This is a genomic window from Mesorhizobium sp. P2_E7 (assembly GCF_056403855.1).
In genome coordinates this window covers 56,392-113,432 of the sequence record NZ_JBFUER010000008.1, presented here as the reverse complement: position 1 = coordinate 113,432, position 57,041 = coordinate 56,392, and the positions used below count along the sequence as shown (strand labels likewise).

Genomic DNA, 57,041 nt, shown 5'->3' with positions numbered 1-57,041 from the left:
TCAGCATATCGCCGCGATTGTGCCAGCCATGCAGACCGACAAAGCTGCCGCTCGCGACGTCGCCATAGGGAGAGCCGAACAGATAGGGATGGAACAGGATGGTCGAAGGGTTTTTCAGCGCCGCGTCGATCTCGCCTGCCAGCAATTCGTGGATGGAGCCTCCATCCGTCCTGTCCTGCTCCGCGCGGCAGAACGTGTCGAGAAACCAGTCATAGTTGGCGGTCGAGGCCGGCGAGATCGCCATGTTGTTCCAGCGGCCGACGTCCAAGGCGTTGCGGCAGAACCAGCGCCGGTCGACGCGCGGCTCTGACGAAACGACTTCGTTGATGGAATAGGTGCCGGCGACGATGGCGAGCGTGCCCTCCTCATGGCCGCCCATGCCAAGTGCGGAGGCGGTCACGTCGTGCAGGCCGCAAGCGACGGGTGTGCCCTTGGGCAGGCCAGTCATGTCGGCGGCCTCGGCGGTAACCTGTCCGACGATGTCGGCCGAATGCGCCACTGGTGGCAGCGCCTCGAACAGGTCGTCCAGGCCGAAGATGCGCATCGCTTCCGGCGCAAACGCTTGCGTGCGGAAATCCGTGAAAGAGGTGCTGGCCTCGGTCCGGTCGGTGCCGATCGTGCCGGTCAGGCAAAAGCGCAGCCAGTCCTTGCAGGCCAGCACATGGCCGATGCGCCCATAGCGGTCCGGATCGTTCTGCCTGATCCATGCCAGCAGCGCCGAGGGCGCTGAGACATGCGGCGCCTGGCCGGTCAGCGCCAGCGCTTCGTCGAAAACCGAACCTTGAGACCATTTTTCGACGATCTCGCCCGCACGACTGTCGAGCGACAGGATGCCGGGGCCTAGCGGCCGGCGGTCCTTGTCGAGCAGATAGACCCCGTCACCATGCGCGGTCGCCGCCACCGCCCTGATGTCGCTGGCCGGGCGGCCGCACAGTGCGATCGCCTCGCTGATGGCCTCGGCAGTGGCTTGCCAGAGGCCGGCCATGTCGCGCTCCACCCAGCGCGCATGCGGCATCGATTGCGGCACCCGCCGCCGCGCCACCGACAGCTGCGTGCCGTCGGCATCGAAGATCACTGCCTTGGTGACGGTGAGGCCGTTGTCGATTCCGAGCAGGCAGGGCATGCTTACCGCCTCATTCAGCAACTGGCGATGCGCACTGCAGGCGATCCCTGTAGGCTGAGGCGAGGGCGACAGGCATAGCGACAATCAATGGAGCAAAGCGACATTAAAGCGGCAGGTACCTTGCGGGTCAAAATGAACCATATTCCGTTGTTAATTTAACGTCAATAAGTGAGATCGGTGTACACAGGTCCATAAATTTTGGCGACCCCAAGAGGTAAAATATCGTAAAACGGCTCATTTTTTGCCTTTTTTTGACAATAAAATATACCACTGTGCTCGTTCCATTTTTCAGAAAACGCGCGCTTGGCAGGCTGATTGGCCATCGCGGTCGATCTGTCGTCATCACTTCCAGTTCGCATCGCACCGACCAACCGCTATTCGGCTCGCAAAGCGGCGAGCGCTGATTTCACTGGTTTTTCGTGGGCCAAATCAAGAAGTTTCCCGTATCGTTCCGCGTCCCAGTGGATGGGCTGCCAAGTAGACGACCGAGTGTGGTGGGCGAGCTTTCGGATTGCTAGTCTAGAACCGCAAAAGGCACAAACACTGGCCCAGCAAACCGATCGTGGTTCCGCCAGAGTTGCCGGCGTCCAACGCTTGGAGCGCGTTACAAAACGGCCGCAGAACCCTCGGGGCGGGTGGCTCGCGATCAATCTCGCCAAATGCACTCCGAACCGCTACGACGAGCCCGAATGGTTTGCATGCGAAAGGACTGCCAAAATCGAGGAGCCGCGCCTGATCGAAATCAGGCGGAACATTCACGCCCATCCGGAGACCTCATTCGAAGAAATCCGCACGAGTGCGACGGTGGCGCGCGAGCTCGCCCGTCTCGGTATCGAGCACCGGACCGGCATCGGCCGTACCGGCGTTGTCGGCACGATTGAAGGCGCGCGCCCCGGACCTACCCTGCTGATTCGGGCGGACATGGATGCCTTGCCGATCCAGGAGCAAACAGGCTTGCCGTATGCCAGGCAATCGAAGACTTCAGTTGATGATGTGGAGCCGATTTTGAATGAGATGAACCGCAACTCGTTGCTTTTTCTGCGAAAAACCACGTCGGAGCACTCCAGACTACGCCAACCCTACTCCCACTCGATTGTTTGAACAGCATATAACCAGTTGAAATCACTGTCATATATTTTTCGTAACCTTGAAGAGACCGACACTGGAGCCGTCAAAAAACTACACTGTTGATTTTAAAGGAAAAATTGCCACAAAAAAGATTCTGAGGTTTCGCCAACTATCGGGACCAATCGGACGAATTTTGCACTTTTGAGTCTCGACCAGGCGTCGTCTGCCGTCTCGAAAAGTACCGTCAACCACAGCAATTAGGGCATTATTTCATTGCAAAATCAATGATCATGGTGAGCCCGGAGAGCGTGTTAAGGTCGTTGATTTCATTGGCTTTTCGTGGAATCTTCCCGTATGGTTCCGCGAGCCAACGGCCGCGCGTCTTCGCAAAACTCGAGGGCTTGGACTATGCCAGACTTGTGATCGCCATTCAAAGCGGACGTTGGTATGCTCCGTGGTGATAGATCAGTGCCGGACCGGGCTCTCCACTCACCACATGCCGGACGCTGCCGAGGATCAGCGCGTGGCTGTGGCGAATGATGGTGTCCTCGACCGTGCAGTCGACCGCGGCAAGCGCACCTTCGAGTGCCAGCGCGCCGGTTGCATGGCTGGACCAGTGCGCTCCTTCGTAACGCGCCGAACCCTTGAGGCCGCCGCGGCCAGCAAAACGGTCGGCGATCGCGATCTGGTCGGCGCGCAGCACATTAACGCAGAAATGCCGATGCCGGCTGATGGCTGTCCATGTCGACGAGCTCAGATTGATGCTGACGACCATCACCTCGGGTTCGACCGACAAGGAGTGGGCCGTGGTAATCGTTGCGCCCGTCCGTTCGTCGCCAATACCTGCAGTCACCACGGAGACGGCTCCGGCCAGATGTCGCATCGCGAATTTCAGCGGGATCCGGGTTTCATCCAGGAGAATGCGTTCGGTCAGTGTCATCTGGATAGCCTCATCGTGTTTGCAGTGTCACGACGCCTTGCGACGCAACACCGTCTGGTCTCCCAACCATTGGTGAATTTCGGCAGCGATGCCCTCGGCATGCGCGGTGACCTCGGGAATTCCCATCATCTCGCCGACGCTGCCGCGCGCCAGTGGCCCGCTGATGAAAATATTGTCGGCCGCGTGACCTGACGCGCCGACCGCGCGGCCCTGTCTGTCGGTCTCCAGACCGAGGCCGGTTGGGTCAAGACGAACCAGGCCCAGATCTCCAAGGGTGGCAATCGCCGTGTTGGTGCGAAGAATATCGGCATGCGCCGGCCCGGTCGTCACGATCACGCTGTCGAACGCTTCGACGATGAGCTTGTGTTGGCGCCTTGGCCGCTGCGTGACGCGGATGCGCCCGTCGGCCTCCTCGGCCTCGACAATCGATGCGGCGCGATAAGCGAGCGTGCCCTCGGCAAGGCGGCGACCCAGCACGGCTGCGACCTGTGGCGCGATGCGGAAGCGATGCACGTCCCAGAGCGCGCGAAGATGGCGCACCACGCGGCGTTGCTCGGCAAGCGGCAGGGCCTGCCAGATCAACTGCCCCTGACGCCGGACAGCGTCGAGGACCGGATACCAGTCTTCGCCTTGTCGCGTCGCAGTCGCGATCGTTGCCCGTATGCGCCGGAGCAGCTCCGTCGCGCTGTGTGAAGGCGGGCTTGTGAAGTCGCCAATCGGGTCGCCCTGCATCGCAGCTTGCACATGCGAGCGATAGCCATGGCGCGACAGCGCCGTGACGCGGCCGCGATGACCTCCGCGATCGAGCGTGGCGATGACGTCGGCCGAGGTCAGACCGGTGCCGACGATGAGAACATGGTCGTCACGGCCGATCGCCTGCAGCCGTTCGAGATCATAGGGATTGCCCACCAATCCGGCGGCGGCGGCCACGCTGCGCAGCGGCGCCGGCAGCGCCGGCAATGGATGCGTCGCCGCGATCACCACGGCATCGGCGGCAAGCGTTGCGCCATCGGACAGGACGAGCCGGTAGCCCTCGCCACTGCGCTCGACCGAAGCAACCTCGGCCCTGACATGGCGGATCGCCTTGCTCTGCAGGAAGGGCTGCAGGTGGGATTCGACATAGCGGCCGAAGACCCGACGCTGCGGGTAGATCGCACCGCTGGCGGCGATGGCCGCCGCGTCATCAACAATGGCGCCGGTCTGCTCCAGCCAGTCGGAAAAATGGCCTGTCACAGCGGAGATCAGCGTCATCCTGGACGCCCGCACGTTGATGCGGTGCGAAGGATCGGCCGTGGAATAGGCCAGACCATAGCCGAGCCCCTCGCGCGGTTCGACGACCACGATATCGACTGCGCCTGCCGGCAACAGCCGCGCCAAATGAAAGGCGGTTGCAGCGCCGGAAAAACCGCCGCCGATGATGGCGACCGCCGGTTTCCTGGCGGTGTGGGAAGCGCTCAAGATTGGCTCGCGCGCAGCGCCGACGGGCGATGATCGCCGGCCACGGTCTCGCCGAACGGTCCCATGTTCACGGTCGTCGGCCGCGTCGAGATTTCGTGATCGAGCGGCAGCAGCGGCAGCACCAATTCGCCGAAGCGATAGGCTTCTTCCAGATGCGGATAGCCGGACAGGATGAAGGTATCGATGCCGATGCGCCGGTATTCGTCGATCCGCTCCGCCACCGTCGCCGCATCGCCGACCAAAGCGGTGCCGGCACCGCCGCGCACCAGGCCGACGCCGGCCCACAGGTTCGGGCTAATTTCGAGCTTGTCGCGGCGGCCGCCATGCAACTTACTCATGCGTGACTGGCCGACCGAATCCATGCGCGCGAAAACTTTCTGCGCCTCGGCGATCGTCTTGTCGTCGAGGCGGCTGATCAGGCGGTCGGCATCTGCCCAGGCCTCGTCATTGGTCTCGCGGACGATGACATGCAATCGGATGCCGAAGCTCACTTCGCGGCCGGCCTTCTCGGCAAGGCCGCGCACATGCTCGACCTTGGCCGCGACGTCCGCCGGCGGCTCGCCCCAGGTCAGGTATTTGTCGATCTGCTCGGCGGCGACCGCATTGGCCGCTTCCGATGAGCCGCCAAAATAGAGCGGCGGGTGCGGCGTCTGCACCGGTGGGAACAGCAGCCTTCCATCCTCGATGCGGAAATGCTTGCCCTCGAAGGCGACGGTTTCGCCGCGCAGCACCGCCTTGTAGATGTCGAGGAATTCCCGCGTCACCTCATAACGCTCGTCATGGCTGAGGAAGATGCCATCGCCCTTGTTCTCGACCGGATCGCCGCCGGTGACGACATTGATGAGCAGCCGTCCGCCCGAAATGCGGTCGAGCGTCGAGGTCATGCGCGCGGCAAGCGTCGGCGACTGTAGTCCGGGACGGACGGCAACGAGGAAGCGCAGCCGCTGCGTCAGCGGCGCCAGCGCCGACGCCACCACCCAGCTGTCCTCGCAACTGCGCCCTGTCGGCAGCAGCGCGCCATAGTAGCCGATGGCGTCGGCCGCCTTGGCCACCTGCGTGAGATAGGGCAGGTCGACCGCCCTGCCGCCCTCGGAGGTGCCGAGATAGCGGCTGTCGCCATGTGTCGGGAGAAACCACAGGACCTTGATCCTGTCGGGGGTGGCAGTGCTCATGAACAGTCCTTTGTGACTTTACGGCGTTCCCGCTCAGCTCCAGGCGTGGAGCGGCGGGTTAACGTCGTTCAGGTAATAGTTGCCCAAGATCGCGTATTTCCAGCGCACCGGATCGTGCAGCGTGTGGGTGCGGGCATTGCGCCAGTGGCGGTCGAGATTGTGCTCGGCCAGTGTGGATCGCGTGCCGGCGAGTTCGAACAGCTTGTTGGTGGCGTTGATGGCGATCTCGGTGGTGAGGATCTTGGATTCGGCAACCGCGATCTGGGCTTCGGCGACCGTCTTCTCGTTGGGGTCGGCCACCGCACGATCGACCGCAAGGCCGGCCTTTTCCAGAACCGCCGCGGCTGCATTGGCGCGCAGGCGAAGGTCGCCGATCGCCTGGATCGTATAGGGATCCTGCCAGGCATGATCGACGCCGCTGTCGATCCACGCGCGCGACTTGGTACGCACGAAGCTGACCGTTTCGTCGATCGCTGCCTTGGCGATGCCGAGGTCGACCGCGGCCTGGATGATCTGGAAGATGGGGCCGTCGGCTGTCGGCTTGTCGTAGCCCTTGTAGCCGGGGACGAGATGCGTCTTCGGTACCTTCACATTGTCGAGCAGAACCGTGCCGGAGAGCGTGGTCTTCTGGCCGAAGCTCGACCAGTCGTCGATGACGGTCAGTCCGGGCGCGCCGCGATCGGCGATGGCATACCAGGCGCGCCCCTCGTCATCGAGCGCCACGATCGGCACCAGATGGGCGAGCAGCGCGCCGCTCGAATAGAATTTCTGGCCGTTGACGACGACATGGTCACCGGCATCGACGAACTTCGTCTCAAAGTCGGCGGCACGCTTGGAGCCGAACTCGGAAAACGCGTTGCCGAAGCGTGTGCCGGAGAGCGCCTCGGCAAAGAGCAGCTTTTTCTGCGCCTCGTCGGAGACGGTGCGGATGGCGGCGACGACGCCGAGATGGTTCTGCGGAATCTGGCCGAGCGACGGATCGGCCGCCGAGATGATAGTGATCACCTTCGACAGCGTCACATAGGAGACCTCCGGCCCGCCATAGGCCTTCGGCACATTGATCGACCACAGGCCGCTCTGCGAAAACGCATCGAGCTCTTCCTTCGGCCAGATGCGTTCGCGGTCCCGCTTCGAGGCTTCCCTGGCGAATTCAACGGCTAGTTTTTCTGCGATGGCGATCGCCTCGGCATCGGTCTTGATGACATGCGCCTTGGCCGACGGCCGCTCGACCGGAGGCACGGCGACGCGCGCGTCGGACGGCTGCTTGGATTGGATGGTCATGCTGCTGTCTCCTGGGGAAAGTGTTGCAATGGAAGCGGCGCGCCGCCGAGATAGTAGGTCTTGATGTCGTCGCGCTGGCGCAGGTCTGCCGCCGACCCTTCCAGCACGCTTTTTCCGTTTTCGAGCACGGTGGCGCGGTCGGCATATTTCAGCGCCACCGCCGAATTCTGCTCGGCGACAAGGATCGAAAGACCTTCGTCCCGATTGAGCCGCTTCAAAGCGCTGAAGATTTCGTCGACGATCAGCGGCGCCAGGCCCATCGAAGGTTCGTCGAGAACGAAGAGTTTCGGCCGCGACATCAGCCCGCGGCCGATCGCCGTCATCTGCTGCTCGCCGCCGGAAGTGAGGCCGGATCGCGTGCGCCGTTTCTCGAGAAGCCTCGGAAACAGCGCGTAGACACGCTCAAGGTCGGCCTTGACGCCAACGCGCGAGGACGAGCGCCCCAGCGCCCCGGTCAGAAGGTTCTCCTCGACCGTCAGCGAGCGGAAACAGTGCCGGCCCTCGAGAACCTGCACCAGGCCCTTCCGAACGAGGTGCGAGGGGCTTGCCCTGGAGACATCCTCGCCATCGAAAATGATCCGGCCTGCGGTGACTGAGCCGCGCTCGGCCGGCAGAAGATTGGATGCGGCGCGCAAAAGCGTCGTCTTGCCGGCGCCGTTGGAGCCGAGCAGCGCGACGATCTCGCCTTTGCCGACCGTCAGGTCGACGCCGTGCAAAGCGGCGATGGCGCCGTTGTAGACGGCCTCGACGCGGCTGACCGACAGGATCGGATTTTCCGGGCTGGACATCGATAACTCCGCTGGGAAGATGGATGGCACGGCCGGCCCGCAGGCCGGCCGTGAGTTCGTCAAACTCAGTTGCTGACCACCGCATCGGCGTCTTCTGCCGTGCGGATCTTGAGGCCTTTTTCCTTGGCGTAGGCCTCGGACGACTTCTCGATGATCGGGCGCAGCAGCTTCCAGTCCGGCGCGATCCAGTCGGACACGACGTTCCACTTCTTGCCGTCCCACTGCTGGAAGGTCACGTAGCCGTCACCCTCGTGATTGTCCCAGGAGACGTTGATCGAGTGGAACAGGTCCTTGGCGCCGAGCGCCTCGACGCGCGCCGGATCGAGCTTGAGGTGTTCGAAGCCCCAGCGGACCTCATCGCCGGTCAGCGTGCGATTGCCGAACTTGGCCTGCGCGATGCGGATGGCTTCGACATTGAGGATGCCGTTGACGATGCCGAGATTGTGGTAGACCGAGCCGATGCGGCTCTTGTCCTCGAGATTGCCCTTGCCGGCGCCATAGACGGTTTTGACGATTTCCTGGACCACCGGATACTGCTCGCCCGAGGCCTGGGTGGTGATGGCGGTATAGCCCTTGGCGGCATCGCCGGCGGGGATGACGTCTTCTTCCGAATTCGACCAGACATTGCCGATGATGTGATCGACGGGGAAGCCGGTCTTCTGCGCGGTCTTCAGCGCAACCGGGTTCATCACGCCCCAGCCGCGCAGCACGACATAGTCGGGACGCTCGCGACGGATCGTCAGCCACTGCGCCTGCTGTTCGTTGCCGGGGTGCGGAACCTCGATCTGCGACAGCTCGAAGCCGTATTTCTGCGACAGCAGCTCATAGATCGGGATCGTCTCCTTGCCGTAGGGCGAGCCGTGATAAAGCACCACGATCTTCTTGCCCTTGAGCTTGTCGAGACCGCCTTCCTTGGAGGCGATGTAGTTCACGATGCCCGACGTTTCGCTGTAGGGATTGAGCAGCAGCGGGAAGACGTAGGGGAACACGCGCCCGTCGGTCGTGTCGGTGCGGCCGTGGTTGATGGTGATCAGCGGCACCTTGTCGTCGGTGATGCGGTCGATCATGGCATAGGCGATGCCGACCGAGAGCGGGTTCCAGGCCGCGATGCCGGGATTGCTCTTCAGGCGCTCATAGACCTCGACGCCCTTCTCGACTTCGTACTGGGTTTCGCCCTCGCTCCAGGTCAGCTTGACGCCATTGACGCCGCCGTCGCGGATGTTGATCAGGTTGAGATAATCGATGAAGCCGCCGAAGAAGCCGGTGCCGCCGGCGGCATAGGGGCCGACGCGGTAGCTCTGCAGCGGGAAATACTGTTCGTCGGCGTGCACGGCTGTCGCGCCGAGCACGAAAGCGGTGGCGATCGCCGCTTTCTTGAGGTGACTGAAGAAGGTCATGAATTGCGTCTCCTGAGGTTTTGGGTCCGTGAGAGAATGTCGAGCGGCGCTCAGCTGGACCTTGAGCCGATCCGTCGTTTCAGGCGGTCGAAGAGGGCCGACAGCCCGTTCGGTTCCGCGATGAGGAAAATGATGATGAGCGCGCCAAGCACGATGCGCTGGCTCATGTCGAGCACACCTGAATCGAACAGGCCGCCGAACACGAAGGCGCCGAACCGGGACAGAAAGAGCGGGAAGACGACGATGAACGCCGCCCCCAGAAACGCGCCGCGTATCGATGCCAGCCCACCGATGATGATAATGAACAGGATCTGGAACGAGCGGTCGAGATTGAAGCCGGCCGGCTCGACGGTGCGCAGATAGGTGAAGGCCCACAGCACGCCGGCAACGCCGATGATGAAGGACGAAATGGCGAACGCCAGCAGCTTTGTCCGCAGCACCGGCACGCCGATGACGCGCGCAGCGGTTTCGTTGTCGCGCACGGCGATGAAGTTGCGGCCAGTCGCGCTGTTGACCAGCCTCCAGACCAGCGCCGTCAGCACGATGACGGTGGTGACGGAAAGCAAATAGCGGCCTGTGGCGCCGTCGAGCGAGATGCCTGCAACGGCAAGGTGCGGCGCGGAAATCACCCCTGACGGATTGTCGTTGGAGAACCAGCCGAACTTGGTCAGCGCCCACTGCACGAAAAACTGGGCGGCGAGCGTCGAGACGGCGAGATAAAAGCCGCGCAGGCGCAGGCTCGGCAATCCGAAGATGACGCCGATGCCAGCGGCCGAAATCCCGGCCAGGATCATGGTTGCCGCCAGCGGCAGGCCTTCGACCCGCAGATTGAAATTGTAGGCGGCGAAGGCACCCACCGCCATGAATGCCGAGGAGCCCAGCGAAAGCTGGCCGCAATAGCCGGTCAAGAGGTTGAGGCCGACCGCCGCCAGGCTGAGCGCCAGGAACGGCAGCAGGATCGCCTCGACCAGATAGCTCGAGGCATAGGCCGGGATCAGGCCGTAGGCGACAACGATCAGCACGGCCGGCAAAGCGAATTTCCGTGCGAATTTCAGCCAGTCGATAGGAGCCCTTGCGGCATCGAGCGCTTGCACGGCCATCGGTCAGACCCTTTCAACGGTTTTCTGGCCAAACAGGCCGGAGGGACGCACCAGCAGCACGACCAGCGCCAACGCATAGGCAAACCAGCCTTCAATGCCGCCGCCGACGAAGGGTCCGAGATAGACCTCGGCGAGCTTTTCGCTGGCGCCGATGATCAGGCCGCCGACGATGGCGCCAAGGATGGAATCGAAGCCGCCAAGCACCAGCACCGGCAGCGCCTTCAACACGATCAGTGACAGCGAGAACTGGACGCCGAGGCGCGCACCCCACAGCAGTCCGGCGACCAGCGCCACGAAGCCTGCGGCCGTCCACACCGTTCCCCAGATCCGCGGCAGTCGAAGCCCGACGGCAAGGGCGGCGAACTGGTCGTCGGCGACGGCGCGAAACGCCAGCCCGATCCGGGTCCAGTAGAAGAAGGCGCTCAAGCCAGCCACCATCGCCGCGGCAATGCCAGCTGCCAGAAGATCGAACGACGAGATCAGGATGCCGCCGACCTCGAAGGGCGTGTCGTCGATGCCGAGATCGAGCCCGTGCACCTGCGTGCCCCAGATCAGTTGGGCAGCACCCTCGATGATGTAGGACAGGCCAAGCGTGGCCATGAACAGCGTCATCGGCGAGCGGTTGACCAGCGGCCTGAGCACGGTCCGCTCGATGGTGAAGCCGAGCGCGACCATGACCGCGAAGGTGATGAGCAGCGCGAATGCAAACGGGATGCCGCGTTCGACCAGGCTGACGAAGGTGAGTGCCGCGAACAGCACCATCGATCCTTGCGCGAAGTTCAGCACGCCCGACGTCTTGTAGATCAGCACGAAGCCGATAGCGACGAGCGAGTACATGACGCCTGACAGCAAGCCGCCGACCAGCACCTCGATGACGAAGAGAAAATCATAGTAGCTCATCAGATGCCCTCGCCGTCCTCGCCCTCGGCGGTGCCGAGATAGGCGCGGATCACCTCCGGATCGGCCCGCACCTCGGCCGGCGTGCCGTCGGCGATCTTGCGGCCGTAGTCGAGCACGGCGACGCGGTCGGATAGCCCCATGACGACGCCGATGTCGTGCTCGATCAGGATGATGGTGACGCCGTGCCGGTCGCGCGCGGCGCGCACGAACCCGGCCATCTCGGCTTTCTCGGTCGCCGTCATTCCGGCCATCGGCTCGTCGAGCAGCAGGATCTTCGGCTCGGCGACCAGCGCGCGCGCCAATTCGACGCGCTTCTGCAAGCCGTAGGGCAGCGTCGCGACCAGACGATCGGCGACGGCCTCCAGATGCAGGAAGGCGATTGTCTGGTCGACCTTTTCGGCGATTCCCACGTCTTCGCGCCGGGCGCGTGGCAGGCCCGCAATATGTTCGACGAAACTGGCGCGCCTGGTGTGGACGCGGCCGGACGCGATGTTGTCGCGCACCGAAAGACCGGGAAACAGCGCCAGGTTCTGGAAGGTGCGCGCGACGCCCAGACGTGCCAGACGGCTCGCCGGCACACGGGAGAATGACTGGCCGGCGATCGCGATCTTGCCGTGGTCGGCGTGATAGAGACCGCTGATGATGTTGATCAACGAGGATTTGCCGGCGCCGTTGGGGCCGATCACAGCACGGATCTCGCCGCTTTCGACCTCAAGGTCGACATCGCTCAGCGCCGTGACGCCGCCAAAGGAAATGCCGACCCCGCCCAGGGACAGGATCGCATCGACCTTTGCCGACAGGCGCGCCGGGCGCGCCTCGACGGAAGCGGCGCCAGCAAGAATGCCGGAGATTTCGGGCGCGCGCTCGTATGCGGCGGCTCCCAGCGAAGCACCAATCATGACACGTTCCTGATTTTTGAAGGAGTGCGCGGCCCGCAGGCCGCGCCCTGGCCTATTCGGCGGCGACAAGCTCCCTGTCACGCGCTGCTTCCAGTTCGCGCACCAGCGGGATGATGCGCTTGCCGAAGAACTCGACCTCTTCCTGGAAATGCAGGAAGCCGAGCAGGATCAGATCGGCGCCGGCATCCTTGAGCTTGAGGATGCGTTCGGCGATCTGTTCCGGCGTGCCGATGAGATTGCTGCGGAAGCCGTCATTGTACTGAACGAGATCCTCGAGGGACGACTTCGCCCAGTTGCCCTCGCCTTCCGGGGAGGCCTTGCCGGCGTTCTTGACCTGGTCGGCAAAGCCCTGCACCGCTTCGGGATTGGCCTTGGCGACGATCTCGTCCAGCACCGCGCGCGCTTCCGCCTCGGTCTCGCGAGCAATGGCGAAGGCATTGACGCCGATCTTCACCTTGTGGCCATTGGCCTTCGCCTTGGCCTTGATGTCGTCTACCTGCTTCCTGATCTCTTCGGGCGTGTTGCCGTTGGTGAAATACCAGTCGGACACCCGCGAGGCCATGTCGCGCGCGGCGCGCGACGAGCCGCCCTGGAAAATCTCGGGCTGCGGATCGATCGGCTTCGGCTTCATCGAATAGTTGGTGAAGCGGTAGAAGTCGCCCTTCAGCGTGAAATTGTCCTCGGTCCAGATGCCGCGCAACGCGCGGATGAATTCCTCAGAGCGGCGATAACGCTCGTCATGGTCGAGCCAAAGCTCGCCGATGGCGGCGAACTCGCCGCGGAACCAGCCGCTGACGACATTGACGGCGACGCGGCCATTGGTCAGGTGATTGATGGTGGCGATCTGCTTGGCGGCCAGCGCCGGATTCCACGGACCGGGAAGGATCGCCGCGATGACTTTCAGCGTCGTGGTCGCGGCCAGCAGCGCGTGGCTGAACGACACGGATTCGTGCTGGTTGTCAGCGCCGTAGCCGGCGGTGAAACGGATCTGGCTCAGCGCATAGTCGAAGCCGTTGGCCTCGGCGATCTGGGCGAGCTTGCGGTTGTAGTCGATGTCCCAGCCGGTCCGCTGCTCGATGTTGGAGATGACCAGTCCGCCGGAGACGTTCGGAACCCAGTAGGCGAATTTGAGGTCGTCGGAATGAGACGTCATGTCGTTGTTCCCTTTTTCGTTGGCTCAGCCGACGCGCGCGGCGACGGCAGCATTTGCTTGGTTGGAATTGAGCAGTGAAACCGCTTCGGAGGCGGCGCGCGAAATGCGTTCGCTGATCGCCGCACCGACGATTTCGGCGCCGACGAAATCGTCGGGCGCGCCATAGACACCTGTCGGTACAGTGACGGCGCCAAAGAAACTGAACAGCGGCCTGAGCTGATGCTCGAGGACGAGACCATGGTAGGGGCTGCCGCCGGTCGCGGCGAGAAGCACGGTCTTGCCGGCCAGCGCGCGATGATCGACGAGATCGAACAGATGCTTGAGGGCGCCGGTATAGGAAGCCCTGTAGACGGGCGTCCCGACCACGAGCAGGTCGGCCTTCTCGACGCGCTGGACGATGGCTTCGCCAGACGGACCGAGCGTACCTCGGGAAAGCCCGGCGAAAAGCGATGGCGCTGCCTCGGTGATTTCGATCAGGCCGGTATCCGACGGGAGGCGCTGCGCGATCGCCTTGACCAGCGCGTTCACCACCGCCGTGGTCCGCGACGGCGTGCTGACGCCACCCGATATTCCTAGAACTGATAGCCGTGCCAACTCGTCAATCTCCCAGGCCTTACTTCCGCATTGGGCCACTTTCAAACCGGGGCAGACGATATTCGACAAAATCTATAGAGATAGGAATTCTCTTCCGATTTTTCCACAATGCTGAGAAAATCGGCGTCCTGCGGGCTGCTCGACGGCAACTTTAGTCGGTCCTGATGATAGGCCTCAACCCAGGGTCTGATCTGACTTCGACGGAGCTCGCCTGGCCAAAGCCTGCTCCGCGTAGAGAGTCTTCTTCTCTCGATTCCTTAGGCGCAGCGGCGACCAAACGACAGCAATGGTGTTCGCCGACAGCAGCCATTGGCAGACTAATATTGCTTCACAACGCACGCGCTCCGGAATCCTGGCCTTCGGCAAATCGCGCCGGCAACGGTAGCCTGTTGGAGACCCAAGATAGGTTCGAACTGGAGAATCCGTTGACCACTGCAAATCTAGACAGGGCCGCCCTGTTCCTGCTCACCCCGGATTTCGAAGACGCCAAATTTCCGGGCCAGCAGTTCTTCTGCCGCCATTCAGCGCTGGTGGAAGGGGTGCTGGCCTCCTTTCCAACACTTGTAGGAACGATCGACGTTCACCGGATCGCTTTTCCCCGGCCACGCGCCGCGGTGGTGGCGCTTGTCGGTGAAGCCAATCAGGCGCTGCCGGTGCTGGTGCTGCCGGCAGGCGAGACCTCCCCTCACGCATCCGGTGAAGCCAATGGCCGCCAGTTCGTTTCCGGGGCCGAGCGGATCATCGATGCCCTGGTCGGACGCGACCTCATCCCGCCGCCGCACCCGTGAGCCGCAGCCATGATGCGAAACCCGCTCACCGGTCGCATATTCCAAAGCCGGCGCGCTGAAGGAAAGGGTTTTTCCCGCAACGGCTGAAACTCGGCATATAGTCTATAAAATCTATAGACTATATGTATTACGATCTACATCCAGGAAGTTCATGGCCCATGCGGGCCGCCGAAGGTGGAGATCCCATGGCCTATGCGCTCAGCCTCCTCGACAAGAGCCCGCTCGCCAAGGGAGAAAGCGCGACAGATGCGCTGAAACGAACCGTAGCGCTGGCACAACTTGCCGAGCGGCTCGGCTACCGCAGGTTCTGGGTGGCCGAGCACCACAATGTGCCGGACCTCGCGAGTTCCTCGCCAGAGGTGCTGATCGCCTACCTGCTCGCCCATACCAGCCGGATCCGCATCGGCTCCGGCGGTGTCATGCTGCAACACTACAGCCCCTACAAGGTCGCCGAGAATTTTCATCTGCTGGGGGCGCTGGCGCCCGGGCGCGTCGATCTCGGCATCGGCAAGGCGCCCGGCGGCCTGCCATTGTCGACGCGGGCCCTGCAAGGCAGAAGTGACCCCTCGCACAGCCGAGATTTCGGCGAGCAGATCGCCGAACTTGGCGCCTATCTCGACGGCTCCGGCCCGGTCGAGGGGCTGAGCGCCACACCGCGTCCGCCGGTCGCGCCGCAGCGTTTCCTGCTCGGCGCCAGCGTCGAAAGCGCGCTGCTCGCCGCGGCGCATCGATGGGAGTTCGTCTTCGCCCGCCACCTCAATGGCGACGACGCCCTGCTCGATGACACCGTCGCGGCTTATCGGGCGCAGACCGGCCGCGCGCCGATCGTCGCTGTCTCGGTCATCGTCTCCGAATATGCCGGCGAGGCCGAGGCGCAGGCCGACAAGATCAAGCTGTTCAAGGTGCATGTCCCCGGCGCCCAGAGCGTCACCGTCGGCAGCGAGGAACAGGCAAAGGACTATGCGCGCCAGTTGGGTTCAGCCGAGTACTGCATCGAGCCCAAGCAGCCGAGTGTGATTGCGGGAACACCGGACCAGGTCCGCTCCGAGCTCGACCGCCTGCACGCGCGCTCCGGCACCAGCGAATTCATCGTCGAGCCGGCCGTCGGTGGCCTGTGGCGCCTTGCCACCGCCGAGATGCTGGCGCGCGAGCGGCCGGCGGCCGCGGCCTGAGAAACAAATCCAAGGAGCTTGCCGTCATGAGCAATCAACGAATTCCCTTCGGCATCATGCTGCAAGGCCCGGGCGGCCACATGAATGCCTGGAAGCATCCGAGCGTGCCCGCCGACGCCAGCACCAATTTCGATTATTACGTGCGTATCGCGCGCCAGGCCGAGGAAGCGGGCATTGCCTTCGCCTTCGTCGCCGACGGACTCTACATCAACGAGCAGTCGATCCCGCATTTCCTCAACCGCTTCGAGCCGATCGTGCTTTTGTCGGCGCTGGCGGTGGCGACGAAGAGCATCGGCCTCGTCGGCACGCTGTCCACCTCCTACAGCGATCCGTTCACCGTCGCCCGGCAGTTCGGCTCAATCGACACCGTCAGCGGCGGCCGCGCCGGCTGGAACGCGGTGACCTCGCCGCTCGAAGGTTCGGCCAAAAATTACGGCCGCGACAAGCATCCCGAACACGCGCTGCGCTACGAGATCGCCGCCGAGCATATCGAGATCGTCAAGGGCCTGTGGGATTCCTGGGACGACGATGCCTTCGTGCGCGACCGCCAGGCCGGCCGTTATGCCGACTTCTCCAGGATGCACCGGCTGAACTTCAAAGGCAGGTTCCATTCAGCCGAAGGGCCGCTCAATCTCGGCCGCTCACCGCAGGGACAGCCCGTGCTTTTCCAGGCTGGCGGCTCGGATGACGGCATCTCGCTTGGCGGCCAGCATGCCGATGCCGTCTTCGCCAACGCCGCCGCCTTCGAGGAAAATCGCGAGCTGTCGCGCCGGCTCAAGGAAAGCGCCGTCGCGCATGGCCGCTCGGCCGACCACATAAAAATCTTCCCCGGCATCGCCCCGATCGTCGGTTCGACGGAAGAGGAGGCCGAGCGCAAATATCGCGAGATACGCGACCTCGTCAGCGTTCACGAGGCGCTGCTCTATCTCGGCCGTTTCTTCGACCATCATGATTTCACTGCCTACCCGGTCGACGATCCATTCCCGGAGCTGGGCGACATCGGCAAGAACAATTTTCGCTCCACCACCGATCGCATCAAGCGTGTCGCCAGGGAGAAGAAACTCACGCTGCGCGAAGTCGCACTGGACGCGGCGACGTCGCGAAACGAATTCATCGGCACGCCCGAAAAGATCGCCGACCGGCTGGTCCGCTGGGTCGATGGCGGAGCGGCCGACGGCTTCGTGCTCGGTTTCCAGGTCATCCCGTCCGGGCTCGACGACTTCGAAGCGCATGTCCTGCCCATTCTGGAAAAGCGTGGCCGTCACGCCCGCAGCCAGATCGGCACGACGCTGCGCGATCATCTCGGGCTGCCTTTCAAAGAAAGCCGCTATGCGCAGGCTGCCTCTCCCACGGCCACCGAGGAAGCCGCCTGATGAGCTTTCAGGCTCCTCCGCAGTCGATCACGACCGAAGCGGCGATCCTCGACCACGTGGACGAATTCGTCGCCCTGCGCCGCAAGCTGCACAGCGAGCCGGAGCTGGCTTACAAGGAGAGGAAGACCAGCGCGCTGGTTGCCGAACGTCTGCGATCCTGGGGCTACGACGTCGCTGAAAATATCGGCGGCACCGGCGTGGTCGGCACGCTGCGCAATGGGCTCGGCGAGAAAAGCATCGGCATCCGCGCCGACATGGACGCCTTGCCGATCGTCGAGGCGACCGGCCTGCCCTATGCCAGCACCAATCCATGCGTCATGCATGCCTGCGGGCATGATGGGCACACCGCGATCCTGCTGGCTGCCGCCCGCCATCTTGCCGAGACGCGGAAGTTTTCGGGCACGCTGCGCCTGATCTTCCAGCCCGCCGAGGAAGGCGGCGCCGGCGCCAGGGCGATGATCGCCGACGGGCTGTTCGAACGCTTCCCGGTCGACGCTGTCTTCGGCCTGCACAACTGGCCGGGCGTGCCGGCGGGGCAGTTCGCCTTCCTCAGCGGTCCGGCCATGGCTTCCGTCGACCTCGCCATCATCCGCATCGTCGGCAAGGGCGGCCATGGCGCGCGGCCCAACCATGCAGTTGACCCCATAGTCGCCGCCGCCTCGCTGGTGATGGCGCTGCAAACGATCGTGTCGCGCAATGTCGACCCGCTGGAGACGGCGGTGGTCACCGTCGGCACCATCAATGGCGGCATCGCCGCCAACGTCATACCCGACAGCGTCGAGCTCAAAGTCACAATCCGCACCTTCAGCAAGACAGTACGCGAGCAGATCCGCACACGCATCATCGCACTCGCCCAGGCACAGGCGCAAAGCTATGGCGCCACCGCCGAGGTCAACTATCCGCGCGGCTATCCCACCCTCGTCAATCACCTGGAAGAGACCGAATTCGCCCGCCAGGTGGCGCTCCGGCATTTCGGCACCGAGCGGATCGAGACCAATTTCCCGCTGATCACCGCCAGCGAGGATTTCGCCTTCATGCTCGAGGCGCGACCGGGCAGCTATCTCTTCATCGGCAATGGCGACAGCGCCGACCTGCACAGCCCCAACTACGACTTCAACGACGACATCCTCCCCGACGCCGCACGCTACTGGGTGGCGCTGGTCCAGGACTATCTCGCCGCGAACGAGGCTCCGCGGACAAGCGAGCCGGCAACAGGGCCCACGCCATGACAGACAGCTTTCTCTACACGACCCCGATCGATCCGCGCGCAGCACCCCTCATCGAAGCGCTGACCTGGGAATATACGACCCGCTACGGCGACCACTTTGGCGAACCCGGCGAGGAGATGCGTCGCTACCCCGCCGAACTCTTCGCGCCGCCCCATGGCAACTTCGTGCTGCTGACGCGCGACGGCGTGGCAATCGCCGGCGGCGCCTTCAAGCGCTATGACGAACGCACCGCCGAATTGAAGCGCGTCTGGACGCATATCGATCTGCGCCGTCAGGGACTGGCACGCAAGGTGCTGGCCGAACTCGAACTGCAGGCCGCGCGCCAGGGCTACACCAGGCTCTATCTGACCACGGGTTTCCGGCAGCCGGAGGCGGCCGGGCTTTATCTCAGCGACGGCTACACCGCGCTTTTCGACACCGCCGTCGACCCGGAAATCCACGGCACGCTGCCATTCGAAAAGGACATCAGCGGCTTGACTCTGGAATTCGGGCCGAACGCGCTGGAACGCAAGGCAAGCTGATTCAGCGATCAAGCGCGGCAACGTACCCACGAAACCTGAATAAGATAGATGATTAAACTCCCGAACTCTAAAAATATAAAAACAAAAGTCGTGTAATATATCTTGTGATCGCTAGGGTCATCCAGGTTTACTTATACAGATAAATTACTCTCTCGAAATACTACTCCATTGGAGCGACGGCGACCCATGACAGTGACGGCCGACATAGGCGAGGCAGTTTCTCCCAGGACCATACCGCTCCCCGCGGACCGTCATGGCTACAGGGTGGTGCCGGCCAGGCATCCCTGGCGCGTCGTTGGCACTGTCGTTGCCGTTGTGCTCATCTTCTTCACGTTGCAATCGATTCTGACCAATCCGAGATGGGGTTGGGATGTCTTTGCCCGGTTCTTCCTCTCCGAACCCGTGCTAGTCGGCCTTGGCCGAACGCTGCTGTTGACCGTGCTCGCCTCCGCACTCGGTTTTTTCCTGGGGACGTTGCTCGCATTCGCCCGCGTCTCCGCCTCGCCGCTACTGTCGGGCGTCTCGTGGGCCTATATCTGGCTGCTGCGCTCCATCCCGCTGATCGTGCTGCTGCTCGTCCTCAACAATCTCGGCTATCTCTATCCGACCATCGATGTCGGCGTGCCGTTCACTGGCCTTTTGTTTGCGCAGTACAACACCGTCGAGATGTTCACCCCGTTCTGGGTGGCGGTGGTCGGCTTGAGCCTCAACCAGGCCGCCTTCTCGGCCGAGATCATCCGTGGCGGCATTCTCTCCGTCGACCAGGGCCAGCATGAGGCCGCAGCCGCACTCGGCCTGTCGCGGCGCCGGCAGGCGCTGAGCATCGTGCTGCCGCAAGCCATGCGCGCCATCTTGCCCAGCGGCTTCAACGAGATGATCGGTTTGGCCAAGTCGACCTCGATGGTCTACGTGCTCGCTTTGCCCGAGCTCTTCTACACCGTCCAGGTCATCTACAAGCGCAATCTGGAAGTGATCCCGCTCCTGATGGTGGCGACCATCTGGTACCTGATCATCATGAGCGTGCTGTCGATCATCCAGCTCGGCATCGAGCGACGCTTTTCGCGCGGCGCCGTGCGCACGCCGTCCGGCCCACTGCTGCCCGGCGTGCTTGCCTTCCTGACCGGCCGTCGCACAGCACCAGTGGCCACGCCCGCGCCCCTCTTCACGGCGCCAGCTGTGTCGGTTCGCAAGCCACTGGTCACCGCCGGCGAAAAACTGGCGCTGCGCGGTGTCGGGCGCATCGAAATCCGTGACGTCTCCAAGCGCTTCGGCGCACTCACAGTGCTCGATGGCGTCGACCTCGATCTGGCACCGGGCTCGGTGACGGCGATCATTGGGCCGTCCGGTGCCGGCAAGTCGACGCTGCTGCGCACCATCAACCATCTCGAGCGCACCGACACCGGGTTCGTGACCATCGACGATGAGTTGGTCGGCTACCATCGTGACGGCCATACGCTCTACGAGCTCAAGGAAGCGGCCATTCGCCGCCGCCGCGCCGCCATCGGCATGGTGTTCCAGAACTTCAACCTCTTCCCGCATCTGACGGTGATCGAAAACATCATCGAGGCGCCCGTCTCGGTGCAGGGTGTTTCGCGCGACGAGGCGATTGAGCTGGCGCGGGACCTGCTCGCCCGCATCGGCCTGCCGGAGAAGGCCGACGCCTATCCGCGGCATCTGTCCGGCGGCCAGCAGCAGCGCGTCGCGATCGCCAGGGCGCTGGCGCTGAAGCCGAAGGTGCTGCTCTTCGACGAACCGACCTCGGCGCTCGATCCCGAACTCGTCGGCGAGGTGCTCGATGTCATCAAGGAGCTGGCGACCTCCGGCACGACGATGGTGATCGTTACTCATGAGATTGGCTTCGCTCGCGAAGTCGCCGACACCATCGTCTTCATGGAAGGTGGCAAGATCCTCGAAGTCGGGACGCCGGCCAGGGTCTTCACAACGCCCGCCCACCAACGCACGCGCGAGTTCCTCGCCAAGGTTCTCTAGCGCCCGGACTTTCAGCAAAACGTGCCGGCGCCATGTGCGAACCGCCGGCTTTGCAGGCTCCCCATCGGGAGCGTCAACCCCGCACGTCCGTCATGCAAGGAGAGACCCATGACATTGTACAGGAAGCCTATATCCCTCGCGTTCGGCGCGGTCCTATCGGCGATCGCTTTCACCTCCGTCGCCCAGGCGGCGGAATTCGATCTCACCCCGGAGCAGCCAGGCCGGATCCACGCCGAAAAGAGCGACAAGGCAGCGGCGGCGATCTCGCCCAATTTCAAGTTCGCCAAGGAGGGATATCTAACCATCGCCACCCATCCGTGGGATCCGCCCGTCGGCACCTATGCTACCGATGCCAAGACGGTAGTCGGTACCGATCCTGATATCACCGTGCTGATCGCCGAAACGCTGGGGCTGAAGCTCGACCTCGTTCCAGTCGCCTGGGCCGATTGGCCGCTTGGCCTTGCCTCTGGGAAATATGATGCCGTGATCAGCAATGTGACGGTTACGGAAGAGCGCAAGGAGAAGTTCGACTTCTCGACCTATCGGCAAGATGTGCTCGGCTTCTATGTGAAGGCCGACAGCAAGATCACCTCGATCAAGGAGCCGAAGGATGTCGCTGGCCTGAGGGTGATCACCGGCGCCGGCACCAACCAGGAAAAGGTGCTGCTGGAGTGGGACCGCGAGAATGTCGCGGCCGGGCTGAAGCCTGTCGAGGTGCAGTACTATGACGATTCTGCCGCCAGCCAGCTCGCCATCCAGTCGGGCCGCGCCGATGCCGAGTTCAACCCCAATGCGACACTCGCCTACGCCGCCGCCGTCAGCGGCAAGACCAAGCTGGTCGGCATCGTCAGCGGCGGCTGGCCGCTGACCGCCGAGATCGCGGTGGCGACGCGCAAGGGCAGCGGCCTGGCCGACGCCATCACGCTCGCCATCAACGAGCTGATCGCCAGCGGCAAATATGGCGAAGTGCTGAAGAAGTGGAGCCTGACCGCCGAGGCCATCGACCAGTCGCACACCAACCCGCCCGGCCTGCCGAAGCCCAACAGCTGAGCCGAAACACGTTGGAGGCGGACGCCATCGGCGTCCGCCTCTTCAGCCATGCAGGCGCGCCGACGAAATACCCAGACAACACCGCAAACAATTGGAAATCCTATGCTCTTGAGAACCAAAGCCATCCAGGCCGTCATCGGCATTTCGGCGTTTCTGGCGGCCTCCCTCGTGTCGCTTGCGTCGGAGCCTTTCGACCTCAGCCCCGAACAGTCCGCCCGCCCGCGCGCCGAGAAGGACCCGGCCCTGATCGCGTCGATCCCGCAGCGTTTCAAATTCGTCGAGGACGGCGTCTTGACGGTTGGCATCGCTCCCGGCGGGACGCCGCCAGTTGCCACCTACGCCACCGATGCGGCAACCGTCATCGGCGCCGATCCCGATATCGCCCAGCTGATTGCCGACAAGCTCGGCCGAAAACTCAATCTCGTCGCCGTGGCCTGGGAAGATTGGCCGCTCGGGCTGGCGTCCGGGAAATACGACGCCGTCATCAGCAATGTCGGCGTCACCGAAGAGCGCAAGCTGAAGTACGATTTTTCGAGCTACCGGCAGGGCCTGCACGGCTTCTATGTGAGGAACGACAGCCCGATCACCGCGATCAAGGAACCTAAGGACATTGCCGGGCTGCGCGTCATCACCGATGCCGGCACGATCCAGGAAAAGATCATTCTTGAATGGAGCAGGCTTGATGTCGAAGCCGGGTTGAAGCCTGTCGAGATCATCTATCTCGAGGATACCGCTGCCTCCAGCCTGGCAATCCGCTCCGGCCGCGCCGACACGATCTTCTCGATGAATTCGGCTCAGGCCTATCAGGCAGCGCTTACCGGTGAAACTCGGTCGGTCGGAACCGTCAACGCCGGCTGGCCGCTGACAACCGATGTCGGCGTCACCACCAAGAAGGATAGCGGCATCGCCGAAATCATCACCGCTGCGCTCAACGAAACCATCAAGGACGGGACCTATGCCAAGGCGCTCGCGCGATGGAGCCTGACCGACGAGCAGATCGCGCAGTCGCGGACCAATCCGCCTGGGCTGAAGAAGTACTAGGCGCAGGCATGGAAGGGAGGCAGCGGCCTTGACGTCAATCTCGCGCAGCATCCGCAGGCTCGCCTTTCTCACACCCGGCAACTACCCTGACAGCGATCCGCATTCGGGGCTCGAGAAAACGCTGCAGCTGTTCGAGCTCGGCGAGCGGCTCGGCTATGACGGCGCCTGGGTGCGGCAGCGCCATCTCGAGCCGGGCATCTCGTCTGCCGCCGCGTTCCTGGCCGCCGCCACGCAGCGCACAAGCCGCATCGAACTCGGCACGGCGGTGATCCCGATCGGCTATGAAAGCCCCTACCGCCTGGCCGAGGACCTGTCGACCGTCGACGTGCTGTCGCGCGGCCGGTTGAATGTCGGCCTGAGTGCCGGCTTCCCGCCGCATGCCGATGTTCTCGGGCCGCTTGTCTTCGATGGCGACTGGCGGAGTTTCGATTTCTCGCATGAGCGCGTCTTGCGCTTCGTCAACAATCTGCGCGGCGATCCGATCGGCGAGCCCGGCGCGATCATCGAATTTCCCGGCGGCCGCGTGCGCCCTCGCCTGCAGCCGCACGCGCCGGGGCTGCTCGACAGAATCTGGTATGGCGGCGGCTCGCTGCGATCGGTTGAATGGACGGGGCGCAACGGTCTCAACCTGCTGATCGGCAACGTCACCTCCGGCGAGGGAACCGGCAATTTCTTCGAAGCGCAGTTACACCAGCTGGAGACCTATTTTGCCCAGCAAAGTAACAGGCAAGGGCGCGTAGCGCTGGGACGGGTGATCGTGCCGTTCGACAGCGCTGATGCGCGGACACGGAAACGCTATGCCGACTATGCGGCCGGACGCCACGAACGCACCTTGAAGGCACATGGCGAACGCCGCACGCTGTTTGCCCGCGACATCGTCGGCACGTCCGAACAGATACTCGAGCAACTGGCCAGCGACCCGGTGCTGGCCAAGGTGGACGAATTGCGGCTCGAACTTCCCTATGAATTTGAGCAGCATGAATATGAGCAGATCATCCGCGACGTCATCGCGAATGTCGCGCCGGTACTCGGCTGGCGGCCGCGTTCCGACTTGACCGCTTCGGCAGCGGAGTAAGAGGCGGTCGCTCCCTCGACGAACCGACCCGTAGCGCGTCCCATGATGCGCTTCAGTAAATGGGCTGCCAAGTAGACCGCAAAAGGCACAAACACTGGCCGTCCGCGGTTCGCGGGCGTCACGAAACTGCTGCAGATCCGTCCGGGCGCGGAGCGCTCAATCCCACTCGATTGTTTCCAACCCAGCTAGGTCATTGATCTAGCTGGGTTTTTCTTGCTTGCAGCACCGAAAGCCTACGCTTGGCCCGTCAAAAAGTTACGCTTTTGATTTTAAAGGGAAAATCGCCGCAAAAAATACTTTGAGGTTTCACCAACTATCGGCACCAATCGGGCGATTTCTGCACTTTCGGCTTTCGACGAGGTGTGTTCGTCGCCTCGAAAAGTACCGTCATCCCGATTGCCCTGTAGTGGCTGGTGCGGCCACTTCCCGCCGTTGACATGGCGCTGCCCGGGAACGGTCGCTGTAACGTCGCAAGAACTCGCGCCCAAAGGTGCTTCAGCGATTGAGCACAATGTAGATAGGTATATAATTAATCTGTTTCATTGCCGAGGTTCTATGAGCGAGCAAAATCGCTATTCCTGGCGAGAGCGCATGACGATCCTCGGCGATGTCGAGGCGGCATCCTTCCTTCCGTGGATCGAGCGTCACGCCGCCAAGCTCGGGCTCGCGCAGGCAATATGCGTTGCCGGTCCCGACCGCATCGAACTCGACATTGCCGGTCCGGCCGAGCTCATCGACATGATGGAGATGGGGTGCTCTCTTGGACCAATCGATGTCTGGGTCGAAGCCATCCGCCGGGCGCCGATCGAGAGCGAATCGGCCTAGTTTCCGGCCTGCGGCCTCTGCCCGCCAAAGGCACCATGCACCTTTTTTGGGCATTGTTGCCAGTGAGGAAATGTTGTGCAAACGTAACCCGGTCTATTAGCATATCCTTGACCGCGAAGCTGCGCGCGGGAAGATACTGGTGTTGTTTGAAAGTTGATGTATGCCGCCTTATCCGACCGGCTCATGGATGCCTATTGCCCTCTCTGCGGACTTGCCGGCGGGAACCGTAATGCCGGCGCAATCGCCAGCCGGACCGGTTGCCCTTTGGCGAAGCCGCTCCGGCCGTGCGGCGGCCTTTGCCGACAGATGCCCCCATCGCGGAATGCGCCTTTCCCACGGCTTCGTGCGCGGTGAGACCCTGTCCTGCATTTATCACGGCTGGAGCTATGCCCGGGAGGGAAACTGCCTGCGCATCCCGGCCCATCCGGGACTGACGCCGCCGGACACGATTCGTGTCGCGATGCAGCCCGTTGAGGACGGCGACGGTATCATATGGATTTCCGCTGGCGAACCCGCCGCCGGGCCGCCGCGGTTCGACGGCCTTGCCCCCCTGCGCTCGATGATGGCGGAAACGGACATCGCGGCGCTGGAGGCGGCCGCGGGCACGAAGTCCGCCGCAGGCCTGCTCGACTACACGCACAATGCCCAGACCGTCCAGCTGCTGCTTGCCCCCGAAGGGCAAGCGCGGACGCTGATGCATGTTCTGGTGGACGAAGACAGCAATCCGACCCAGCGTATCGCCGCGTCGAGGGCCGCCGAGGCGCTGCGACGGGCGGCCGAGCATATTTCGCGCAGCGGGATCGCCCAATGACCCGTAACGCGATGATCGACGAATGGTATCCGGTCGGCCTCGCCAGCCAGCTTGATGTGCATGGACGCAAGACGGCCCTGATGGGCGAGCCGATCGTGGTGAGGCGCGGCGAAGACGGAAACGCGAAGGTCACGGGCCGCAACGAACGCGCGCTGCCGGCCTGCATCCGCTATGGTCATGTCTGGTCATCGCTCGGTGATCCGCAAAAGCCGCTGTTTGCGATCCCCGAGGCCGATCAGCCCGGCCGCCGGCTCGTCGATGTCGGGGTGGTTCGCGTGCGCTGCTCGCCATTGCGCGCCGTGGAGAACTTCCTGGACATTGCTCATTTTCCGTTCGTCCATACCGATATATTGGGCTCCGAACCGCACACAGAGGTCCAGAACTACAAGGTCGAGATCCGGGAGGACGAAGACGAGGTTTGGGCGACCCAGGTGAAGTTCTACCAGCCGCAGGCCGCCAAATCGGCGGAAGGCGGCATAACGACGGAATATATGTATCGCGTGCCCGCGCCGACCTGCTCAATCCTCTACAAGACCTGCCCGCCGCGCCCGGGCGAATGGGACGTCATTACGCTTTTCGTGCAGCCGCTTGCCGAAGACCTGTGTAACGTGTGGCCATGGATGGCGCTGTTCGACGACGAGACGCCGATGACGGACCTGATCCATTTCCAGCAGACGATCTTTGTCCAGGACCGGTCGATCCTCGAAAACCAGATACCAGGGCTGCTGCCGCTCGACCCCGGCATGGAGATACCCACGCGAGCCGACCTGACTTCGGTTGCCTACCGGCGCTGGCTGAAGCGCCATGGCTACACCTACGGCGCGCAACTGGTGGCGCAATGAAGCTCTACGATTACGTGCTGTCGCCAAGCTGCTACAAGGTGCGCCTGATGGCCGCGCTGGTAGGAGTGAAGCTCAGCATCCGGCCCGTCGATTTTCATCCCGGCGCCGAGCATCGCGGTCCGGAACTCATGACACTAAATCCGGCGGGTTCGATCCCGATCCTCGAGGACGGCGACCTCGTCCTGACCGAATCTTCGGCCATGCTTGTCTACCTTGCCGCGACGGCGGCACCGCAATGGTTGGGCAACGATACTGCCATACATGCGGCGCGCGTCCAGCAGTGGATTTCTTTCTCGCATCGGCTGACCGCAAGCCTGGGGGCGGCGCGCCTGCACGAGATGCTGCTGCGCCCGGGCAACATCGATGCCCTTCAGGGACAGGGAACGGCGGCCCTGCGCGAATTGGAAGCTGGTCTCGTAGAACAGAGTATCCGCGGCCAGCGCTTCCTCGCATTGGACCGGCCGACGGTCGCGGACATCGCCTGTTTTCCCTATGTGGCGCTGGCGCCCGACGGGGGCGTTTCGCTCGATCCCTATCCCGCGATCCGGCTCTGGTCGCGGGCGATCCGCGCCATCGAGGGTTTCATCGAGATGCCCGGCATCCATCGGCTGCACGAGCTCAAGCCCGAGCCCGTCCCTGAAGTAGGCGAGGCCTGACGTGGCGGGCTATTTGTTGAAGAACTGCGCCGCGGTGATCGTGGACGATGGCAACGGTCCGGGCATCCGCCGCAACGTCGACGTGTTGACCGACGGCGCGGCTGTACGGGCCATCGGCGAGGGCCTGGACAAAGGGGAACTGCCTGTCGGGACCGTCGCCCACGACGCCACCGGTTGGTTCGTCTATCCTGGCCTCGTCAACACCCATCACCACTTCTTCCAGTGTTTCGTGCGCAACCGCGCTGACCTGGACTGGACGAAGCTGTCGGTCATCGAATGGCTCGACCGCATCTATCCCATCTTTTCTCGGCTGAACGAGGAGTGCTTCTACCACGCATCGGTCACGGCCATGGCGGAGTTGATAAAGCACGGCTGCACCACGGCCTTCGACCATCAGTACTGCTTTCCGCGGCATGCCGGCAAAAGGCTCATCGACCGGCAGTTCGAGGCGGCCGAACTGCTTGGCATGCGCTTCCATGCCGGACGTGGCGGCAACACGCTGCCGAAGTCGGAAGGCTCGACCATTCCCGACGCCATGCTGGAAACGACGGACGAGTTCATCGCCGACTGCGCCCGGCTGATCGATACCTATCACGATGACGGTAGGTTCAGCATGCGCCAGGTCGTCGTCGCGCCGTGCCAGCCGGTCAACTGCTATCGCGAGACATTCGTGGAATCGGTGACCCTGGCGCGCGACCGCAAGGTGCGCATGCACACCCATGTCGGCGAAGGCGAAAGCCCGGTGATGCAAGCCCGCCACGGCCTGCGCACGGTGGACTATTGCGCGGAGATAGGTTTCTGCGGGTCGGATGCCTTCTATGCCCATTGCTGGGAGCTGACCCATGACGAACTGCGCAAGTTGGCTGCCACTGGCACCGGCGTCGCGCACTGCCCGGAGCCGGTCTATCTCGTCGGCGCCGAAATCACCGACATACCGGCGATGTCGGCTCTCGGGCTCAGAGTGGGGCTGGGTTGCGACGGTGCAGCCTCGAATGACAATTCCAACCTGATGCACTGCATCCATTCCGCCTACATGCTGCAATGCCTGTCGGCGTCGACACGTGACCACCCGGTTCCGCCGCCTGGCGATTTTCTCGGCTATGCAACGACCGGGGGCGCGGCGCTGCTCGGGCGCAGCGACATCGGCAGGCTGTCGCTTGGCATGGCCGCCGACCTGTTCGCCATCGACACGCGGCGCATGGACTATGTCGGCACGCGGCACGATCCGCTGAGCCTGCTGGCCAAGGTAGGCATCGGCGCGCCGACCGACATGACGATGATCAACGGCCGCATCGTCTGGGCACGGGGAGAGTTCCCGGGGCTCGACGAGGCAAGGCTGTTCGCGCAAGCCGAGGCGGCGCTCGCCACCGTGGAATTCTAGCAACCAAAACCAAAAGCAAGGGGAACCGACATGCTGACAAATCTTACCCGCAGAACATTGATGAAGGGCGCTGCAGCTACCGGGCTTGTCGCCGCGGTGGGCAGCCGCGTGCTCGCCGCCGACGGACCACTGGGCATCGTGCTGGTGGTCCCCTCGCCGGTTGGCGACGTTGGCTGGGGCCGTGCGCTGGCCGACGGGCTCGATCCGGTCAAGGCGGCCTACGGCGACAAGGTGAAGGTCACCATCCTCGAAAACATTCAGGAAGGTCCCGACGCCGACCGCATCATGAACAAGGCGGTCGCGGACGGTAACAAGGTCCTCATCGCCGGCTCCTTCGGCTATCAGAACGGCGCCCTGCAGATCGCGCGCCGCAATCCCGACGTCACCGTGTTGCATGCTTCCGGTTTCGAGGTGGCGCCGAACTTCTCGCCCTTCGCGGCACAATACTCCCAGGGCACCTATCTGATGGGGATGGCGGCAGCCGCGCTTTCGAAGACCGGCAAGCTCGGCTCCGTTTCCGCCTTCGCCATTCCCGAACTGATCACATCAATCAACGCGTTCACATTGGGTGCGCAAGCCGTGAAGCCCGATGTCGAGGTTTCGATCGTATGGGTGAACTCCTGGTTCGACCCGGCCAAGGAGCAGGAAGCCGCCAAGGCGCTGCTGGCGCAGAAATGCGACGTCATCTTCTCCAACGCGCAGGACACGCCTTCGGTCGTTGCGGCTTGCGAGGAGGCGGGCATCCCCGCCTTCAACCTCAACTCGTCAATGAAGAAATACGCGCCCAAGACCTATCTCGGCTGCGTGGCGACCGATTGGTCGCCCTTCTTCAAAGCCTCGGTCGACGCCCACCTTGCCGGTACCTTCAAGGGCGCCAGCGCCTTCTTGGGTGTCGGCGACAAGGTCGTCGAAGTCGTCGACTGGAACCCGGGCATCCCGGCAGACATCATGACCAAGATCAAGGAAGTCGAAGCCAAGATCGCCGACGGCAGTTTCTCGCCCTTTGCCGGTCCGATCGCCAAGGCCGACGGCAGCGAAGGCGTGCCCGCCGGTAAGACGATGACCGTGGCCGAGATCGTCGCCATGGACTGGCATGTCAAGGGTGTCACCACGCCGCTGCCGAAGTGACAATGACCGTCCCGCTGCTGTCGCTGCGCGGCATCTCCAAGAGCTACGGCCAGATCCATGCAAATCGAGGCATCGATCTGGATGTGGCTCCGCGCTCGATCCATGCGATCCTCGGGGAAAACGGAGCGGGCAAGTCGACGCTGATGAAGCTGATCTACGGCGTCGAGCAGCCGGACGCGGGAACAGCGATCTGGAAAGGAGAGTCCCTTGCGCTCGCGTCCCCGGCGGATGCGAGGCGCAAGGGGATCGGCATGGTCTTCCAGCATTTCTCGTTGTTCGAGACGCTGACGGTTGTGGAGAACGTCCGGCTGGTCGTGCCCGGGAGGAAATCGGACCTTGCGCAAGGCATCCGCAAGCTCGGTCGCGACTTCGGCCTTGAGGTCGATCCGCTCGCTCATGTGCACGCGCTCTCGGTTGGAGAGCGGCAGCGGGTGGAAATCATCCGCTGCCTGATGACCGAACCGCAGCTCCTGATCCTCGACGAACCGACCTCCGTCCTGCCACCGCAATCGGTGGAGAAGCTTTTCGAGACATTGCGGCGGCTGCGCGACGGCGGCGTGTCCATTCTTTTCATCTCGCACAAGCTGGAGGAAATCCGCGCGGTATGCGACCGCGCGACCATCCTGCGCGGCGGTCGCATCACAGGAAATGTGGATCCCCGCGGCCACGACGCACACGACCTCGCCCGCATGATGATCGGCCGCGACATGCCGAAGCCCATGCCGGCTATTGCACATTCCGACGGGGAAAAGCGCCTTGAAATCGTCCGCCTCGACCATCGGCCCGACGATCCCTTCGCCGCCGAGCTTTCCGACGTCAGCCTGACGGTCCGGGCGGGCGAGATTCTCGGAATCGCTGGCATCTCGGGCAACGGGCAGAGCGAGCTCGCCGCGCTAATCTCAGGCGAGACGATGCTGCCGCGCGAGAAGTCCGATCGCATCTACATGATGGGAAAGGATGTTGGCGCGCTCAATGCGGCGGCCCGCCGCCGGCTGGGCTTCGCTTTCGTTCCGGAGGAAAGGCTCGGCCGCGGCGCGGTGCCGGAGATGTCTCTCGTCCTCAACAGCCTCCTGACCGCCCATCCGTTCGGCTTGTTGAAACGCGGCCTTGTCGACACTGCCCGTGCCAAAGCCTTCACCGAGGACTGCATCCGGCAAAACGACGTGCGCACGCCCGGTTGCGAAGCGGAGGCCGGCGCGCTTTCGGGAGGCAATCTGCAGAAGTTCATCGTGGGACGCGAGATCATGCTGTCCCCTAAATTGCTGTTTGTCGCACAGCCCACCTGGGGCGTGGACGTCGGCGCCGCATCCGCCGTCCGCCAGCGCCTTGTCGCCCTGCGCAACGAAGGCATGGGCATCCTGGTCATCTCGGAGGAACTGGAGGAACTGTTCGAGCTTTGCGATGCGATCCAGGTGATCCATCAGGGCCGGCTGAGCCAGCCGCTGGTGACCCGCGACACCAGACCCGAGGAGATCGGCCGATACATGATCGGCGCCCATTCAACCGCCGAAAAGGTTCCTGCATGAGCGCCCTGTCCCGGCCGTTCCTTCCCGTTCTGGTGCGCCGGGAACACGCCTCGCTTGCAATCAAGCTGGTCGCCCCGCCAGCCGCGCTCGGCGTGGCGACGCTACTCAATCTCGGGCTCTACCTCCTGATGGGCCGCGATCCGGTCGCCGTTTTCCAAGCGATGCTTCTGGAGCCCTTCCTGTCTTGGGCCTCGTTCTCGGAAGTCCTGCTCAAGATGGGGCCGCTGCTGCTGATTGCGCAGGGGCTTGCCATCGGCTTTCGCGCAAAGATCTTCAACATCGGCGCCGAGGGCCAGTTCATTCTCGGCGCAATCTTCGCGTCGGCCATTCCCATTTGGCTCCCGCAGGCAACCGGCCAGTGGATTTGGCCTGCGATGCTCGTCCTCGGCGCACTGGGCGGCGCGCTTTGGGCCTCGCTCACGGCGTTCTGGCGCGTGCGGCTCAACGCAAACGAGATTCTCGTATCCCTCATGCTGGCGCTCGTTGCCGCGCAACTTCTCAACTATCTGCTTCTAGGTCCCTGGAAGGATCCGGCCGGCTTCAACTTCCCACAGTCGGTGATGTTCCAGTACGACGCGACGGTGCCGATCCTGATCCCCGGCACCCGCGTCAACGTCTCGCTGCTTATCGCCTTCGCGTTCTCCCTCGCGGCCTGGGTCTTCATGCAGAGGAGTTTCGCTGGCTACAAGCTGCAGGTCGGCGGCCTTGCTCCGCGCGCGGCCGCATACGCCGGCTTCAACGAAGGACGCGCGATCTGGCTTTCCCTCCTCATCGGTGGCTTCGCGGCGGGCCTCGCCGGGGCGGCGGAGGTGGCCGGGCCACTCGGCCAATTGCAGCGCTCCATCTCGACCGGTTACGGCTATGCCGCCATCATCGTTGCGTATCTCGGCGGCCTTCACCCGATAGGCATCATTTTTTCCGCGCTGCTCATGGCGGCCCTCTATATTGGCGGCGACAACGCCATGGTCTCGGCAAATCTGCCGGTGGCCGCGGTCCGGGTCTTTCAGGGCAGCCTGTTGCTCGCCTATCTCGTCGCGATTGCCTTCGTCCGATACCGGCTCGAATGGCGCCATGCTGCTCACGGAAGCACTCCATGAATGCCCTCGAGTTCATCGTCGCCGGAATGCTGGCGGCGGCCACGCCGTTCCTTCTGGCCGCGCTGGGCGAAATGGTGGCCGAGCGGGCCGGCGTCCTCAATCTCGGCGTAGAGGGAATGATGGCCATGGGGGCGGTCGTCGCCTTCATCATCGTCTATCACGGCGGCGGTCACCTCCTGGGTTTCCTCGCCGCGGGCCTCGCCAGCGCGGCTCTTTCCCTTGTCTTTGCCGTCATCGCGCTGGGGCTCCGCGCGAACCAGGTCGCAGTGGGACTCGCCATAGGCATACTCGGCCAAGGCCTCTCGGCACTGTTCGGCAAGAGCTATGAGAGCCTCACGGTCAAAGGCCTACCGAAGCTTTCATTGCCCTGGCTTTCAGATATCCCGGTCATCGGCGGCCTGTTCGCCCAGGACGTCATCGTGTGGCTCTCGCTGGCCGCGACCGTCGCCATCTGGGCGGTATTCGTCTACAGCAAGACCGGCCTTGTCGTGCGCGCCGTCGGCGAAAATCCCAAGGCGGCCTATGCGCTCGGCTATCCGGTAATCGCCGTGCGTTTCGCCGCCGTCGCTTTCGGCGGCGCGTTTGCAGGGTTCGCCGGTGCCTACGCGGCCGTGGTCTACACGCCGCTGTGGGCCGATGGCATGATTGCCGGGCGCGGTTGGATCGCGATCGCGCTCGTCGTCTTCGGCACCTGGCTCACCAGCCGTATCTTCCTCGGCGCCTGCCTCTTCGGCGCCGTCTCCCTGGCAAGCCTGGCGGCCCAGGCCACCGGACTGGACGTTTCCTCGCAACTTCTATCGAGCCTGCCTTATCTCGTGACAATCGTCGTGCTGGGCATCATTTCTTCGAACCGACGTCTGCTCAAGCTCAACGGCGTGGCATCGCTGGGAGAGCCTTTCGAACAATAGTGTCGCACGCCGCCCGGGCGGCAATAACCCGACATCTGAGCGCAGGCAGCACCCTCCCTGGGGCATGAAGGGCTGCACGCAATCCTCAAGACCATGCCTCGAGCGGTTGGCAGCTAGGATATGGCAATCGTAAGCGCTGGGCGTTCGCAATCGAGCCAGGTTGTTGAGCGTTGTCAGATCAGCAATGACAACGTCAGCGGCAATCCATGTCGGCTTTCGGGTAATAAGGATTTCGAGTTCAGCGTCCGAAATGAGGCGCAAAGCTGACCTTCACCGCGACCAGAGAAATGCGTGCGCCCAGCCAATAGGCGACACAACTCTGTCCGGCGATCGACCGTTATCGCGACACGACCAACTTGACATCGGATAGCAAAAGAAGACCATTTTTTTGACATGTGACCAATAAGTGCTTGGTCAGAAATGAGGGGGTTCGAGTCCACGTCGTGGGCCCTTTGAAAAATCTCGTAAAAATCAGCCACTTAATCGGTCGTTTTGGTGGGCCCGGAGGATGTACTAAGCTTGTTGATTTCATTGAGTTTTTCGTGGGCCAAAATCAGAAGTCTTCCCGTATCGTTCCGCATGGTTTCGCGACGCATTCATCGTCAAAACTTGACTAGATATGCGCCACATTGGTGCGCGCATGCCTTGGGTAGCTGCGAAGGTTGTGACAATCCACTTTGGTCTGCTGCTTTTGGTCCAGCATAGCTGCAGAAACCGTACTTCTCCTAGCGCCACAAGAGTGCCTGCGAAGGCGTGGACAGCTGCGCCTGCCTGCGTACTGGACTGAACTACCCGAGAGTTTGACTGGCAAGCGCGTAGGTCACCGGCGTAACTGCGCCGCCGACGGCAAAATCGGCGAGGCGTTTGCCCATCGACATGGTCAGCACCGTGTCGAAAACCGGCATTCCGCTGTGCGACAGCAAGGCGGCGAAATCGCCATTGTCCATGTGGGTGTCGATGCGCAGGAACGACCCCGAATGGTCGGCAACGTGCGGCCGCACGATCGCCACGGCGTCCGCGTCGCTTTCCGCCACGACCGGCCCCACGACATGGCCCCGCCCGAACGGCCGGCAGAGCGCGAAAGCGCTCAGTGTATCGCCCTTGAAAAGACCATAGCCGGCCGAGTAAGCGAAAAGCTTTTCGATGAGCGCCGCCCGCCTCACGCCAAATCCTGCCGCGTCGAGCGCGACCACGGCGGGAATATCTTTTGTGCCCAAAGTCCGGACGTCGCCCCGAGTATTTTCAGGCCTACCCGTCGTCTGCATGCGAGCGATGCCCTGGCATTGATAAACGGTCTTCTCCGGCTGGAAGTCGAGCGAGAGATAGAGCCGCCTTGCGGCGCGCGTTGCATTGAGGCGCAGATCGCGCCCGGCGACCTTGTCGAAGACCCGCTTCATCAGCCATTGCCCCGCCCCCAGCGTCTGGAGGCGCGGCGAGGTGATGACCATTCCCACGGTGGCGAAATCGGCGCCATGCGCGAACCACATGGCCGAACCGAGAACCCGACCGATCTCGTCGAGCGCCACCAACCCGTGCCCCGATTCACGCAGAAACTGCCAGTCCTCGGCGCGATGCGGCCATCCCACGGAGAGCGAGAGCGCGTGCAACCGGTCCAGTTCGACGCCTTCGATGTCGCCGATACGCATTGAGAAGGTGTCGATTTTCAAGCTTCCGGACGGCTTCAATTCCATGCCCCTGCAAGATTTCCGCACTAGAGCGCGGCACACCGACGACCGACCCTGCCCGTAAACGCTAAACGAGCAGACCGGTACGATTTGCTCGAAAGCCGCGTGCGAACGCAAGATTCAACTGAAACACTTTCGCTTTCGGCACGCAATCGCGTCAGAACGCGCACATCCTTTCTGACAATGTTGCAAACATGGTCGACGGCACCGATCCCGGCGAACCCGATATGCTTTGAGGGCTGGAATGGACGTCTTTGACATCCTCGACCGTCTCGTCGCCTTTCCATCGGTCGCGGGCAAGCCGAACGGCGATATCGCCGGCTGGATCGAGACCCATCTCGCAGAACACGGAACTCGGGTCACCGTGCTGCCGGGGCCGGAAGGCGACCGTTCCAATCTTTTCGCGACGATCGGCCCCGCCGATGTCCCGGGCTACATCCTGTCAGGCCACATGGACGTCGTCCCCGCCGGCGAACCGCAGTGGAGCTCGGCCCCTTTTTCGCTGCGCCGGGAAGGCGAATGCCTCTATGGACGCGGCACCACCGACATGAAGGGATTTCTTGCCGCTGCGCTGGCGGCTGTGCCCATGCTGGCTGGACTGCGCCTCGCCAGACCGATCCATCTCGCCTTCTCCTACGATGAGGAAGTGGGATGCCGCGGGGTGCCGCATCTGATCGCCCGCCTCCCCGACCTTTGCGCAAAACCGCTCGGCGTCATCGTCGGCGAGCCGAGCGGCATGCGCGCCGTACGCGGCCACAAGGGCAAGGCCGCCGCCCGCGTAGCCATCAAAGGGCGCTCCGGCCATTCTTCACGGCCTGACCTCGGGCTCAACGCCATCCATGCGATGTCCGAAGCGCTGAGCGCGGCGGTGAGCGAAGCCGAGCGGCTGACGCACGGTCCGTTCAACTCCGCCTTCGAGCCGGCCTATTCTTCGCTGCAGGCCGGTGTGGTTGGGGGCGGACAGTCAGTCAACATCATACCCGACACCTGCACGCTGGACCTGGAGGCGCGCGCCATACCCGGGATCGACCCGGCCAGCCTGCTTGCGCCCGTCAGGGCAAGGGCAGAGGCCCTTGCGGCCGAAGGCTTTCGGGTCGAGTGGACGCCGATGAGTGCCTATCCGGCGCTATCGTTGCCGCAAGACGCGGCACTGGCGGGACTGCTGCGCGAGTTGACAGGCGAGGTGCCGCTCGCCGCCGTCAGCTACGGCACCGAAGCCGGGCTCTACCAGGCCGCCGGCTTCGATGCGATCATCTGCGGCCCTGGCGACATCGGTCGTGCTCACAAGCCGGACGAATACATTCTTGCCAGCGAACTCACTGCCTGCCAGCGGATGATCGAAGCGCTGGGCGCCCGCTGCGCGGCTTGAAGGGGAACCGGAATGACATTCCTGTTCAATTCCGACGCGCGGCGCGGGGCGGTCTTTGCCGACGCCTTCGCCAAGGAACTGCCGGACGTCCCCTTCACGATGGATGCCGCAACGGTCGATCCCGACGCCGTACGCTATCTCATTACCTGGACCGCGCCAGAAGACCTCGCGCGCTACAGGAACCTGGAGATCCTGTTTTCCCTTGGCGCCGGCGTGGACCAGTTCCGCCTCACCACTGTACCGGAACAGGTGAAGATCGTGCGTACGGTCGAGGACGGCATCGTGCGCATGATGCAGGAGTATGTGACGCTTGCCGTGCTCGCTTTGCATCGCAACCTGCCGGAATATCTGGCGCAGCAACGCGCCGGCGATTGGCACGATATCCCGCAGCTCCAGGCCGGGTCGCGCCGGCTCGGCATGCTTGGTCTTGGACAGCTCGGCCAGGCCGCTCTCGATCGCCTGAAGCCTTTCGGCTTCCCGCTCGCCGGATGGAGTCGCACGCCGCGGCAGATCGAGGGTGTGACCTGTCATCATGGCGAACTCGGGTTGAAGGAAATGCTCGCCGACAGCGACATACTGGTGTGCCTGCTGCCGCTGACCGAGGATACGCGCGGTTTCCTGAATGCCGACCTGTTTGCGAAGCTGCCCAAGGGCGCAGCGCTCGTCCATACGGGCCGGGGGCCGCAGCTCGACCATGAAGCCCTTCTCGCCGCGCTCAACCGCGGCCAACTTTCGGCGGCGATGATCGACGTCACCGATCCCGAACCGCTGCCGACGAGCCATCCGTTCTGGTCGCATCCGAAGATCATCCTGACCCCGCATATCGCCAGCGTCACCCAGCCCGCGACGGCCGCACGCGCTGTCATCGAAAACATCAGGCGCTACCACGCCGGGCTCGACCCCATCGGGCTCGTCGACCGTTCGCGCGGCTATTGAAACCCAACCTGAAAGGCCATCCCTTGTCCCTTCTCAAGACCGTCGACACCAGCCCTGCCTTCCCGCCGCGCGAATCCAAGGCGCTACCCGAACGGCTGATTGCCGGCGATCCCGCCTTCAAGACCTGGGCGCAGGATGCCGCCAAGAGCGACCTTGTCCATACCGGTGTCTGGGAGGCGACGCCCGGGGAGACACGCTCGATCAAGGGCGAGACTTTCGAGTTCTGCCACATCCTCACCGGCGTGATTGAAATCACGCCCGATGGCGGCGAGGCGGTGACCTACCGCGCCGGCGACAGCTTCGTGATGAAGCCCGGCTTCACCGGTGTCTGGAAGACCATCGAAACAGTGCGTAAAATCTATGTGACGGTAGGGTAATGGCGTCCGCGTGAGGCGTTGGCCCCGCAACAGATTTTGCCGTCCCTCATCGCCAGCACGCAACAATCATCCGCAACTGATCGCCGAACGGTGCATGCTGCGCCCCTGCTCGCGCTAGGCTCCTTCAGAATAGCTGAGAGTGGCGCCATGAGCCTGAGCTTCGATCCCGATACCATCCCCCTTCCCGTCGGCCACTTCATCGGCGGGGAACTGATCTCGGCCGAGGGTGGGATTGAAATGCGCCGCCCCTCGGACGGCAAGTCATATACCGCCTGCCCAGTGGCCGGAACAGACATCGTCGACCGTGCGGTGGAAAACGCCAAGGCGGCGCTGAAGACCAGCAACTGGGGCGGCGTCCGGCCACGCGAGCGCACCATGGCGCTCCAGGCCTGGGCCGACCTGATCGAGGCGGAAGCCGAAACGCTGGCCAGGATCGAGGCGCTGTGCTCGACGCGGCCCGTCGGCCAGCTCATCGCCGGCGACATTGCCATAACTGCCGAGCAGATCCGCTTCTTTGCCGAGTTTGCCGACAAGGAGGGCAGCGCGCTTGTGCCCACGGACGATGCCACCCTCGGCATGATCATGAGCGAGCCCTATGGCGTGGTCGGCGCGATCACGCCCTGGAACTTCCCTGTCTCGATGGCCGGGTGGAAGCTCGGCCCGGCACTGGCCGCGGGCAATGCGGTCGTGCTGAAGCCATCGGAAATGACGCCCTTCTCGGCTGTCTGCATCGCAGAGCTCGCGATCAGGGCGGGCCTGCCGGCGGGGCTCATAAACGTGGTGCTCGGCGACGGCCAGACAACCGGCACGGCGCTGACCGGTCATCCCGACATCGCCAAGGTCTCCTTCACCGGCTCGACCCGCGCCGGCTCGGCCATCATGGAGAACGTCGCCCGCACCGGCGTCAAGCCGATGACGCTGGAACTCGGCGGCAAGAGCCCGCAGATCGTCTTTGCCGATGCCGATCTCGACAAGGCAGCAATAGCGATCGCCGGCAGCGTCACCTTCAATGCCGGCCAGGCCTGCGTGGCCGGCACACGTCTGATCGTCGAGAAGAGTGTCGCCGACAGGCTGACGGCCGCCATCCTGGAGCAGATGAAGGCGGCCCGACCCGGCCCGACCTGGGACGAGACGACGCAGTATTCGCCCATCATCTCGGAACGGCAGCGGGCGCGCATCGACGGCATCGTGCGAGCCGCGGTCGAGGCCGGCGCCGAATGCCTGACCGGTGGCAATTTCATGGACAGCCCCGGCTATTTCTACGAGCCGACGCTGATCGCCAATGTCGATCAGGCCAATCCTGCAATCATCGAGGAAATCTTCGGCCCGGTCCTGACCGTGCAGACCTTCGAGACCGAGGAAGAGGCGCTGGCACTGGCCAGCCATCCGACTTACGGGCTGGCTTCCGGCCTGTTCACCACCGACCTCTCCCGCACCATCCGCTTCGCACGCAAGCTCGAAGCGGGCACCGTCTGGGTCAACCGCTACAGCCGCTCGCGCGACCATATCCTGCCAACCGGCGGCTACAAGCGCTCCGGCATCGGCAAGGACCTCGGCCGCGAGGCCTATCTCGCCAACCGCAGGACCAAAAGCGTCCTGATCAGCCTGTGAAGAGATGCCGATGAAGTCCTATTCGATCGCCCTGATCCCCGGTGACGGCATCGGCCGCGATGTCACCACCGCCGCCTGGACGGTGCTGGAGACGGCGGCCAGACACGCCGGCTTTGCCCTGACGGGTACGGAGTTCCCCTGGTCCTGCAAATTCTACAAGGAGACCGGTCGCATGATGCCGCAGGATGGCATCGAGACCTTGCGCGGCTTCGACGCCATCCTTCTCGGCGCGGTCGGCTGGCCGGCGGAGGTGCCGGATTCCGTCTCGCTGCACGGTCTGCTGCTGCCGATCCGCAAGGCGTTCGTGCAATATGCCAACATAAGGCCGCACCGCCTGCTGCCGGGGGTCACCGGACCGTTGCGTGCGGAAAACTTCGACATCCTCTGCATCCGCGAGAACACCGAGGGCGAATATTCGGGCGCCGGCGGGCGCGTCCATCAGGGCACGCTGGACGAAGTTGCCGTGGAGACCTCGATCTTCACCCGCGCCGGCGTCGAGCGCATCCTGCGCTTCGGCTTCGAGCAGGCGCGGTCGCGTCGACGCAAGCTGGCCTCGGTCACCAAGTCCAACGCGCAGAAATATTCGATGGTGTTCTGGGACGACATCACGCGAAAGCTGGCGGCGGATTATCCAGACGTCGACGTCACCAGCTATCATGTCGACGCGCTCGCTGCGCGCATGATCATGGCGCCGGAGAGCCTCGACGTGGTCGTCGCCTCCAACCTGTTCGGCGACATACTGACCGACATCGGCGCGGCGATCCAGGGCGGGCTCGGCTACGCTGCCTCCGCCAACATCAACCCCGACCGCTCGGCGCCGTCCATGTTCGAGCCGGTGCACGGCTCCGCGCCCGACATCGCCCATCTGGGCATCGCCAATCCGATCGCCACCATATGGTCCGGCGCCATGATGCTCGACCATCTCGGCGAAGCGGCCGCCGCCGGCCGGGTCATGCAAGCGGTCGAAGCGACAACCGCGCGCGGCATTGGAACCACGCCGGGCAAAGACAGAACGGAGGCCATCACGGCCGCCGTCGTCGCAGCCCTCTCCTGATTGCAAGGTCGTTTTCGATGAAAAACCTGAAAGACAAAAACCTCTTCCGCGAAGCCGGCCTGATCGGCGGCAAATGGGTCGCGGCCGCTTCCGGAAAGACGGTCGATGTCGTCGATCCGGCGACCCAAGCGGCCATCGGCACGGTGCCCGATATGGCCGGTCCGGAGACCCGGGCGGCCATCGAGGCAGCGGCGTCCGCATATGCTGGCTGGAAGAAGAAGACCAACGCCGAGCGCGCTGGCCTGCTGGAGGCCTGGCATGGCCTGATGCTCGCGCATCTGGACGATCTCGCCCTGATCCTGACGACCGAGCAGGGCAAGCCGCTGGACGAGGCCAAAGGCGAGATCCGCTACGGCGCGTCCTTCGTCAAATGGTTTGCCGAGGAGGCACGCCGCATCAATGGCCACACCATCCCCTCGCCGACGCCGGACCGGCGCATCATCGTGTTGAAGGAGCCGGTCGGGGTGTGCGGCATCATCACGCCGTGGAACTTCCCCAACGCAATGATCACCCGCAAGGTCGCGCCGGCGCTGGCCGCAGGCTGCACGGTGGTGATCAAGCCATCCGAGTTCACGCCCTATTCGGCGCTGGCACTCGGCGTGCTTGCCGAACGGGCGGGCATCCCCGCCGGCGTCATCAATATCGTCACCGGCATGCCGGCCGAAATCGGCAACGAGATCATGGCGAACGAGACCGTTCGCAAGATCTCCTTCACCGGCTCGACACGGGTCGGTTCGCTGCTGATGCGCGGTGCGGCCGACAGCGTGAAGCGGCTTAGCCTCGAACTCGGCGGCAACGCGCCCCTCATCGTCTTCGACGACGCCGATCTCGAGCTCGCCGTTGAGGGCGCGCTTGTCTCGAAATTCCGCAACGGCGGCCAGACCTGCGTCTGCGCCAACCGTATTCTTGTCCAGGCTGGGGTCTATGACGCGTTCGCTGCGAAGCTCACTGCTCGAGTCGACGCCATGACGGTGGGCCCCGGCACGCAGCCCGGCGTCGCCATCGGGCCGATGATCAACATGGCGGCGGTCGAGAAGATCAACCGCCATGTCGAGGACGCGCTCGCCAAGGGCGCTTCGATCATCACAACGAGGCCGGCATTGCCCGACGGTCCTCAGTATGTCGCGCCGCTGGTGCTAACCGGCGCCACAAAGGACATGCAGCTCGCCGCCGAGGAAACGTTCGGCCCGGTCGCGCCGCTTTTCCGGTTCGAGTCGGAAGAGGAGGCGATCGCACTGGCCAATGGCACGCCTTACGGGCTTGCTTCCTACTTCTACACCGAGAACCTGAAACGCGCCTGGCGCGTCGGCGAGGCGCTGGAGTTCGGCATGGTGGGGCTCAACACCGGCTCGGTCTCGATGGAAGTGACCCCCTTCGGCGGCGTCAAGCAGTCCGGCCTTGGACGTGAGGGCGCGCAGGCCGGCATCGAGGAATATCTCGAGATGAAGAGTTTTCATATGGGCGGGCTCAGCTAAGACTGAGGCCCGGCCCCGGCCGAAACGATCACTGAAGCCGATCGAGCGCCTTGTAATAGAGGCCGACCATCGGCAGGAACCAGGGCTTGCCGGAATAGCCTGGGATGGCAGGCCACTCGAACCCCTTCATCGGATTGCGATCCTCGCGGCCGAGCATGGCATCAGCCAGGATCATGCCGAGATGGGTGGAAAGCTGCGCGCCGTGGCCGGAATAGCCCATCGCGTACCAGACCCCATCATGATAGCCGGCCCGCGGAAAACGGTCCTTGGTCATATCGACCAGCCCACCCCAGCAATAGTCGATCTCGACCTTGGCGAGCTGCGGGAAGATCGCCGCGAGGCCCGCCTGCAATATCTGTCCGCTCCTGGCATCGGAGCGCTGGTCCGACGTCGCCGAAAAGCGCGCGCGGCCACCGAAGATCAGGCGCCGGTCCGGCGAAAGCCGGAAGTAGTTGCCGATATTCATCGAGGTTACGCATGTCCGGTTGCCGGGCATGGTCGCAGCGATCTCGGCGTCGCTCAACGGCCGCGTGGCGATGATGAAGCTGCCGACAGAAATGATCCTGCGGCGGAAATAGCTGAAATTAGGCGTGGTGTAGGCACCGGTGGCCACCAGCACATTGTCGGCGCTAATCCGACCGCGCGAGGTGGTGATCTCATGCTTGTTGCCGACCTGCTTCCGATCCGTCACCGTCGCGTTCTCGTAGATGACGGCGCCGTGGTCGGCGGCGGCCTTGGCGAGGCCGGCCACATAGCGGCCCATATGCATCATGGCGCTCTTCTTCGACAGCATCGCGCCATAGAAGGGCGAGCCGATCTCGGATCTGAGATCGTCCGCCGACAGCAGCGCCGTATCCGGGTCCACCTCGGCATGGAGCGCTTCGAAGTTGCGGGCGATTGATTCAAAATGCTGCGGCTTGGAGGCGAGCTTCAGCTTGCCGGCGCGGCGGAAATTGCAGTCGATGCCCTCTTCGGCAACCAGCGCCTCTATGGTGTCGACGGAGTCGTCGAGCGCGCGGTAGAGCGCGATCGCGCGTTCCTTGCCGAGCTCCGCCTTGGCAGAGAGGTAGCTGTGGGCGAGGCCGTTGTTCAGGTGCCCGCCATTGCGACCGGATGCGCCCCAGCCCACCCGCTCCGCCTCCAGCACCGCCACCTTCGCGCCGGCCTTCGCCAGTTGGCGCGCCGCGGCGAGACCAGTGAAGCCGCCACCGACGATGACGGCGTCATAGTGCCCCTCGACCGGGCCTGGCGCCCCGCCGGTAAAGACAGGGGCAGTGTCGTGCCAGTAGGAGACCAGTTTCATCGGCAATCCGCCTGTTTCAAAGCCCGACCACGCCCGGGAGACCGGAAATGTCCGGTATCTCGACATAGCCATAGTACGGGTTGGCCGGTTCGTGGCCGCGATTGACCCAGACCTTGTTCTTGATGCCGAGATCGTGTGCCGACATCAGGTCGTAGCGGAACGAGGACGAGCAGTGAAGAATATCTTCCGGGCCGCAGCCCAGCATGTCGAGCATGTATTCGAAGCCCTTGAACCGGGGCTTGTAGGCTTGCGCCTGCTCGGCCGTATAGACGGCATGGAACGGCGCGCCGAGCTTCTCGACATTGGACATGATCTGCGCGTTCATGGCGTTGGACAGGATGACCAGCGGAATTTCCTTGGCGACCTTCGCCAGGCCAGCCGGGACGTCTGAGTGAGGGCCCCAGGTCGGGACACGCTCATAGACCATCCTGGCGTCGTCTGGGCTGAAGGCGACCCCATTGCGCTTGCAGGCGCGCTCGAGCGCGTTGTGGACGACGTCGGCATAGGGCTTCCAGTCGCCCATGATCTCGTCGAGCCGATAGGCCGCGAAGTTCTTGATGAACTCCTGCATACGCGGTTCGTCGAGCCGGCTGCCGTAGAGGTCGCGCGCCGCTTCCGCCATCTGGAAATTGGTCAACGTGCCGTAGCAGTCGAAGGTGATGTATTTGGGCCTGAAAGAAGCCATGTCCGTCGATCTCCGGTGGAAGCACACAAGCGTTGCGATGCACTTCATCATAAGCCGGCATGCGACCAGCCACCTGACCGAAATGAGCCTCCCGAAAGCAGAAAGTTCCGTATCCGCCATCGGGTTTGGCATGCTGTAGCATCTTGGCGGCCAATCAGTGCGCCTTTCGCGATCTAAAGCGCACTCATCGCGGCCGGTGCCAGCACAAGATGCGGCGCACCCCTCGCGCTACGGCGAAAGATACCGCCGAAACCAACGCCTTCAGACGATCTGCGGCGCGCCGATAGTCGAGACTTGGCTTCAAACGGAAGGATGCCTCATGCAACAGGACGAGATCGAAATCCGGACCTTCGCACCGGACCATATCGAGGGCGCCGTAGCGCTCTCTCGTCAGGAGAACTGGCCGCATCGCCCGCAGGACTGGCAGATGGCGCTGCAGCTCTCAATCGGCGCGGTCGCGCTCGACAGCCACGGCCAGGTCACCGGGACCATCCTGGTTACGCCCTATGGCGCCGATTGCGCCATGATCAACATGGTGATCGTCGACAGGAATGTGCGAGGCAAGGGACTCGGACGCCGGCTCATGGAACAGGCATTCGCCCTTGCCGAGGACCGTCCGTTGCGGCTGGTAGCGACGACGGACGGCATGCCTCTCTATGAGAAACTGGGCTTCGTACCCTCTGGCACCGTTCTGCAGTATCAGGGCAAAGTCGCGGAGCTTGACGCGCCTGAAGGCGTGGAAGCAGCAAGTGCCGATGATCTGCCGACGATCAAGGCGATGGACCGCGAGGCCTATGGCGCGGACCGGGAAGCCTTGATCGATGCGCTGGCCGAGCGCGGCGAATTCGCGGTCATCCGCCGCAGCGTCGCCATCGAGGCCTATGCCGCGATCCGCCCGTTCGGACGCGGCGAGGTGATCGGCCCGGTCATCGCCGGAAACGTCGAGGACGCCAGGGCACTCATCAGTTTCTTCGCCACATCGCGCCCCGGCGCCTTCCTGCGTGTGGATACCGACAGCCGGACCGGCATCGCCGATTGGCTCGGGGAAATCGGCCTCGCCCATGTCGGCGGCGGCGTGACCATGGACCGTCCGTCCAGGAAGGACGCGGCACAGGCCCGGCCAAAAGTTTACGCCCTCGCCAACCAGGCGCTCGGTTAGTCCGGAGGACAACAATGCTCGCCAATTCCCTGATCGAACTCGACCGCGCCCATCTCATCCATCCGGTCTCTTCCTATCGTGGCCACGAGGCGCTTGGCGTGCGTGTGCTGAAATCGGCAAAGGGCGCGACTGTGACCGATGCGTCCGGCAAGCAACTCGTCGACGGTTTTGCGGGGCTATGGTGCGTCAACGCCGGCTATGGTCACGACAGTATCGTAGAGGCCGCAGCCCGACAGATGCGTGAGCTTCCCTATGCCACCGCTTATTTCGACCTCGGTTCCGAGCCGGCCATCCGGCTCGCTTCGGAATTGGCCGAGCGCGCCCCCGGGGACCTCAATCATGTCTATTTCACGTTAGGAGGTTCGGACGCGGTCGACAGCACCATCCGTTTCGTCCGCTACTACTGGAACGCCAGGGGCGAGCCGCAACGCGACCAGTTCATTTCGATCGAGCAGGGCTATCACGGGTCATCGGTGGTAGGCGCGGGCCTGACCGCGCTCCCCGCCTTTCACGCCGGTTTCGGCATCCCCTTCGAATGGCAGCACAAGATCCCTTCTCCCTATCCCTATCGGAACCCGGTGGGCGAAGACGGCAACGCGATCATCGCTGCATCGCTCGGCGCGCTGAAGGCCAAGATCGAGGCGATCGGACCGGAGCGGGTCGCTGCCTTCTATGCCGAGCCGATCCAGGGTTCGGGCGGTGTCATCGTCCCGCCGAAAGGCTGGATCAAGGCGATGCGCGAGCTCTGCAGGGAGTACGGCATCCTGTTCATCGCCGACGAGGTGATCACCGGTTTCGGCCGCACCGGACCCCTGTTCGCCTGCACGGAGGAGGACATCGTTCCCGATTTCATGACGACCGCCAAAGGGCTGACGTCGGGCTATGTGCCTATGGGCGCCGTATTCATGTCCGATCATGTCTATGGCGTCATCGCCGATGGCGCGGGCACTTCGGCGGTCGGCCATGGCTACACTTATTCCGCCCATCCCGTCAGCGCCGCTGTCGCACTCGAGGTGTTGAAGCTCTATGAAGGCGGGCTTCTGGAGAATGGCATCAAGGCCGGCGCCCGCCTGATGGCAGGACTGGCTGGCTTGAGCGACCACCCTCTCGTCGGCGATGTGCGCGGTCGCGGCATGCTTGCCGCGATCGAACTGGTGGTCGACAAGCAGAAGAAAACACCGCTTCCGGCGTCGGCCATGCCGGCACGGCGCGTCTTCGACAGGGCGTGGGACAATGGCCTCATCATCCGTGCCTTTGCCAACGGGGTTCTCGGCTATGCCCCCCCGCTCTGCTGCACCGACAGCGATATCGACGCGATCATCGAGCGCACGCGCCGGACGCTCGACCAGACGCTGGACGATCCCGACGTCCGCCAGGCCTTGGCATGAGGGGAGACGAATGCCGCGTGTTTCAAAATAGCGCCGGGGTAGACGATTTCGCAATTTTGTGCCGCCGCCTCACGCCTTTTCGGCGAATCCAGCGCGGGGGAAGTGCCAGACTGCAGTTAAGACAAGGCCAGAAAGCCCGGATCTCCGGGCCTTTGAAAAAGGCCGATGCCCCGGACAGCACGGAATTTTGTTCTGTTCAGCACATGCAATTCGGCCGCGCGCAGAGGAGAGCCAGTCTTGGCCAGGGGCTTTAGCGAATTCAAATACATGACCTTCGACGTCGTCGGCACGCTGATTGACTTCGAAGGTGGCATCACGACCTGCCTGGCCGGGATTGCCGCCGACGCTGGCGTTTCCGTCGATGGCGAAGCCGCGCTGGCCCTGTATCGGCAGGCCCGCTACATGCCCGATGCGGGCCTGTTCCCCGACGATCTCGTACGTGTCTACATGGTCATCGCGCCGCAACTCGGCCTGCCGGTCGAGGAGAAATATGGCGTGCGCCTACGCGACTCCGCCAGCGCCTGGCAAGGTTTCCCCGACAGCGCTGCGGCATTGGCCGAGCTTGCGAAATCGCACAAGCTGATTGCCATGACCAATGCCCGGCGTTGGGCGCTTGACCATTTCGAGAAGCAGCTCGGATCGCCCTTCTTCGCCACCTTCACCGCCGACGATACCGGAACGGAGAAACCGGATCCGGCGTTCTTCCAGAAGGTCTTCGATTTCGTCGCCTCCCGTGGTGACAGCAATGACGACATTCTGCACGTCGCGCAGAGCCAGTATCACGATATCGGCATATCGCGGGCGCTTGGCTTGACCAACTGCTGGATCGAACGCCGGCACGCCCAGAAGGGCTATGGCGGTACGATTGAGCCGGAGCGCTTCACCGCGCCGGACTACCACTTCACCTCAATGGCCGCATTGGCGGCGGCCGTGCGGGAAAGCCTGAAGGAACGAATCTGAGCCCAAGCCCGGAAAGCCGCGACAAGACGAGCATCCCGACCAAACAACCAGAAAGGGGAATACCATGACCGACAAGATCACGAACTGGACCAGCGCAGACGATGCCATGGTCGAAAACGCCATCCGCCGGGGCGCAAGCCGCCGCGAACTTCTCAAGATGCTGTTGGCCGGCGGCGCCGCGGTTGCCGCGGGCAGCCTGGTGCTCGGCCGCGCCACCAATGCCGTCGCCGCCGAGCCGGTTTCCGGCGGAACTTTCAAGGCCGCAGGCTGGTCGTCGTCGACCGCCGACACGCTCGATCCAGCAAAGGCATCGCTCTCCACCGACTATGTCCGCTGCTGCTCGCTCTACAACCGCTTGACCTTCCTCGACAAGGATGGCGTCACGCAGATGGAGCTGGCTGAAAGCTTCGACAGCAAGGACGCCAAGACCTGGACCGTGAAGCTGCGCAAGGGCGTCACCTTCCACGACGGCAAGGACCTCACCGCCGACGACGTGGTCTTTTCGCTCAAGCGCCATCTTGATCCGGCGGTCGGTTCCAAGGTCGCCAAGATCGCCGCGCAGATGACCGGCTTCAAGGCGGTCGACAAGTCGACCGTCGAAATCACGCTCGCCGACCCGAATGCCGACCTGCCGACCATCCTGGCGCTGCACCATTTCATGATCGTCCAGGACGCAACCACGGACTTCTCCAAGGGCAATGGCACCGGTGCCTTCGTGCTGCAAACGTTCGAACCGGGCGTGCGTTCGGTGGTCACCAAGAACAAGAACTACTGGAAGTCGGGCAAGCCCTATCTCGACTCCTTCGAGTTCATCGCCATCAGCGACGACAGCGCCCGCGTCAACGCCCTGCTTTCCGGCGACATCAATTTTGCGGCCTCGATCAATCCGCGTGCTATGAAGCTCATCGGCGGCCAGCAGGGCTTCGAGCTGTCGAAGACCACCTCGGGTAACTATACCGACCTCAACATCCGGCTCGACATGGATCCGGGCAGCAAGGCCGACTTCGTGGCCGGCATGAAGTATCTCGTCAACCGCGAGCAGATCGTCAAATCGGCATTGCGCGGCCTCGGCGAAATCGGCAACGACCAGCCCGTCTCGCCGGCGAATATCTTCCACAATCCCGACGTCAAGCCGAAGGCTTTCGACCCGGACAAGGCGAAGTTCCACTTCAACAAGGCGGGCCTGCTTGGCCAGTCCATCCCGGTGATCGCTTCCGACGCCGCGACCTCGTCGATCGACATGGCGGTGATCATCCAGGCCGCCGGCGCGGATATCGGCATGAAGCTCGATGTCCAGCGCGTCCCGGCCGACGGCTACTGGGACAATTACTGGCTGAAGGCGCCAATCCATTTCGGCAACATCAATCCGCGCCCGACGCCGGACATCCTGTTCTCGCTCCTCTACGCTTCCAACGCGCCGTGGAACGAAAGCCAGTACAAGTCCGAGAAGTTCGACAAGATGCTCATCGAGGCGCGCGGCTCGCTCGACCAGGCCAAGCGCAAGGAGATCTACGGCCAGATGCAGGCTATGGTCTCCGAGGAGGCCGGCACCATCATCCCGGCCTACATTTCCAACGTGGATGCCCTCTCCAGCAAGGTGAAGGGTTTGGAGGCGAACCCGCTCGGTGGCATGATGGGCTACGCAATGGCGGAACATCTCTGGCTCGAAGCCTAGGAGAAGCCTGCCGGGGCGCCGGTCGGCCGGCCCCCGGCACTGCATTGCGCAAGATTGCTTGGCCGAACAACCGCTGGGAGCGCTTCCATGACGTCTCGGGTTCTAAACCTGGTGCTGAAGCGGCTGGGGATTGCGGCCATCACGCTTCTGATCGTGCTGTTCGCCGTGTTTTTCGCCACCAGCATGCTGCCTGGTGACACCGCTTCTATCCTGCTCGGCCAGGCGGCGACTCCCGAGGCGGTCGCCGGCCTGCGCGAGGCCATGCATCTCAACGATCCGGCGATCCTGCGCTTCCTGCTCTGGCTTGTGGGACTGCTCCACGGCGACCTCGGCACCTCCTACGCCAATGAGATGCCGGTCGCGACACTGATCGGCGGGCGCCTGGTCAACACCATGAAACTCGCGGGCATCACCACGCTGCTCTCGGTGCCGCTGGCGCTGACGCTCGGCATCACCGCCGCGACGTTGCGTGGCTCCGTCTATGACCGCACCGTCACCATTCTTTCGATCGGCATCATCTCGGTGCCGGAATTCATGGTCGCGACCCTCGCGGTCCTGCTCTTCGCCGTTTATCTAAAATGGCTGCCGGCGCTGTCCTCGGTGAACGAGGCGCATACGCTGACCGACCTCGTGCGCATCTATGCAATGCCCGTGATCACGCTCACCTTCGTCATCTCCGCCCAGATGATCCGCATGACCCGCGCCGCGGTGATCGAAACGCTTTCGACGCCTTATGTCGAAATGGCGCTTCTGAAAGGTGCCTCGCGCAGCCGCATGGTCCTCAGGCACGCGCTTCCGAACGCTCTCGGGCCAATCGTCAACGCGGTCGCGCTCTCGCTGTCCTATCTGGTCGGCGGCGTCATCATCGTCGAGACGATCTTCAACTATCCCGGCATCGCCAAGCTGATGGTCGATGCGGTCGCGACCCGCGACCTGCCGCTGATCCAAAGCTGCGCGATGATCTTCTGCCTCGGTTATCTCTTCCTCATCACCGGCGCCGACATCGTCGCCATAATGTCCAACCCGAGGCTCAGATGATGATGGCGCGCGCGACAACCCTCCGACGGTCCTTCCTGGGCCACAGCTACAGCCTCGTCGGCGTCGTGGCCGGGCTGGTCATCCTGGCGTGGACGCTCGTCGCGATCTTGGCGCCCTACGTCATTCCTCATTCGATCGGCGACATCGTCGACGACGACTATTTCGGCCCGATGCGCCAGGGACTGTGGCTCGGCTCGGACTATCTGGGGCGCGATATGCTCTCGCGGGTTCTGATGGGCGCCCGCTACACCGTCGGCATATCGCTCGCCGCCGTTTGCATTGCCTGCGTTTCGGGCGTCGTGCTGGGGATGATCGCGGCCGTCACCGGTGGCTGGCTCGACACCTGCCTCAGCCGCTTCCTGGACGCCATGAACTCCATCCCCAGCAAGCTGTTCGGCCTTGTGGTCGTCGCCGCGGTCGGCTCGTCGATCCCGGTGCTGATACTGACGCTCGCCGTCATCTACATCCCCGGCGCCTACCGCTTCGCGCGGGCGCTCGCCGTCAACATCAACACCATGGACTTCATGACCGTCGCACGCGTCCGTGGCGAGAGCACCTTCTATCTCATCGGGTCCGAGATCCTACCCAACATCATCCGCCCGGTGCTTGCCGACTTCGGCCTGCGCTTCGTCTTCATCGTGCTGTTGCTCTCCGGCCTCTCCTTCCTGGGGCTCGGCCTGCAGCCGCCGCTCGCCGACTGGGGCGCACTGGTGCGCGAGAACATCGGCGCCCTGCCTTTTGCTGCCCCTGCCGTCATCGTGCCCTCGCTAGCGATCGCCAGCCTCACAATCAGCGTCAACCTGCTGATCGACAACCTGCCGCAGAAGATCAGGGACCGGGACGCATGACCAATCTCGTCGAGGTCAGGAACCTGAAGGTCGAGGCGAAGACCGACGCCGGACGGCTTGTCGAGATCATCAAGGGCGTCAGCTTCGACATCGCCGACGGCGAAATCGTTGCCCTGATCGGCGAGAGCGGCTCAGGCAAGACGACGGTAGCGCTCTCGCTCATGGGCTATGCGCGGCCCGGCTGCCGGATCGTCGGCGGCGAGATCAATGTCGACGGCAAGAACATGGCTGCCCTTTCCGAAAAGGAACGCGCCAGGCTACGCGGCACCGACATTGCCTATGTTCCGCAAAGTGCCGCCGCCTCGTTCAACCCCTCCTCCACGATCATGGAGCAGGTCATCGAGGTCACGCGCATCCACAAACTGATGCCACCCGAGCAGGCGCGCCAGCGCGCGGTCGAGCTGTTCCGGGCCTTGTCGCTGCCGGACCCGGAAGAGATCGGCGCGCGTTATCCGCATCAGGTTTCGGGCGGGCAATTGCAGCGGCTGGCGGCGGCCATGGCGCTCATCGGCGACCCCAAGCTGATGATCTTCGACGAGCCGACGACAGCACTCGACGTGACGACGCAGATCGACGTGCTGAAGGCATTCAAGTCGGTCATGCGGGCGGGCGGGATAGCTGGTGTCTATGTTTCCCACGACCTCGCGGTCGTCGCCCAGATTGCCGATCGCATCGTGGTGCTGAAAGGCGGCGAAGTGCAGGAGACCGGCACCACGGCGGCAATCCTTTCGGCCGCCCAGCACCCCTATACGCGCGAACTGCTGGCCGCCGTCGAACCGAAGCCGCGGCAAGCACATGCGGACGTGGATGCCGGGACCAAACAGCTGCTGCGCATCGACAATGTTACAGCCGGCTACGGCCCGGTGCGGGATGATGGACTGCCGCTTATCCGCGCGGTCGATTCCGTCAGCCTGATCGTCGAGAAAGGGCGCAATCTGGGCATCATCGGCGAATCCGGCTGCGGAAAATCGACGCTGGCACGCGTCATTGCAGGCATCCATCCGGCGGCGGCCGGCGATATCGTCTTCGACGGCAAGCAACTGGAGCGCGCCGCGGGGAAACGCAACCAGGACCAGCTGCGTGAGATGCAGATCGTATTCCAATATGCCGATACCGCGCTCAATCCGGCCAAACCGGTGGAGGACATCATCTCCCGCCCGCTGGCCTTCTATCACCGGCTCGACCGGCAGGCGCGCTCGAAGCGCGTCGATGAACTGCTCGACATGGTGCGCCTGCCCAAGACGCTGCGCTACCGTCATCCATCGGAGCTTTCGGGCGGCCAGAAGCAGCGGGTGAACTTCGCGCGCGCGCTGGCGGCCGACCCCAAGCTCATCATCTGCGACGAAATCACCTCGGCGCTCGACACGGTGGTGGCGGCGGCCGTCATCGAGCTGCTCAAGGAGCTGCAGCGCGAGTTGGGACTCTCCTACATCTTCATCAGCCACGACCTCTCCGTCGTCGAGGCCATCTGCGACGAGATCATGGTCATGTATAACGGCGAGCGGGTGGAGCAGATCACGCCCGACAAGCTCAAGGCGCCCACCCACCCCTATTCCAAGCTTCTGTTCTCCTCCGTGCCGAAGCTTGACCCGACCTGGCTCGACGGCCTCGTCCGCGACCCCGAACTCGTCAGCCAGTACGGGCACCGATAGAGCGGTTCACCGTTTCACGGAAAAGGCGAACCGCTCAATCTCTTTGTTTTTGACGCAATTCCAAAGGGAAAGCGCTGAGCGCTTTTCCCAGGAAAACCGTTTCACACTTCCTGGAATTGCTCGAACTACATCGGAAACAGGCTGGGCAGCGGCATGTGCGCCTTGACGATGGGAGACTTCAGCACCACGAAGCTGAAATACTTGTCGATGCCGATATCCATGTCGGTCAGTCGCTCCATGATCGTCTGATACTCACTAATGCCGGAGGTCACGAATTTCATCAAATAGTCGTAGCCGCCCGACACAAGATGGCATTCGATGACCTGCTCGATCTTCTCCACGACAGCGAGAAAGCGGGCGAAGTCAATCTGACGGTGGTTCTTCAGGGTGATTTCGGTGAACACGGTCAGCGTCTCGCCGAGCTTGCCGATATTGATCAGCGCGGAATAGCCTTCGATGTAGCCTTCCGACTGCAATTTCTTGACCCGCATCAGGCACGGGCTCGGCGACAGATGCACAAGATCAGCCAGTTCCACATTGGTGACGCGGCCGTTCTTCTGCAATTCGTGAAGAATTCTGATGTCGATCCGATCCAGTTTCACGGCCGTCTCCGAGGAACGCATGCCACAGCATAAAATGCTGCCATACCAACAACCATTGACACTACCACAGCCCGCCGGCCTGTCCATCCAAGCGGACACCGCTTTAAAACGCAGCGACTCGCGTTTTTAACCGAGCTGCCAGAATAAAATTCTGCCTCGGCCTCAACTGCAGCAGCGGCTGCCTGCGCAAAGCGCTAGATTGGAGCGTCGAAGCAGAGAAGACCATGCCCGCGCCGCTGCAGCAAATCGAGACATCTGTCGAACTGCCCCAGTCCGCGGACGCGGTGGTGATCGGCGGTGGCATCGTCGGTGTCTTCGCCGCCTACTATCTGGCAAGGCGCGGCATGCAGGTCGCGCTTGTCGAAAAGGGACGCATCGGCGCCGAGCAATCCAGCAGAAACTGGGGATGGTGCCGCCAGCAGAACCGCGATGCCCGCGAGCTGCCGATGGCGACGCGAAGCCTCGATCTTTGGGAGCGTTTTGCCGCGGAAGCCGGCGAGGATACCGGCTTCCGACGCTGCGGACTGCTCTATCTCAGCAATGACGAGGCGGAACTGGCCGGCTGGGCGCGCTGGCGTGACTTCGCCCGCACGGCCGGTGTCACCACGCATATGCTTGACAGCGCGGAGGCCAGTGGGCGAGGCCACGCCACGGGCCGGACCTGGAAGGGCGGCGTCTTCTCGCCAGCCGATGGCATCGCCGATCCATCGCAGGCTGCGCCCGCGGTCGCCCGCGCTATCCTCAAGCTCGGGAGCAGCGTGCACCAGAATTGCGCCGCGCGCGGCATCGAGACCGAGGGCGGGCGTCTGAGCGGCGTGATCACGGAAAACGGAACAATCCGCACGAAGCTGGCGGTCCTGGCCGGCGGCGCCTGGGCCTCCTCGTTTTGCCATCAGCTCGGTTTCCGCTTTCCGCAGGCATCGATCCGATCCTCCATCCTGTCCATCTCCCCCGGCGCGCAGGGCCTGCCGGATGCGCTGCACACGGCAAAAATCTCGGCCACGCGTCGCAGCGATGGTGGCTATACGATCGCCATAAGCGGACGTGGCCGTCTGGACGTCACGCCCCAGCAACTGCGTTTCTCCTCGCAATTTCTGCCGATGTTTCTGAAGCGCTGGCGCAGCCTCGGGCCCGGCGGGCTGCAAGGCATGCGTTCGGGCCACGAAACGCTGCGGCGCTGGCGGCTCGACCGGCCGACGCCGATGGAGCGGACGCGCATCCTCGACCCGGCTCCGGACCAGGCGACGATCCGCCTGACCCATGCCCGCGCGCTCGAGTTGCTGCCGGCACTGCGCCAGACCAGGATCAGCGCGGCCTGGGCCGGCTACGTCGACAGCACACCGGACGGCGTGCCCGCCATTGGCGAGATCCAGACCATTCCGGGTTTCTTCCTGGCTGCCGGGTTTTCGGGACACGGCTTTGGCATTGGACCCGGCGCCGGGCACCTCGTCGCCGATCTGGTGACCGGGTCGGAGCCGATGGTCGATGCGACATCCTACGATCCGGGGCGCTTCGATGGTTCGGCCTGGGGCAAGGTCGCCGATTTCTAGGATCTGATCCTCATCATGCGCGGCCTCCGCAATTGCATCAGCCGTTGCGCAGAAAGGCGCCGATAGGCCCCGGCCGGACAGGAGCCTGTCCGCGAAACCGGCCGACAGCATCGGGCGCGCAGCCGGCCTGCGCCGCGACGACTTCGACGGCAGCCAACTGACAATAGCGTCCCTGGCATCGCCCCATACCGGCGCGAGACAGCGACTTCACCCTGTTGGCCTCGCCGCCACCGACACCCGCGCCCTCGCGTACAGCTCCGGCATTCACGTTTTCGCAACGGCAGACGACGGCGTCGTCGGGGAGTGCCCGCACCATCGCCGCCGGCCAAGGAAAGGCGCAAGCCAGACCACGGGCAAAGCGCCCGAGCCGCGCGAGCTTGCGCAGATCGGCGCCGGCGGCGGGCGCCGGAAATCCGAGATCGGCAAGGCATGCCGCCGCCGCAAGACTCCCAGCGACCTCCGCGCCGTCCGCTCCCAGAAGACGAACCCCATCGCCCGCCAGATAGACGCCGTTGCCGGCGCGACCCATCCGGTCGGTCTTTGGCAGCCATTGCCGCCACTGCTCGTCATAGGTGAAGTCGCATCCCGCGAGGTCGGCCAGATGGGTCTCCGCCCGCAGGTGCCAGCCCATGCCGATCATGTCGCATGCAGTGAGACGCGGCCTTCCGCCGGCGTCGCGCCAGTGCATCGCTGTGACACCCGTCCCGTCGGCCTCGATCCGCTCGAGCGCAACGCCCGCATGGTAGCGGCCGCCGAGCCTCGCCCGCAGGGCCAGACCGCGCAGCGCGACAACCGGCCGGGCGGCCAGTCCCCAAAACCCCCGCATCTGCTGTCGCCAGGAGGAGGTGTCCAGCACCGCCGCCACATCCGCTCCAGCCTTGACGAGTTGCGCGCCGACCAGCGTCAGCAAAGGCCCCGATCCAATCAGCACGATCCGCCGCCCGAGGACCACACCCTGCGCCTTGAGCGCGATCTGCGCCGCGCCAAGGCTGTAGACGCCGGCGCTCTGCCAGCCCGGGACCGGAGCGACGCGGTCGGATGCACCGGTCGCAAGGATCAGGCGGTCATGGAAGATCACCTGCACGCCGCCCTCCCTCAGCACGTGCAGCCGACCCTCATGCACTGCGATGACCGAGCTCGCAGCACAATGGGTGAGCCGCCCCTCCTCGGCCAGCCGGTCGAACAGCGAATGCAGCGCTCGCGCCTTCGCCGCCTCCGACCCGTAGAGTTGCTCCGGTGTGCGGGTGAACCCGGCGGGCGGGCGGCGATAGATCTGCCCACCCGCGCAATGCCCTTCGTCGATCACCACCGGGTGGAGCCCAGCCTCGACCAGCGTAGCTGCCGCCCTTATGCCGGCGGGGCCGGCGCCCACGATCACGACCCGCGGCGATGAGGTCTCGCTCACGGCCAGCTCTCCGGTGGCGTCGTGTGCAACCGCATGCCTTCCGTGATAAGCGACGAGCACGCCCGCAGGCGCGGTCCCTCGTCCTGCCAAACCCAGCAATCCTGGCAGGCTCCCATCAGGCAGAACCCGGCTCGCAACTCGGGTCCGAACTCAGATCTTCGCAAGGCGTGTCCTGATGCCAGCATGGCGGTCAGCACGGTGTCGCCTGCCAGTGCACCATGCATCTGCCCGTCGAGAAAGAAATGCAGCTGCGCCCGGTCACGCTCGGCCAGCCGAACGATGCGGCCGCCCGTGATCATTCCGCGGCCTCTTGCATTTGTTGAGGACGAGGCAATTCGGGGAACCGTTCGCAGACCGAATCGAACGCCTCCTGGACTCCCTCCGGCCCCGAGCGCCCCTTCATGCGACGGAAGATCTCCGTCTTGGCGAAGAACCGCCAATGGATCGGCAGGTCCCTTAGTATGGCGGTGAGCCGGTCATAGGCCGCCGGAGTCCACTGCGCTTCGTAGCCTTCGCGCTCCGGACCGAAATGGAAATGGCCGGCGGACGGCTTGTGCCCCGCGCGCAGCCTCGCGGTCGCCTGCTCGTCGACCTCGCCATCGCGAATGACGACGCCATAGTCGCGCTCGGCCGCAGCCAGCGAGACATAGCCGCGCCGCACATCCTGCGCGACCCGCCAGGGCTCGCGTTGATGCGGATCACCGCGCCCCCCGCCTCCGGCGGAGCGGATATCGAGCACGTCGCCAGGCTGCAGGACGGCGGTGTCGATGTTGCCCAGTCGCCGCTCGTGCCCGGTCCCCGGATTGACGACCATGTCCGACAGGCCGGCCGCCTTGCCGCCCAACACGCCCCAGGGACGAAAGAAGCTGCGGTCGCGGTTGCGCGCCGTGATCCTGGAATCGGGGGCGAAGACGCGGAACGCCATCTCGGTCGCCAGCCCGCCGCGCCACCGGCCCGCGCCGCCGCTGTCCCTGGCGAGCCCGT

51 protein-coding genes and 1 pseudogene (2 of these 52 only partly in view) are annotated in these 57,041 nt (G+C 63.7%); 33 read left to right on the top strand and 19 right to left on the bottom strand.

Features of this window, described 5'->3' with window-relative positions:
- Window positions 1–1,123: the 5' portion of an FGGY-family carbohydrate kinase gene (locus AC1DYC_RS28135; protein ID WP_477410961.1), read on the bottom strand. 401 nt of this gene lie to the left of the window's left edge; only the first 1,123 of its 1,524 coding nucleotides appear in the window; it begins with the start codon at window positions 1,121–1,123; its stop codon lies off the left edge, out of view.
- 717 nt (window positions 1,124–1,840) lie between these two features.
- Here AC1DYC_RS28135 and AC1DYC_RS28130 point away from each other — a divergent pair.
- Window positions 1,841–2,089: pseudogene (locus tag AC1DYC_RS28130) on the top strand (M20 metallopeptidase family protein); the annotation flags it as partial.
- Window positions 2,090–2,621: 532 nt separating this feature from the next.
- Here AC1DYC_RS28130 and AC1DYC_RS28125 read toward each other — a convergent pair.
- From AC1DYC_RS28125 to msuE, 11 genes are all read right to left on the bottom strand, one after another.
- Window positions 2,622–3,131: a flavin reductase family protein gene (locus AC1DYC_RS28125; RefSeq protein WP_477410960.1), complete on the bottom strand. Its 510-nt coding sequence runs from the start codon at window positions 3,129–3,131 to the stop codon at window positions 2,622–2,624.
- A gap of 27 nt (window positions 3,132–3,158) precedes the next feature.
- Window positions 3,159–4,589: an FAD/NAD(P)-binding protein gene (locus AC1DYC_RS28120; RefSeq protein WP_477410959.1), complete on the bottom strand. Its 1,431-nt coding sequence runs from the start codon at window positions 4,587–4,589 to the stop codon at window positions 3,159–3,161.
- The gene (ssuD, locus tag AC1DYC_RS28115; protein WP_477410958.1) at window positions 4,586–5,761 is read right to left on the bottom strand and encodes an FMNH2-dependent alkanesulfonate monooxygenase; all 1,176 of its coding nucleotides are present in this window, start codon (window positions 5,759–5,761) and stop codon (window positions 4,586–4,588) included. The genes AC1DYC_RS28120 and ssuD overlap by 4 nt, the downstream gene beginning before the upstream one ends.
- Window positions 5,762–5,794: 33 nt before the next feature.
- A complete protein-coding gene (locus AC1DYC_RS28110) occupies window positions 5,795–7,042 on the bottom strand; it encodes an SfnB family sulfur acquisition oxidoreductase (RefSeq protein ID WP_477410957.1) in 1,248 nt (415 codons plus the stop codon).
- On the bottom strand, window positions 7,039–7,830 hold the full coding sequence (locus AC1DYC_RS28105; RefSeq protein WP_477410956.1) for an ABC transporter ATP-binding protein: 792 nt from the start codon (window positions 7,828–7,830) through the stop codon (window positions 7,039–7,041). Before AC1DYC_RS28105 ends, AC1DYC_RS28110 begins: the two co-directional genes overlap by 4 nt.
- A gap of 65 nt (window positions 7,831–7,895) precedes the next feature.
- Window positions 7,896–9,227, bottom strand: a complete 1,332-nt coding sequence (locus AC1DYC_RS28100) for an ABC transporter substrate-binding protein (RefSeq protein ID WP_477410955.1) — start codon at window positions 9,225–9,227, stop codon at window positions 7,896–7,898.
- Window positions 9,228–9,277: 50 nt separating this feature from the next.
- The gene (locus AC1DYC_RS28095) at window positions 9,278–10,327 is read right to left on the bottom strand and encodes a branched-chain amino acid ABC transporter permease (protein WP_477410954.1); all 1,050 of its coding nucleotides are present in this window, start codon (window positions 10,325–10,327) and stop codon (window positions 9,278–9,280) included.
- Window positions 10,328–10,330: 3 nt separating this feature from the next.
- Window positions 10,331–11,227: a branched-chain amino acid ABC transporter permease gene (locus AC1DYC_RS28090; RefSeq protein WP_477410953.1), complete on the bottom strand. Its 897-nt coding sequence runs from the start codon at window positions 11,225–11,227 to the stop codon at window positions 10,331–10,333.
- Complete coding sequence (locus AC1DYC_RS28085; RefSeq protein ID WP_477410952.1) at window positions 11,227–12,126, bottom strand: ABC transporter ATP-binding protein; 900 nt, start codon at window positions 12,124–12,126, stop codon at window positions 11,227–11,229. The genes AC1DYC_RS28090 and AC1DYC_RS28085 overlap by 1 nt, the downstream gene beginning before the upstream one ends.
- Before the next feature lie 52 nt (window positions 12,127–12,178).
- The gene (sfnG, locus tag AC1DYC_RS28080; protein ID WP_477410951.1) at window positions 12,179–13,279 is read right to left on the bottom strand and encodes a dimethylsulfone monooxygenase SfnG; all 1,101 of its coding nucleotides are present in this window, start codon (window positions 13,277–13,279) and stop codon (window positions 12,179–12,181) included.
- 24 nt (window positions 13,280–13,303) lie between these two features.
- On the bottom strand, window positions 13,304–13,873 hold the full coding sequence (gene msuE, locus AC1DYC_RS28075) for an FMN reductase (RefSeq protein WP_477410950.1): 570 nt from the start codon (window positions 13,871–13,873) through the stop codon (window positions 13,304–13,306).
- Window positions 13,874–14,298: 425 nt separating this feature from the next.
- Here msuE and AC1DYC_RS28070 point away from each other — a divergent pair, with 425 nt between their 5' ends.
- From AC1DYC_RS28070 to AC1DYC_RS27985, 18 genes are all read left to right on the top strand, one after another.
- Window positions 14,299–14,661 carry a DUF3088 domain-containing protein gene (locus AC1DYC_RS28070; RefSeq protein WP_477410949.1) on the top strand — a complete coding sequence of 121 codons (363 nt, stop codon included), beginning with the start codon at window positions 14,299–14,301 and terminating at the stop codon, window positions 14,659–14,661.
- Window positions 14,662–14,846: 185 nt separating this feature from the next.
- Window positions 14,847–15,833, top strand: a complete 987-nt coding sequence (locus AC1DYC_RS28065; protein ID WP_477410948.1) for an MsnO8 family LLM class oxidoreductase — start codon at window positions 14,847–14,849, stop codon at window positions 15,831–15,833.
- Window positions 15,834–15,859: 26 nt separating this feature from the next.
- On the top strand, window positions 15,860–17,206 hold the full coding sequence (locus tag AC1DYC_RS28060; protein ID WP_477410947.1) for an LLM class flavin-dependent oxidoreductase: 1,347 nt from the start codon (window positions 15,860–15,862) through the stop codon (window positions 17,204–17,206).
- On the top strand, window positions 17,206–18,435 hold the full coding sequence (locus AC1DYC_RS28055; protein ID WP_477410946.1) for a M20 aminoacylase family protein: 1,230 nt from the start codon (window positions 17,206–17,208) through the stop codon (window positions 18,433–18,435). The genes AC1DYC_RS28060 and AC1DYC_RS28055 overlap by 1 nt, the downstream gene beginning before the upstream one ends.
- Window positions 18,432–18,956, top strand: coding sequence for a GNAT family N-acetyltransferase (locus AC1DYC_RS28050; protein ID WP_477410945.1), 525 nt, complete (start codon window positions 18,432–18,434; stop codon window positions 18,954–18,956). Before AC1DYC_RS28055 ends, AC1DYC_RS28050 begins: the two co-directional genes overlap by 4 nt.
- 186 nt (window positions 18,957–19,142) lie before the next feature.
- Entirely contained in the window at window positions 19,143–20,945 is a 1,803-nt protein-coding gene (locus AC1DYC_RS28045) for an amino acid ABC transporter permease/ATP-binding protein (RefSeq protein WP_477410944.1), read from the top strand.
- 108 nt (window positions 20,946–21,053) lie between these two features.
- Window positions 21,054–21,995, top strand: coding sequence for an ABC transporter substrate-binding protein (locus AC1DYC_RS28040; protein WP_477410943.1), 942 nt, complete (start codon window positions 21,054–21,056; stop codon window positions 21,993–21,995).
- Window positions 21,996–22,097: 102 nt separating this feature from the next.
- Window positions 22,098–23,036: an ABC transporter substrate-binding protein gene (locus AC1DYC_RS28035; protein WP_477410942.1), complete on the top strand. Its 939-nt coding sequence runs from the start codon at window positions 22,098–22,100 to the stop codon at window positions 23,034–23,036.
- 28 nt (window positions 23,037–23,064) lie between these two features.
- Complete coding sequence (locus AC1DYC_RS28030) at window positions 23,065–24,111, top strand: LLM class flavin-dependent oxidoreductase (protein ID WP_477410941.1); 1,047 nt, start codon at window positions 23,065–23,067, stop codon at window positions 24,109–24,111.
- A 555-nt stretch (window positions 24,112–24,666) separates the two neighbouring features.
- Entirely contained in the window at window positions 24,667–24,936 is a 270-nt protein-coding gene (locus AC1DYC_RS28025; RefSeq protein WP_353019029.1) for an acylphosphatase, read from the top strand.
- Window positions 24,937–25,096: 160 nt separating this feature from the next.
- Window positions 25,097–25,747, top strand: a complete 651-nt coding sequence (locus AC1DYC_RS28020) for an aromatic ring-hydroxylating oxygenase subunit alpha (protein WP_477410940.1) — start codon at window positions 25,097–25,099, stop codon at window positions 25,745–25,747.
- Window positions 25,744–26,589: an aromatic ring-hydroxylating dioxygenase subunit alpha gene (locus tag AC1DYC_RS28015; RefSeq protein WP_477410939.1), complete on the top strand. Its 846-nt coding sequence runs from the start codon at window positions 25,744–25,746 to the stop codon at window positions 26,587–26,589. The genes AC1DYC_RS28020 and AC1DYC_RS28015 overlap by 4 nt, the downstream gene beginning before the upstream one ends.
- A complete protein-coding gene (locus tag AC1DYC_RS28010; protein ID WP_477410938.1) occupies window positions 26,586–27,245 on the top strand; it encodes a glutathione S-transferase family protein in 660 nt (219 codons plus the stop codon). Before AC1DYC_RS28015 ends, AC1DYC_RS28010 begins: the two co-directional genes overlap by 4 nt.
- A gap of 1 nt (window position 27,246) precedes the next feature.
- The gene (locus AC1DYC_RS28005) at window positions 27,247–28,626 is read left to right on the top strand and encodes an amidohydrolase (protein ID WP_477410937.1); all 1,380 of its coding nucleotides are present in this window, start codon (window positions 27,247–27,249) and stop codon (window positions 28,624–28,626) included.
- Between the two features lie 33 nt (window positions 28,627–28,659).
- A complete protein-coding gene (locus tag AC1DYC_RS28000; protein WP_477411040.1) occupies window positions 28,660–29,754 on the top strand; it encodes a BMP family ABC transporter substrate-binding protein in 1,095 nt (364 codons plus the stop codon).
- 2 nt (window positions 29,755–29,756) lie between these two features.
- Window positions 29,757–31,280, top strand: coding sequence for an ABC transporter ATP-binding protein (locus tag AC1DYC_RS27995; RefSeq protein ID WP_477410936.1), 1,524 nt, complete (start codon window positions 29,757–29,759; stop codon window positions 31,278–31,280).
- Complete coding sequence (locus AC1DYC_RS27990) at window positions 31,277–32,377, top strand: ABC transporter permease (protein ID WP_353019018.1); 1,101 nt, start codon at window positions 31,277–31,279, stop codon at window positions 32,375–32,377. Before AC1DYC_RS27995 ends, AC1DYC_RS27990 begins: the two co-directional genes overlap by 4 nt.
- Window positions 32,374–33,285 carry an ABC transporter permease gene (locus AC1DYC_RS27985; RefSeq protein WP_477410935.1) on the top strand — a complete coding sequence of 304 codons (912 nt, stop codon included), beginning with the start codon at window positions 32,374–32,376 and terminating at the stop codon, window positions 33,283–33,285. The genes AC1DYC_RS27990 and AC1DYC_RS27985 overlap by 4 nt, the downstream gene beginning before the upstream one ends.
- A 788-nt stretch (window positions 33,286–34,073) precedes the next feature.
- Here AC1DYC_RS27985 and AC1DYC_RS27980 read toward each other — a convergent pair.
- Window positions 34,074–34,976, bottom strand: a complete 903-nt coding sequence (locus tag AC1DYC_RS27980) for a GNAT family N-acetyltransferase (RefSeq protein ID WP_477411039.1) — start codon at window positions 34,974–34,976, stop codon at window positions 34,074–34,076.
- Window positions 34,977–35,214: 238 nt separating this feature from the next.
- Between AC1DYC_RS27980 and argE the strand changes: the two genes are divergently transcribed.
- The 6 genes from argE (at window position 35,215) to AC1DYC_RS27950 (ending at window position 41,792) form a co-directional block, all read left to right on the top strand.
- Window positions 35,215–36,339, top strand: a complete 1,125-nt coding sequence (argE, locus tag AC1DYC_RS27975; RefSeq protein WP_477410934.1) for an acetylornithine deacetylase — start codon at window positions 35,215–35,217, stop codon at window positions 36,337–36,339.
- 12 nt (window positions 36,340–36,351) lie between these two features.
- Window positions 36,352–37,275: a 2-hydroxyacid dehydrogenase gene (locus AC1DYC_RS27970; RefSeq protein ID WP_477410933.1), complete on the top strand. Its 924-nt coding sequence runs from the start codon at window positions 36,352–36,354 to the stop codon at window positions 37,273–37,275.
- Between the two features lie 23 nt (window positions 37,276–37,298).
- Window positions 37,299–37,652 carry a cupin domain-containing protein gene (locus AC1DYC_RS27965; protein ID WP_477410932.1) on the top strand — a complete coding sequence of 118 codons (354 nt, stop codon included), beginning with the start codon at window positions 37,299–37,301 and terminating at the stop codon, window positions 37,650–37,652.
- A gap of 147 nt (window positions 37,653–37,799) precedes the next feature.
- Window positions 37,800–39,263 (top strand): aldehyde dehydrogenase family protein, encoded by a 1,464-nt coding sequence (locus AC1DYC_RS27960; RefSeq protein ID WP_477410931.1) that lies wholly within the window; start codon window positions 37,800–37,802, stop codon window positions 39,261–39,263.
- A gap of 10 nt (window positions 39,264–39,273) precedes the next feature.
- Window positions 39,274–40,317, top strand: a complete 1,044-nt coding sequence (locus AC1DYC_RS27955) for a tartrate dehydrogenase (RefSeq protein ID WP_477410930.1) — start codon at window positions 39,274–39,276, stop codon at window positions 40,315–40,317.
- Between the two features lie 17 nt (window positions 40,318–40,334).
- Window positions 40,335–41,792 (top strand): NAD-dependent succinate-semialdehyde dehydrogenase, encoded by a 1,458-nt coding sequence (locus AC1DYC_RS27950; RefSeq protein WP_477410929.1) that lies wholly within the window; start codon window positions 40,335–40,337, stop codon window positions 41,790–41,792.
- Between the two features lie 28 nt (window positions 41,793–41,820).
- Here the strand turns inward: AC1DYC_RS27950 and AC1DYC_RS27945 are convergent, their stop codons facing one another.
- Both AC1DYC_RS27945 and AC1DYC_RS27940 read right to left on the bottom strand, forming a co-directional pair.
- Window positions 41,821–43,095 carry an NAD(P)/FAD-dependent oxidoreductase gene (locus AC1DYC_RS27945; RefSeq protein WP_477410928.1) on the bottom strand — a complete coding sequence of 425 codons (1,275 nt, stop codon included), beginning with the start codon at window positions 43,093–43,095 and terminating at the stop codon, window positions 41,821–41,823.
- Between the two features lie 16 nt (window positions 43,096–43,111).
- Window positions 43,112–43,780, bottom strand: coding sequence for a haloacid dehalogenase type II (locus AC1DYC_RS27940; RefSeq protein WP_477410927.1), 669 nt, complete (start codon window positions 43,778–43,780; stop codon window positions 43,112–43,114).
- 319 nt (window positions 43,781–44,099) lie between these two features.
- Here AC1DYC_RS27940 and AC1DYC_RS27935 point away from each other — a divergent pair, with 319 nt between their 5' ends.
- The 7 genes from AC1DYC_RS27935 to AC1DYC_RS27905 all read left to right on the top strand — a co-directional run bounded on the left by AC1DYC_RS27935 (window position 44,100) and on the right by AC1DYC_RS27905 (window position 52,500).
- Window positions 44,100–44,939: a GNAT family N-acetyltransferase gene (locus tag AC1DYC_RS27935; RefSeq protein ID WP_477410926.1), complete on the top strand. Its 840-nt coding sequence runs from the start codon at window positions 44,100–44,102 to the stop codon at window positions 44,937–44,939.
- Between the two features lie 14 nt (window positions 44,940–44,953).
- Window positions 44,954–46,327 carry an aminotransferase class III-fold pyridoxal phosphate-dependent enzyme gene (locus AC1DYC_RS27930; RefSeq protein ID WP_477410925.1) on the top strand — a complete coding sequence of 458 codons (1,374 nt, stop codon included), beginning with the start codon at window positions 44,954–44,956 and terminating at the stop codon, window positions 46,325–46,327.
- A 267-nt stretch (window positions 46,328–46,594) separates the two neighbouring features.
- Complete coding sequence (locus tag AC1DYC_RS27925; RefSeq protein WP_477411038.1) at window positions 46,595–47,287, top strand: HAD-IA family hydrolase; 693 nt, start codon at window positions 46,595–46,597, stop codon at window positions 47,285–47,287.
- A gap of 64 nt (window positions 47,288–47,351) precedes the next feature.
- A complete protein-coding gene (locus AC1DYC_RS27920; RefSeq protein ID WP_477410924.1) occupies window positions 47,352–48,962 on the top strand; it encodes an ABC transporter substrate-binding protein in 1,611 nt (536 codons plus the stop codon).
- An 87-nt stretch (window positions 48,963–49,049) separates the two neighbouring features.
- On the top strand, window positions 49,050–50,000 hold the full coding sequence (locus AC1DYC_RS27915) for an ABC transporter permease (protein WP_477410923.1): 951 nt from the start codon (window positions 49,050–49,052) through the stop codon (window positions 49,998–50,000).
- Complete coding sequence (locus AC1DYC_RS27910; RefSeq protein WP_477410922.1) at window positions 49,997–50,848, top strand: ABC transporter permease; 852 nt, start codon at window positions 49,997–49,999, stop codon at window positions 50,846–50,848. Before AC1DYC_RS27915 ends, AC1DYC_RS27910 begins: the two co-directional genes overlap by 4 nt.
- On the top strand, window positions 50,845–52,500 hold the full coding sequence (locus AC1DYC_RS27905) for an ABC transporter ATP-binding protein (RefSeq protein ID WP_477410921.1): 1,656 nt from the start codon (window positions 50,845–50,847) through the stop codon (window positions 52,498–52,500). The genes AC1DYC_RS27910 and AC1DYC_RS27905 overlap by 4 nt, the downstream gene beginning before the upstream one ends.
- A 125-nt stretch (window positions 52,501–52,625) precedes the next feature.
- On the opposite strand, the gene AC1DYC_RS27900 is transcribed toward AC1DYC_RS27905, so the two are convergent.
- Window positions 52,626–53,102 (bottom strand): Lrp/AsnC family transcriptional regulator, encoded by a 477-nt coding sequence (locus AC1DYC_RS27900; protein ID WP_477410920.1) that lies wholly within the window; start codon window positions 53,100–53,102, stop codon window positions 52,626–52,628.
- Between the two features lie 224 nt (window positions 53,103–53,326).
- Between AC1DYC_RS27900 and AC1DYC_RS27895 the strand changes: the two genes are divergently transcribed.
- Window positions 53,327–54,652, top strand: a complete 1,326-nt coding sequence (locus tag AC1DYC_RS27895; RefSeq protein ID WP_477410919.1) for an NAD(P)/FAD-dependent oxidoreductase — start codon at window positions 53,327–53,329, stop codon at window positions 54,650–54,652.
- A 37-nt stretch (window positions 54,653–54,689) separates the two neighbouring features.
- On the opposite strand, the gene AC1DYC_RS27890 is transcribed toward AC1DYC_RS27895, so the two are convergent.
- The 3 genes in view from AC1DYC_RS27890 to AC1DYC_RS27880 are tightly spaced (each overlapping or abutting the next) and all read right to left on the bottom strand, a layout consistent with a single transcriptional unit that may run on beyond the window.
- Window positions 54,690–56,057, bottom strand: coding sequence for an FAD-dependent oxidoreductase (locus AC1DYC_RS27890; protein ID WP_477410918.1), 1,368 nt, complete (start codon window positions 56,055–56,057; stop codon window positions 54,690–54,692).
- Entirely contained in the window at window positions 56,054–56,356 is a 303-nt protein-coding gene (locus AC1DYC_RS27885) for a (2Fe-2S)-binding protein (protein ID WP_477410917.1), read from the bottom strand. The genes AC1DYC_RS27890 and AC1DYC_RS27885 overlap by 4 nt, the downstream gene beginning before the upstream one ends.
- Window positions 56,353–57,041, bottom strand: partial view of a hydantoinase B/oxoprolinase family protein gene (locus AC1DYC_RS27880; RefSeq protein WP_477410916.1) — the final stretch only. Its footprint extends 1,297 nt past the window's final position; the window shows 689 of its 1,986 coding nt (coding positions 1,298–1,986); its start codon lies off the right edge, out of view; it ends in the stop codon at window positions 56,353–56,355. The genes AC1DYC_RS27885 and AC1DYC_RS27880 overlap by 4 nt, the downstream gene beginning before the upstream one ends.

Bases quoted from the DNA above. Each gene is read 5' to 3' on its own strand.
- AC1DYC_RS28125 (WP_477410960.1), bottom strand. From the start codon at position 3,131: ATGACACTGACCGAACGCATTCTCCTGGATGAAACCCGGATCCCGCTG.
- ssuD (WP_477410958.1), bottom strand. From the start codon at position 5,761: ATGAGCACTGCCACCCCCGACAGGATCAAGGTCCTGTGGTTTCTCCCG.
- AC1DYC_RS28110 (WP_477410957.1), bottom strand. From the start codon at position 7,042: ATGACCATCCAATCCAAGCAGCCGTCCGACGCGCGCGTCGCCGTGCCT.
- AC1DYC_RS28105 (WP_477410956.1), bottom strand. From the start codon at position 7,830: ATGTCCAGCCCGGAAAATCCGATCCTGTCGGTCAGCCGCGTCGAGGCC.
- AC1DYC_RS28100 (WP_477410955.1), bottom strand. From the start codon at position 9,227: ATGACCTTCTTCAGTCACCTCAAGAAAGCGGCGATCGCCACCGCTTTC.
- AC1DYC_RS28095 (WP_477410954.1), bottom strand. From the start codon at position 10,327: ATGGCCGTGCAAGCGCTCGATGCCGCAAGGGCTCCTATCGACTGGCTG.
- AC1DYC_RS28090 (WP_477410953.1), bottom strand. From the start codon at position 11,227: ATGAGCTACTATGATTTTCTCTTCGTCATCGAGGTGCTGGTCGGCGGC.
- AC1DYC_RS28085 (WP_477410952.1), bottom strand. From the start codon at position 12,126: ATGATTGGTGCTTCGCTGGGAGCCGCCGCATACGAGCGCGCGCCCGAA.
- sfnG (WP_477410951.1), bottom strand. From the start codon at position 13,279: ATGACGTCTCATTCCGACGACCTCAAATTCGCCTACTGGGTTCCGAAC.
- AC1DYC_RS28065 (WP_477410948.1), top strand. From the start codon at position 14,847: ATGGCCTATGCGCTCAGCCTCCTCGACAAGAGCCCGCTCGCCAAGGGA.
- AC1DYC_RS28060 (WP_477410947.1), top strand. From the start codon at position 15,860: ATGAGCAATCAACGAATTCCCTTCGGCATCATGCTGCAAGGCCCGGGC.
- AC1DYC_RS28055 (WP_477410946.1), top strand. From the start codon at position 17,206: ATGAGCTTTCAGGCTCCTCCGCAGTCGATCACGACCGAAGCGGCGATC.
- AC1DYC_RS28050 (WP_477410945.1), top strand. From the start codon at position 18,432: ATGACAGACAGCTTTCTCTACACGACCCCGATCGATCCGCGCGCAGCA.
- AC1DYC_RS28045 (WP_477410944.1), top strand. From the start codon at position 19,143: ATGACAGTGACGGCCGACATAGGCGAGGCAGTTTCTCCCAGGACCATA.
- AC1DYC_RS28040 (WP_477410943.1), top strand. From the start codon at position 21,054: ATGACATTGTACAGGAAGCCTATATCCCTCGCGTTCGGCGCGGTCCTA.
- AC1DYC_RS28035 (WP_477410942.1), top strand. From the start codon at position 22,098: ATGCTCTTGAGAACCAAAGCCATCCAGGCCGTCATCGGCATTTCGGCG.
- AC1DYC_RS28025 (WP_353019029.1), top strand. From the start codon at position 24,667: ATGAGCGAGCAAAATCGCTATTCCTGGCGAGAGCGCATGACGATCCTC.
- AC1DYC_RS28020 (WP_477410940.1), top strand. From the start codon at position 25,097: ATGCCGCCTTATCCGACCGGCTCATGGATGCCTATTGCCCTCTCTGCG.
- AC1DYC_RS28015 (WP_477410939.1), top strand. From the start codon at position 25,744: ATGACCCGTAACGCGATGATCGACGAATGGTATCCGGTCGGCCTCGCC.
- AC1DYC_RS28010 (WP_477410938.1), top strand. From the start codon at position 26,586: ATGAAGCTCTACGATTACGTGCTGTCGCCAAGCTGCTACAAGGTGCGC.
- AC1DYC_RS27995 (WP_477410936.1), top strand. From the start codon at position 29,757: ATGACCGTCCCGCTGCTGTCGCTGCGCGGCATCTCCAAGAGCTACGGC.
- AC1DYC_RS27990 (WP_353019018.1), top strand. From the start codon at position 31,277: ATGAGCGCCCTGTCCCGGCCGTTCCTTCCCGTTCTGGTGCGCCGGGAA.
- AC1DYC_RS27985 (WP_477410935.1), top strand. From the start codon at position 32,374: ATGAATGCCCTCGAGTTCATCGTCGCCGGAATGCTGGCGGCGGCCACG.
- AC1DYC_RS27980 (WP_477411039.1), bottom strand. From the start codon at position 34,976: ATGGAATTGAAGCCGTCCGGAAGCTTGAAAATCGACACCTTCTCAATG.
- argE (WP_477410934.1), top strand. From the start codon at position 35,215: ATGGACGTCTTTGACATCCTCGACCGTCTCGTCGCCTTTCCATCGGTC.
- AC1DYC_RS27970 (WP_477410933.1), top strand. From the start codon at position 36,352: ATGACATTCCTGTTCAATTCCGACGCGCGGCGCGGGGCGGTCTTTGCC.
- AC1DYC_RS27960 (WP_477410931.1), top strand. From the start codon at position 37,800: ATGAGCCTGAGCTTCGATCCCGATACCATCCCCCTTCCCGTCGGCCAC.
- AC1DYC_RS27955 (WP_477410930.1), top strand. From the start codon at position 39,274: ATGAAGTCCTATTCGATCGCCCTGATCCCCGGTGACGGCATCGGCCGC.
- AC1DYC_RS27950 (WP_477410929.1), top strand. From the start codon at position 40,335: ATGAAAAACCTGAAAGACAAAAACCTCTTCCGCGAAGCCGGCCTGATC.
- AC1DYC_RS27945 (WP_477410928.1), bottom strand. From the start codon at position 43,095: ATGAAACTGGTCTCCTACTGGCACGACACTGCCCCTGTCTTTACCGGC.
- AC1DYC_RS27940 (WP_477410927.1), bottom strand. From the start codon at position 43,780: ATGGCTTCTTTCAGGCCCAAATACATCACCTTCGACTGCTACGGCACG.
- AC1DYC_RS27935 (WP_477410926.1), top strand. From the start codon at position 44,100: ATGCAACAGGACGAGATCGAAATCCGGACCTTCGCACCGGACCATATC.
- AC1DYC_RS27930 (WP_477410925.1), top strand. From the start codon at position 44,954: ATGCTCGCCAATTCCCTGATCGAACTCGACCGCGCCCATCTCATCCAT.
- AC1DYC_RS27925 (WP_477411038.1), top strand. From the start codon at position 46,595: ATGACCTTCGACGTCGTCGGCACGCTGATTGACTTCGAAGGTGGCATC.
- AC1DYC_RS27920 (WP_477410924.1), top strand. From the start codon at position 47,352: ATGACCGACAAGATCACGAACTGGACCAGCGCAGACGATGCCATGGTC.
- AC1DYC_RS27915 (WP_477410923.1), top strand. From the start codon at position 49,050: ATGACGTCTCGGGTTCTAAACCTGGTGCTGAAGCGGCTGGGGATTGCG.
- AC1DYC_RS27910 (WP_477410922.1), top strand. From the start codon at position 49,997: ATGATGATGGCGCGCGCGACAACCCTCCGACGGTCCTTCCTGGGCCAC.
- AC1DYC_RS27905 (WP_477410921.1), top strand. From the start codon at position 50,845: ATGACCAATCTCGTCGAGGTCAGGAACCTGAAGGTCGAGGCGAAGACC.
- AC1DYC_RS27895 (WP_477410919.1), top strand. From the start codon at position 53,327: ATGCCCGCGCCGCTGCAGCAAATCGAGACATCTGTCGAACTGCCCCAG.
- AC1DYC_RS27885 (WP_477410917.1), bottom strand. From the start codon at position 56,356: ATGATCACGGGCGGCCGCATCGTTCGGCTGGCCGAGCGTGACCGGGCG.